Below are 57,268 nucleotides of genomic sequence, written 5' to 3'. Positions count from 1 at the left end.
CTCATGAAGTACGGCGACCTTTACATCCCTACGAATAGCAACAAGCGTCCACCAAAAGCTGACAAGACGAATCCTACCGCAACTGGCGTCGCAGCTCCAAAGAGCCTCTTGGCACTCATGGACGAGATAATGCCGTCGCCTGAAACCACAGCGCCGGCCTAATCTAAGTACACGGGCACGTCGCGGCAATTTTTGCTTGCTGACTCATCCAAAAAAACTCATTTATACACGAGGCCATTTATGGTGCCGTACTTCCCAAAAATATATGACGACGAACTTTTGGCCAGCGCCATTGCGCGCTATCACAGCCATACTATGGGTACTTCTTACTACCAAACGCATAGAGAACTTTATGGTAGAGCTCAGCAACGTACTTCGATAAATTTCCCTCGCAACCTGCGCAAATTGCACACAGCTATCGCCGAAAACATCGGCAAGTCACTCAACGAGCTAGTTTCCGATGCAACTTTGTATCCGTACTACTTTGCATTCCACACTGACTCAGTGCGAAAGCGGGTTTTCAACAGTATGTGTGAGCAATTCACTGGAGGAAGTATTTTTTTATTTGGCTACGCGCCGCTATCCAATTGCTTAAAGGCATGTCCCGATTGCATCAGGGACGAGATTAGGAACCTCGGAGAAGCGTACTGGCATCGAACACATCAAATTGATAGCGTCCATCTCTGCACTATCCACGGGAGAAGCCTGCTAAATGCGCAAACACGCTATTTCGACTCGAATGGCTGCGCTTTGGACCCCCTCACGCACCGAACTTTGCTAACCGAATACCTTCCAAAATTGACGGAGAGGTGCCGCCAGCGCCTAACTGAAATTTCAGCGCGCTCTCACGGCTATCTAAACGGACCAACCGGCGCAGATAGGACATATTCTCATATTGCGGAGGCGCGCGCCTTCCTTAAAAATCTTTATCCATTCCGTTCAGCAGGGCTAGATATTGCTCGGCTCGAGAAGGACATAATTGAACATTTCGGTGAGCAATGCTTGAACCTCTTAGGATTGACAATTCACCCGAGTCACAAAGGCTCTTGGATTAGTCGCATGTTCGGGACGCAAACTTCGCCGCAGCCAACGAAGCACATCGTTATAAAAATATTTGTCGATGATTTTGTTCGACATCGCATTTTTCAAATTCAGGATAAACAAGACATTTTGTCCAAACTGTCCCGACGTAGATGGCCGTGCTACAACCCAGCAGCTGACCATTTTGGGGAAAATATAGTAGAAGAAGTTTACAAGTCGAAAGGATATTATCAAAATGGTCTGCTCGGATTCAGCTGTGACTGTGGGTACGTCTACCTAGTAAAAGAGGATGAATGGGACCTGGAAAGTAAACCGGTAGCAAAAAAAGTGCTCGCGTTTGGACCCGTATTTCTTCAGAAAGTGAAGAGCCTCAGTGCGGCAGGGGTGAACTGCCACCAAATAGCACTACAGTTAGGTTGTGCCCATCGTACAGCAAAAAACATGCTTAACGAGGACCACCAGATGCGGACGCGGCGAACCCAGATAGAGGCGACTGAGGTGCGCAGGGCCCGAATAAATAGCCAACGGGCCGAAAATCCGAAAGTTCAGCGACGGGTGGACTATGTCGCAAGGGATATCGAATTCGCACGTCGAGTTTGCGCCGCAGCGGAAACACTTCAATCCGAAGTTCCACTGGTACGCGCTTCCCGCAATCGTATTGTCAAAACAGCTGGAATCAAACATACGCAGCTAGTCCGGAAGCACTTTTATCCTACGACCACTGCTGCCTTAGACAAACTTTCTGAGCAAGCTGAAGGCTTTAGGACACGTATCGCAACATGGCGAGCCAAGACTGGACAGGTGACTCCCAAACGTCAAAGAGCGAAAAAAAGCAACGGCCGGTAACCTTCTGACGCCTCACAAGGCAATCCACAACTGACCTAATACTCGAAGCGCCACCGAAACACTGTCTTGCACATCGTATCCAAACTGCTCCCTAAAGCCACTGACGGTTTAATTTTCCGGAAATTAGCAGACGATTTCCCGAAGGTTTCACATTGCAAAAAGCCACTGATGTTTTAATTATTTTTGATTGCAATAAGGCCTAAGCCAAATCAATGACTTAAGAGCGACTTCACTGACGTTTTAATTTTACCTTCACACGCGCTGCGGTCCCCGGCGCTTGATGAAGCCGATCTCGATGCCGCCGGCGGCCGGACGCACGGACAGGCGCAAGGGCGCGGGCGACGCATCCTGCGCGCCGTGCAAGGGGCGCAGCATGCAGAACAGGGTGTTGCCCGACTGCGCGGCCAGGTGCAGCCGGCGCAGGCTGTCCGCGCGCACGTGCGATTGCCAGAACAGCAGGGCGCCGCACGTGCCGCTGCGCAAGATGTTCTCGGCCGCCCACAAGGCATCCTTGCTGCCGGCGCTTTTGAGCCACAGCAATTGCGACGGCGCCAGTCCCTGCGCGGCCAGGGCCAGCGCCTGCGGCGGATGGGGCGGCTGCAGCAGCACGATGGGCAAGCCCGGCAGCTGCGCCAGCGCGGGCGCCAGCAGCCGCAATTCGCCGCTGCCCGGCTGCTGCACCAGCAGATCGATGAGGCTGCCGCTGGGCCAGCCGCCGCCGGGCAGCTGCGCCGACAGGGCGGCAAAGCCCGTATCCAGGCAGCGCGCGGCGCCCTGGCCCAGCTGCGACGCACGCCACAGGGACGGGTGCAAGGCTTCCGGCGACGCCATCAATTGGGAATGTTGCATAATTGAATATCAAGATGAATACTGTATGCATATACAGTACTATCCGGACCCGCTTTTGGCAAGGCTTATCTGCCAGAGAACGCGCCCGGGGCCGCTCCGCCATGTCCGAAAAACCCCGTTTCTGGCATCGATTGCTGTACCATAAGCACTCTCCTTACCGCTCGGCAATGCACCGGGCGGCTTCCTCCGTCCATAAGGAAACGCATTTGACCACCATCCAACTCATCAGCGCCATCGTCTTCGGCCTTGCGCTCATTCACACCTTCGCCGCCAAGTCGTTTGAAACATTATCGCGGCGCCACCCCCGCCATGCGGGCTTGCTGCATCTGCTGGGCGAAGTGGAAGTCGTGTTCGGCTTCTGGGCCTTCATCCTGATCATCATCATGGCCTTTGTCTCGGGCAGCGATGCGGCCATCGAGTACGCCGAGTCGCGCCATTACACGGAACCGCTGTTCGTCTTCGTCGTCATGGTCGTGGCCGCCTCGCGCCCCGTGCTCGACGCCGTGCAGCGCCTGTTGAAAGGCGTGGCGCGCGTGATGCCGCTGCGCACGGAACTGGCCCTCGTCTGGCTGGGCCTGGCGCTCGTGCCGCTGACGGGCTCCCTGATCACGGAACCGGCCGCCATGACCCTGGCCGCGCTGATGCTGGCGCCGCAAATCTTCCGCCCGGGCATCCCTGAATGGCTGAAATACGGCGCCTTGGGCGTGCTGTTCGTCAACGTTTCCATCGGCGGTACCCTGACCTCGTATGCGGCACCACCCGTGCTGATGGTGGCCACCACGTGGAACTGGGACAGCGCCTTCATGGCCACCCATTTCGGCTGGAAAGCCGCCATCGCCGTGCTGGTCAACGCCACGGGCGTGAGCATTTTGCTGCGCAAATATCTGCACAGCAATACCTCCGACATCAAGCCGAAAGCCGGTGAAGTCGAAGCGCCGAAAGTACCGCTGACCGTCAGCCTCGTGCACATGATCGTGCTGGCCGGCGTCGTGACCCTGGCGCATCATCCCGTGCTGTTCATCGGCCTGTTCCTGTTCTTCCTCGGCTTCGTGCAGGCGTATGAACGCTATCAAAGCCCGCTGATCCTGAAGGAAGGCTTATTGGTCGGCTTCTTCCTCGGCGGCCTGGTGGTACTGGGCGGCATGCAGCAATGGTGGCTGCAACCGATCGTCTCGAGTCTGAAGCCGCTGGCCCTGTTCTTCGGCGCCCTGGGCTTGACGGCAATTACCGACAATGCAGCCCTCACCTACCTCGGTTCGCTGATCGTCGGCATGACGGACGAAGCGAAATACATGCTGATGGCCGGCGCCGTGGCCGGCGGCGGCCTGACCGTCATCGCCAATGCGCCGAACCCGGCCGGCGTGGCCCTGCTGCGCCGCGGCTTCAAGGATGAATCGATCGGCGCCGTCGGCCTGCTGGCCGGCGCCCTGCTGCCGACGGCCGTGGCGGGCCTGGCCTTCCTGGCCTTGTAAGCACCCTCGCGGGGCGGCTGCCGGCCGCCCCTGCTCTCCCTCAGTTTCCCCTCAGTTTCCCTCATACACGAGGAAATGCAGCCGGTCATAGAACAGGCTGTAGGCATAGTCGAACGTGCCCACGCTGCGAAAACCCTTGTGCAGATACACTTGCAGCGCTTCGCTCTTTTCCCACACCGTCAGGGTGATGCGCGCGCAGCCCTTGCGGCTGGCCAGGTCGCGGATCTCATGGAACATCTGCCTGAATAAACCCTGGCCCCGGTATTTCTCGTCGATGGCCAGGCTGCTGACGAAACAGTCGTCGGCGCGCGCATGCGCCAGCACGAAGGCGTCATACGCATCGTCGAGCGCCTTCATGTCATCGCGGTAATATGACACGGCGCCGCAAGCCTGGAACTCGTCCATCGTCGCGGCCGTGAAAAAGCCGATGAAGCGCTCGTCCTCGTCATGCAGGCCGTGGATGTGCGCCAGATACGGATCGATGTTCTGCCGCCGCTGCAATTCGACGAACTGCAGATTGAGTTTATTGCCGAACGAGCAGTATTCCAGATAGCTGGTGGCAAACAGCAGTTTGGCCATGCGGTTCTTCGCCTCGTCGCCCAGCAGTTCACCTGCCACCAGCTTGAGCGGCGCATGCGACAGCAAGCCCGCCTGCGCCTCGTCACCTGGCGGGGCGGCATCGCTGACGGCCGGCATGCGGCTGCCGTGGCGGCCGACGGTGGGGCGCCAGAAATTGCCGGCGGCAATATGCTGAGAACGGTGGGCCAGCAGGTAGCGGCAAAAGACGTCATTTACGCGATCGAGCTGCGGATCGTCCGACAGCACCGAGTAATAGTGGAAGTGATCGATGTCCGCCCGCAGCTGGGCCGCATACGCCATGCGCGGCACTTCCTCGATGTCGAACACGTCGACGATGTCGGGCAGGCGCAAAGGATCATCGAGTTGCCAGTCGATCTCGTCGAGCCGCGCCACGCAGCGCGCATACGCGCGCCGCTCTTCGTCGCTCAAGGGGATGTGCATGCCGGTAATGATATCGTCCAGCAAGCGCATGCCGCGGATGCCGCCCGCCACCGCTTCGCGCACGCCGTCATACAGCACGCAATAGCGCTGGTAGAACTCGGCATGGCTGAGCAGGGTCACGCCCAGGTTTTTCTTCCATTCGGCATAGAACTGGCCGAACAGCTGCGCCTCGAATTGCGGACAGGAACGGGGAATCTGTGCAGCGATGCCCGCATAGGCGAGGTTCACATTACGCTGGATCACGCGCAACGCGGCGTCGTTTTTCTTGGCGATCAGCATGCCCGTTTCATCGAGAAACAGATTCATCCAGCTGACATGCCGGCGCTCTTCGCTGTCATCACTCTTGCGCTGGAAATAATCGGGCACTTCCGGCTTCATCAGGAAAATCGTCGCCGGATTATGCGGGATCGTATCGACGTCCATGTACATGCCGCCGTATTCGCACATGATGAGGATGCGGAAATAATCGGACAAGGTGGCGAAGTAGCGCTGCGTATGCAGGGTGTCGAGAATGTCGAAGCGGGCCGGCGCGAAATCGAGCGCCAGCGCGCGCAGCGAGTTGATGTGCAGGGTCGTGCCGCCGATGGCGTAGCGGCCTATCGTGTAACGCCCGGCGCCGCCCGTGGGGCTGAAGCGTTCGTCATTGCGCAGCTGCTGCGCATCCCACACCCACAGGATGGAGACATACGGCGCGCCGCCGTTGTGCCGTACTTCTTCCAGCGCCGCGCCCCACTGCCCGATCGCGTCAAATGCGATGGCCGGCAACGGCCCGCCCATCCAGATGCGATGCAGGTAGCGCTCGTCGTCACCGAGCGCGCGCGTGGGGATGCAGCTGAGCGAGGAACAGCTTGCCGCATTGAAATGGTTGAAGTTCAGGCCGACGAAGCTGCGCAGGGCGGCGATCCCCGCCTGGTGTTCCGCGGCCAGTTGTTCCAGATCAATGCCTGGGGGCCGCACATCGGCCAGGGTGATGTAATCGAGCTTCAGCCGGTTGATGCGGAACTCGTATTCCAAGTTGAAAATCTTTGCTTGATCGTGTTTTGAGGCCAGGTCATCTATTTTCATGGGCGCACCATTTTCCGCAGGAGAGTGTCAATAAACGTCGCAGGGGTAAAACAAGGTCGAGAACATGCGCTGCGCCATCAGTGCCGGGCCAGCCGCACCTCGCTTTCCCGGCGCTCCGCCATGCCCCGCGTAAACAACAGCAGGCAGGCGGCGATGACCACGATGACGGGAATATTCAGCAGCGCATACGTCTCGAGCGCATAGCCGAAGCGCTGGCACAGCACGTTGTACAGCTGCAGCCAGGCGGACAGATAAATGCAGTACAGCAAGCTCATGGCGGCCGTCGTCAATGTCATCGACTCCTTGCTGGCCGTGATCGCGCTGCGGAGCAAGGCGCCGTTGAACAGGCCGAAGCCGATGGAATAGACAAACATGCAGGCCGCAAACACATCGACGTGATGGCGGCCCGCGCCGGCGCCCAGCATGCCGGCGGCCGCGATCAGCCCGCCCATGCGCAGCAAGGTGACGAGCGGAAAATCCTGGCGCAGGCGCTGGATGGCGATGCTGCTGAGGACAAAGCCCGACAGAATCACGCATTGCAGCGCGATATAGGTGGCGTAGGACGCGCCCATTTCCTGCAGCACGAAGATGGGCGAAAAGCCGATCCAGGCCGTCAGAGGCACGGTGGCCAGGCCGGCCGTGAACATGCCGAACATGAAGCGCCCGTTGCTGAAAATGGCGGCATAACTGCGCATGATGGCGGCAAGGTCCAGGCGCGTGACCGTGGGCGCCGCGCGCGGCATGGTCTTGAACAGGCCCAGCAGAGACAGCAGCGCCAACAGGCCGGAGAGGAAAAACACATAGCGCCAGTCCAGCCGGCTGATGATGGCGCTGCCGAGGATGGGACCGGCCAGGGGCGCAAGGATGGTGGTGCTCGACAGAATACTGCTGAGCTTGACGGCGGCCATGTCGTCGAACAGTTCATGGATCATGGCATAGCCGACAAAGATGAAGCAGCAGCCCATGCCCTGGATGAAGCGCACGGCGAGAAATTGCTCGATCGAGGCGGTCAATGGCACGGCCAAGGTGGCCAGCAGGAACAAGGCATTGCCGGTCAACACCAGCTTGCGCTTGCCGATGCAGTCGGCCAATGGCCCCAGGAAAATCTGCAGGGAACTGCCGCCCAGCAGATACAGGCTCAGGGACAGGGGGACAAACTTTTTCTCCGCCTGGAACTCGTCGACGATGCCCAGCATCGCCGGCATGATCATGTCGTTCGACAGATAGATGTTCAGTTCAAAGACGAGAAAAAACGCAAAAAACCACAGCAACTGCTTGGACTTGATGGACATGGCGCGTTCCGTAACGTGGGTGGCTGCCGTCAGTGCATGCCAGCCGTCGGGGCATGGGACGGCGGACACATCTCACACTGAAAACGTGTACCAATTGTATACCAATTAGTATTTTTAACGCTGATTTTTGTGATTTTTAAATACCGCAGCAATACCACTTACGATAATTTCATGGCATTGCGGGAATGGCGCCTGCCCTGAAAAGGGCGCGCCAGCATGCCGGCGCGTTGGCGCGGGCATGCCGGGAAGGGAAAAACGATGCGTACCAGTCGGCGCGCGGCGCGGCCGCTTACCGGCGGCGGTGACTGGCGAAGAAATCGAGCAGCATCTTGCTGGCGTCGGGCTTGGCCTTGTCGTTGAACGGCAGGCTGGCGTCGCCGCCGCTCCACGCGTGCTCGAGGTGCTCGATCTGCGCCACGCGCAGCAGCACCTGCTTGCCCACCTGATAATCATGCAGCGCATAGGCATGGGCTGGATTGCGCCCGCCCGCCGCGCCGCCGGGCAGGCGCTGCGCCGTTACCAGCGTGTCGGCGGGCATGCGGTTCACACGCACGCTCTGGCGTACCAGCTGCGTCTGGTTAATGGGACGCACCACCTTGTCGGCCTGCCCTTGCAGCAGGATGGTGGGCAGGCGGGGGAACGCGGGCTGGCGCGCCAGCACTTCATCGATGGCCGCATCGGCGCGGGCACTGGCGCCATGCTGCATCACGCCCAGCGCGCCGATCAGGTTATGGCCGGCGCCAAACACAGGACCCGAATGCAGGCCCAGCGCGGCGAACAGATGCGGGTGATTCAGGGCCACGATATGCGCCATGCCGGCGCCGGCGGAAATGCCGCAGATATAGATGCACGCGCGGTCGATCGCATAGCGGGCCGCCACCTGCTCGATGGCGCCGACGATCAGGCGCACGTCGCCGCCGCCCTCCTGCGTCAGCTTGTCGTACCACTTCCAGCAGCGGCGCGCATGCGCGCGCAGCGATTGCTGCGGATACAGCACGGCATAGCCCTTGCGCTCGGCCAGGCGGTTCATGCGCGTGCCGTCAGCAAACTGCGTGGCGCTCTGCTCGCAGCCGTGCAGCATCACCAGCAGCGGCCGGCCACGGCTGCGCATGGCGGCGCTCGGCGCTTTTTCGGGCAGGTACAAAAAATAAGGCAGGCGCCGTCCGGGCAACTGCCCCAGTTCCGCCAACGGCGCGTAGTGGGCGGCCAGCCACTTGCCCGGCGGGGGCGCCGTTCGCTTGCGCACGCGCGGTGGCGACAGGGGCGTGGCAAACGGCGCCAGCGAGGGCACGGCGTCGCTGGCGGGCCTGGCGCGCGGCGTCGGCCTAGTCTTGGCCACAGGCTTGCTGCGGGGCTTGGCCCTGGGCTTGGCAGGCACGGGCCCGAACAGCACCTTGGCCAGCTTGGTTGCCGTGCGCTGCTGTGCCTTACCGGCGCGCAATAGCCCGCGCAGCCATTTGGTGGCGGGCTTTACCATGGCGCTCGGCGCGCGTGTCTTGGTGGAGCGTACCGCAAGTTCATCCCTCTGCATCGTTGCATCGTCAGCATGTGCGGCCTCCTCCGTAGAACGCATAGAGTACCGCAATTGGCCGACCACACCGTACGTTTGCACACGGATAAAAGTGCCGCTAAGTAATCCTCAGGAAATTATTGTGAATTTATGACGAACAGAACCGGATGCTATGCAAGGCGCCCACTGCGACGCAGTGCGAGCACTGCTAGCAGTGGGCAAGCCTCGCCGGCCACCTTGCAGAGCGCCGGTTATGGAAGTCAGAAATCATAATAATTTATTGGGGGTTACTTAACACCATTGAGGCAGATCAAACGCGAACAGGTGCGTAAGCTTAATCTGCATGTTCGATCAGCATTTCACCAGAGGAGAGAACACCATGAGCTATCTGGACCGCGACATCCTGGGCATGTACCGCAACCACGACGGCCCGGGGCCAGCCCTGATGGGGGCCGACACCCTGATCGGGGACGAAGTCTACAATCACAACGACGAGGAGCTGGGTGACATCAAGGAAATCATGCTCGACATGCGCACCGGCCAGATCGCCTATGCCGTGCTGTCGTTCGGCGGTATCCTGGGCATGGGCGACAAATTGTTTGCCGTGCCCTGGGAACGCCTGACCCTGGACACCGTCAACAAGCGCTTCCTGCTCAACGTGGACAAAGACCTGCTGAAAAACGCTCCCGGCTTCGACAAGAACAACTGGCCCGACATGGGCAGCGATGCCTGGAACCAGCAGATGGAAGCGTTCTATGGCAGCGGCACGCGCTACAGCAGCGGCGCCATGGCCGGCAGCCGCATGCCATCGGGCAGCGACCTGCGCAGCGGCGCCAGCCTGCAATCGGGCAGCGAAGGCAGCCTGTCCGGCAGCTCCATGAGCGGCAGCCGCGCCGGCACCAGCAGCCAGAGCAGCTCGCGCTCATCGCTCAGCGACGATGATCTCAATAAAGATAGAACGTAGATCGGACAGACCGGACAGGTCGCACTGGTCGGGTAGGTCGGGTAGGTCGGATTAGCGGCGCAGCCGCGTAATCCGACACCACCAGCGACACCGTTAACAGCGCACCATCCACCACCCCATCGCCCAAGCCAACGATGACGTCGGATTACGCGCGCCCTGCGGACGCGCTAATCCGACCTACCGCTGCATCGATTCCCACACCTTCTGCAAACGCTTGGCAGAAACGGACATCGGCGTGCGCAATTCCCGTGCGAACAGTCGGGTAGGTCAGGTAGGTCGGATTAGCGGCGCAGCCGCGTAATCCGACACCACCAGCGACACCGTTAACACCCATCGACACCCGTTGACACCATTGACACCATCAACACCCCCCATCGCCCAGGCCAACGATGACGTCGGATTACGCGCGCCCTGCGGACGCGCTAATCCGACCTACCGCTGCGCGGTGGCGCCAGCCTGCAATCGGGCAGCGAAGGCAGCCTGTCCGGCAGCTCCATGAGCGGCAGCCGCGCCGGCACCAGCAGCCAGAGCGGCTCGCGCTCATCGCTCAGCGACGATGATCTCAATAAAGATAGAACGTAGATCGGGCAGGTCGCACTGGTCGGGCAGGTCGGGTAGGTCGGATTAGCGGCGCAGCCGCGTAATCCGACACCACCAGCGACACCGTTAACAGCGCACCATCCAGCACCCCCATCGCCCGGGCCAACGATGTTGTCAGATTACGCGCGCCCTGCGGACGCGCTAATCCGACCTACCGCTGCATCGATTCCCACACCTTCTGCAAACGCTTGGCAGACACAGGCATCGGCGTGCGCAATTCCTGCGCAAACAGCGACACGCGCAGCTCTTCCAGCATCCAGCGGAACTCGACCAGTTTCGGATCCGTGTTCTTGCCGGCCTGGCGGTCCTTGGCCTGGCGCAAATACGGCGCGGCGGCCGATTGCCATTCGGCCATCAACTTGGTGTCGCGTGCGGGGTCGGCGCGCAGTTTTTCCAGGCGTACATTGATCGCTTTCAAATAGCGGGGGAAATGCGCGAGCTGCGTGTACTCGTTTTCCGTCAGGAAACGTTTATGCACGAGGCCCTGCAGCTGCGACTGGATATCGCTGGCCGCCGCTGCGGGAATATTTTGCAGCCGCTTGGGCAAGCCGTGAAATTCCGTCAGCACTTGCGACAGCAAACGGGCGATTTCATTGACCAGCAAGACCAGGCGCGACTTGCCTTCCGCCTGTCGCTTGGCAAACGAGGCGGCGTCCAGCGGCAGCGGATCTTGCAGGCAGGCGATGTCGAGCGCCTTGTTGATGATTTGCTCGCGCAACTCTTCCTGCGAACCCAGGGCCATGAATTGCATGCCCATCTGCTGCAAGCCGGGAATGCTTTTCTCGACGTACTTGATCTGCTCCTTCATTTGCAGCGCAAATAAACGGCGCAAACCGACCTTGTGCGTACGCGCCGCCACGGTCGGGTCGTCAAACACTTCCAGGTCGCAATGCGTGCCCTTGTCGACGAGGGCAGGGAAACCGATCAAGGTCAGCTTGCCCTGCACGATTTCCAGCAGCTCCGGCAATTCGCCGAAGGTCCAGGCCGTCAAACCCATGTGCTGCGAGACGGTGGCGTTCGGAGGCGCCGGCGCGGCGGCGGATGCGCCCTTGCCTGCTGCAACTGTAGCGCCCTGCGCCTGCAGCCGCGAAGCCACTTGCGCGCCGGCCACCTTGGCACCGGGCGTGCCCGTGCCGGAGACGCCCGACACTTCGGCCAGCTTCTGGAAACTCTGGCGCGCCTGGCCGCCGAATTCCGCCTGCAGGGTGGCCAGGTTGCGGCCCATGTCCAGCTGGCGGCCATGCTCGTCGATCACCTTGAAATTCATGAAGTGATGGGCAGGCAGGGTTTCCGGCTTGAAGTCCGTCGTCAGCACATTGATCGTGATCTGCGTGCGGATGTCGAGGATGATGGCGTCGATCAGGTCGCCCCGGCCGAACACGCCCGCTTCATGCACGCGCTCGCAGAATTTCGCCGCGTAATCGGGCAGCGGCACGCAGTGGCGGCGCAGCTTTTGCGGCAAGGATTTTAATAGCAGATGCACTTTTTCCCTCAGCATGCCCGGTACCAGCCATTCGCAGCGCTCGCGCGGCAGCTGGTTCAGCGCGTACAGCGGCACCGATAACGTCACGCCATCGCGCACGCTGCCCGGCTCGAAGTGGTACGTCAGGCCCATTTCCAGGCCCGTCACGGACATGGTTTTCGGGAACAGATCCGTCGTCACGCCGGCCGCCTCGTGGCGCATCAGCTCTTCGCGATTCAAATACAGCAGCTTCGGATTCTCGCGCGTGGCCTCTTTATGCCATTTCTCGAAGCCGGCGCCATTGCACACGTCCGCCGGCAGCAGCTTGTCGTAGAAAGCGGCGATCAGCTCATCGTCGACCAGCACGTCCAGCCGGCGCGACTTGTGCTCGAGGTTTTCGATATCCTTGATCAGCTTGTGGTTGTGCGCAAAGAATGGCGCGCGCGTGTCGAAGTCGCCCCCGACGAGCGCGTCGCGGATGAAGATTTCGCGTGCTTCCGGCAAGTTGAAATTGCCGTAATTGATGCGGCGCTGGCTGTACACCACCAGTCCATATAAAGTCGCGCGTTCGGACGCCGTCACCTGCGCCGAACGTTTTTCCCAGCGCGGCTCGCCCCACGATTTCTTCAGCAGGTGCTCGCCCACTTTTTCCAGCCACTCGGGCTGGATCTGCGCCACGCAGCGTGCGTACAGCCGCGTCGTGTCGACCAGTTCGGCCGCCATGATCCACTTGCCCGGCTTTTTCAGCAGCGAAGAACCGGGCCAGATGTGGAACTTGATGCCGCGCGCGCCCAGATACCCGGCGCCCGGCTCGTCCTCGCCCTTGAAACCGATATTGCCCAGCAAACCGGTCAGCAAGGCCATGTGCAGATTGTCGTAGGTGGCGGGCGCTTCGTTCAGGCGCCAGCCCTGTTCCTTGACGATGGTCAGCAGCTGCGAATGCACGTCGCGCCATTCGCGCAAGCGCATCTGCGACAGGAAATTCGTGCGGCAATTGTCCTGCAGCTGGCGGTTGGTTTTCTTGTGCTCGATGGCGGACTCGAACCAGCGCCAGATCTTCAGGTAGCTGAGGAACTCCGACTTTTCATCGGCAAACTTCTTGTGCGCCTCGTCGGCTGCCTGCTGGTGTTCCATCGGGCGGTCGCGCGGATCCTGCACCGACAACGCGGAGGCGACGATCAGCACTTCCGTCAGACACGCGTTATCGAGCGCGGCCAGGATCATGCGGCCCACGCGCGGGTCCAGCGGCAGCTTGGCCAGCTTGTTGCCCAGCGCCGTCAGTTTATTGACTTCATCGACGGCACCGAGTTCCTGCAGCAGCTGGTAGCCGTCGGCGATGGCGCGCGCCAGCGGCGGCTCGATGAAGGGGAAGGTTTCCACGTCCGTCAGGTGCAGCGACTTCATGCGCAGGATGACGGCGGCCAGCGAGGAGCGCAGGATTTCCGGCTCCGTGAATTTCGGGCGCAGCAGATAATCCTGCTCTTCGTACAGACGGATGCACACGCCATCGGCCACGCGGCCGCAACGGCCGGCGCGCTGGTTGGCGGCCGACTGGGCGATCGGTTCGACCTGCAGCTGTTCGACCTTGTTGCGGTAGCTGTAGCGTTTCACGCGCGCCAGGCCCGCGTCGACCACGTAGCGGATGCCGGGCACCGTCAGCGAGGTTTCCGCCACGTTGGTGGCCAGCACGATGCGGCGCGCATTGCTGGTCTTGAAGACGCGTTCCTGCTCCTCGGCCGACAGGCGGGCGAACAGGGGCAAAATCTCCACATGCGGCGGATGGTGCTTGCGCAGCGCTTCGGCGCAGTCGCGAATTTCGCGCTCGCCGGGCAGGAATACCAGCACGTCGCCCGAGCCGATGCGGCACAGCTCTTCCACGCCATCGACGACGGCATCCATCAAGTCGCGCTTTTCGCGCGCAGCGGCGGTGCGCTGGCCCGGCTTGTCGGCATTGCTGCCTGCGCCAGGCATGGCCACCTGCTCGCGTTCCACGGGACGGTAGCGCACTTCCACCTGGTACAGACGGCCCGACACTTCGATCACGGGTGCCGGTTTTTCCGGCGTGCCGAAATGGCGCGAGAAGCGTTCCGCATCGATGGTGGCCGAGGTGATGATGATCTTCAGGTCGGGCCGGCGCGGCAGCAACTGTTTCAAGTAACCCAACAGGAAGTCGATATTCAGGCTGCGTTCATGCGCTTCGTCGATGATGATGGTGTCGTAGTTTTTCAACAAGGGGTCGGTCTGCGTCTCGGCCAGCAGAATGCCGTCCGTCATCAGCTTGACGGACGCGCCACGGCTCAGGGTATCGTTAAAGCGCACCTTGAAACCCACGGTTTCGCCCAAGGGCGTGCCCAGTTCTTGCGCGATGCGCTTGGCCGTCGACGAGGCGGCAATCCGGCGCGGCTGCGTGTGACCGATCATGCCCTTCTGTCCGCGTCCCAGCTCCAGGCAAATCTTCGGCAACTGCGTCGTCTTGCCGGACCCCGTCTCGCCCGAGACGATGATGACCTGGTTTTCCGTCAAGGCCTTGGCGATTTCTTCGCGCCGGCCCGAAACGGGCAAGTCTTCCGGATACGTAATCGGTGGCAGCGGGTTGCGGAAGGCCTTTTCCGCCTCGCGCGCGGCGCGGGCCGCGTCGCGGCTCTCGCGGCTTTCGCGGCTGGCCTGGTCATTGCGCGGCGCCTGCCCCTCGCGCGGCGGACGCGGCGCGCGCTGCTGCTGTTGCTGTCGCTGTTGCTCTTTCTGCTGTTCCGCGCGTGGCGGCTGCTGCCTTTGCTGGCTCACGGGCGGGCGTGATCGGCCTTGCGCAGGCGTGGCGGCAGGCGTGGCAACACCCCCGCTGGCGGGCACATTTGCAACGGTGGAAGGAGGGGAAGACTTATTGCTGGCTGAAGACATTGTTTTTTACAGGTATTTTAAGCGCGCACATCGCGCAGCGAATTATAATGCGCTTAATGGAAAACCCTACCCAATTCGTCCAATGGCTGCGCTCCGTCGCGCCCTACATCCACGCCTTTCGCGGCAAGACCTTCGTGGTCGCCTTCCCCGGTGAACTCGTCAGCGCCGGGGCGCTGCAGGTGCTGGCCCATGATTTGTCCCTGCTGCATGCGCTGGACATCAATGTCACCGTCGTCTACGGCTCGCGGCCGCAGGTGGCGGAACAACTGGCCTTGCGTAACGTCGAAGGCCGCTTCCACAACGGCGTGCGCATCACGGACATCGCCGCGCTGGAATGCGCCAAGGAAGCGGCCGGCGAGCTGCGCCTCGATATCGAGGCCGCGTTCAGCCAGGGCTTGCCGAACACGCCCATGTCGCATGCGGCCATCCGTATCATTTCCGGCAACTTCATCACGGCGCGCCCGCTGGGCGTGATCGATGGCGTGGACCTGGAACTGACGGGCATCACACGCAAGGTCGATGCAGAAACCATCCATTCCATCCTTGGTTCGGACGGCCTGGTGCTGCTCTCGCCGCTGGGCTTCTCGCCCACGGGCGAAGCGTTTAATCTCACCATGGAAGACGTGGCGTGCAGCGCCGCCATCGCCCTGCACGCGGACAAGCTGATCTTTATTACCGAAACGCCGATGATGGAAGACGCCACGGGCGTGGAAATCCGCGAACTGTCGTCGCACCAGGCCGAAGCCGTGCTGATGGCCGGCTTCCTGCCCGACGCCACGGCGTTCTACCTGAAGCATTGCGTCAAGGCTTGCCACAACGGCGTCGAGCGCTCGCACATCGTGCCATTCTCGATGGACGGTTCCGCCCTGCTGGAATTGTTTACCCATGATGGCGTGGGCACGATGATCAGCCATGAAAACCTGGAAAGCCTGCGCCAGGCCACCATCGAAGACGTGGGCGGCATCATCAAACTGATCGAGCCGCTGGAAGCGGACGGCACTTTGGTGAAGCGGGGCCGCGAGCTGATCGAGCGCGAAATCGATTATTTCTCCGTCATCGAGCATGACGGCGTGATCTTCGGCTGCGCCGCCCTGTACCCGTTCCCCGCGCAAAAGATGGCGGAAATGGCATGTTTGACGGTCAACCCGGAAGTGCAAGCCCAGGGCGACGGCGAGCGCATCCTGAAACACATGGAAAACCGCGCGCGCGCCGCCGGCCTGAACAAACTGTTCGTGCTGACCACGCGCACCTCGCACTGGTTCAAGAAACGGGGCTTCGTGCCGGCCACCGTCGACGATTTGCCGAAGGACCGCCAGCACATGTATAACTGGCAGCGCAAGTCGCAGGTGTTGATCAAGACACTGTAAAACTGAAAAAGCCCGGCATGCCGGGCTTTTTCACATTGGGATCGTTATTTGATATTCAGCGGCGCAAACGACTTGACCAGATCGTCGAGCGCCTTCAACTGCGCCAGGAACGGCTCCAGCTGGTCCAGCGGCAAGGCGCTGGGGCCGTCGCAGCGGGCATTGTCCGGGTCCGGATGGGCTTCCAGGAACAGGCCGGCGATGCCGACGGCCAGGCCGGCGCGGGCCAGGTCGGCCACCTGCTGGCGGCGGCCGCCCGAAGCGGCGCCGCCGGGATCGCGCTGCTGCAGGGCGTGCGTGACGTCGAAGATGATGGGCAGGTCGTCGCAGGTCTTTTTCATGACGCCAAAGCCCAGCATGTCGACCACCAGATTGTCGTAGCCGAGGCAAGTGCCGCGGTCGCACAGGATCAACTGATTGTTGCCCGCTTCCTTGAATTTCTCGACGATATTGGCCATCTGGCCTGGGCTGAGGAATTGCGGCTTCTTGATGTTGATCACTTTACCCGTTTTCGCCAGCGCCACGACGAGGTCCGTCTGGCGCGCCAGGAAGGCGGGCAATTGCAGCACGTCGACCACTTCGGCCACCTGCTGCGCCTGCCATGGCTCATGCACGTCGGTAATCACGGGCACGCCGAACGCCGCCTTGACGTCCTGGAAGATGCGCATGCCTTCTTCCAGGCCCGGTCCCCGGTAGGAATGGATCGAGGAACGGTTGGCCTTGTCGAAGCTGGCCTTGAACACATAGGGAATGCCCAGTTTTTGCGTGACGCGCACATATTCTTCGCAGGCGCGCATGGCAAGATCACGCGATTCGAGCACGTTGATGCCGCCAAACAGCGCGAAGCTGCCGGTATTGCTGACATCGATGCCATGGACTTTCACTGAGGTCATAGGGATTCCATATTGGTTAATTGTTACTACTTGCTTGGAAGAGGCGCAGCCAGCGGCTGGCGCGATAAGGCATCTTACTAGCTAGGGCGGCGCAGATCAAATTTGATCCAGCGCAAGGGCGCGGCAAACGGCGTGTCGCCAGGCCGCGACGGCCCCGCGAGGGCAGGCGCAAAGTGCCTTATAATCACGCTTTATCTCTACACTGATTCAGGAGCACAGATGGCCCGCACGATCCACTGCATCAAACTCAACAAGGAAGCCGAAGGACTGGATTTCCCGCCGTACCCGGGCGAACTGGGCAAGAAGATTTACGAATCCGTGTCGAAGGAAGCATGGGCCGCCTGGCTCAAGCACCAGACTATGCTGGTCAATGAAAACCGTTTGAACCTGGCCGACGCGCGCGCCCGCAAATACCTGGCCACGCAGATGGAAAAGCATTTCTTCGGCGATGGCGCCGATGCCGCCATGGGCTACGTGCCGCCAACGGAATAAGTTTTATCGCTTGCCCGTGGCCGCCGCGTCACGGGCAGTTTCACCTGCGTTTCACGCCCTCCTCCGCCGTTTCACGGCACCGCCTCCCCGTTTCGTCGCACACCGCTCGCCGCCCATGCCGCCCGCTGGCACAGTACATCCATCGACAACCTCACTCCAAAGGCGGACACCATGTTGCAGCACATCTTCAGCCACACTCCCCTCTACGTCTGGGCCATCCTGGGCTTCCTCGTCTACCGGGGCGTGCTGGCCAGCCGCGCACGCGAAGTGACCTTGCGCAAGCTGTGCATCATTCCCCTGGTCATGCTGGCCCTGTCGCTGAGCGGCGTGCAGGGCAGTTTCGGCCTGGCCGGCGTGGCGCCGTTCGCCTGGGCCGCCGGCGCCCTGGCCGGCGCGGCGCTGGCATGGACGCTGAGCGATGCGCGCAAGATCGTCGCCATACCCGAGCGGGCCAGCGTGCAGCGTCCCGGCAGCTGGGTGCCGTTGATGCTGATGATGAGTATCTTTTGCATGAAGTATGCGGTGGCCGTGACCCTGGCCATCGCGCCGGCCTACGCCCATGCGACCGGCTTCATCGTGCCCGTCTGCCTCGCCTATGGCTGCTTCAGCGGCATCTTCCTCGGCGGCTTGCTGCGCACCGTGGCCGTGTACCGCCAGGCACACATGACAAGCGGCCCGCAAGGGGCCGCCGTGTAAGACAAGTGCAAATGCCGGCAGACGCCGGCTATCACCTTAGTACGCCAAGGTACGCACGCCTTCCGGCATGCCCAGCAGGCAGACATTCGCGCCGCGCACAGCGAACAGGCCGACGGCGATGACGCCGACGATCTGGTTGATCTGCTGCTCCAGCGCCACCGGGTCGGCGATCTGCAAGCCCAGCACGTCGATGATCTCGCCGCCATTGTCGGTGATGAAGGCTTCCGTGCTGCCAGGCTTCAGGCGCAAGCGGGGCGTGCCGCCCAGCGCGGCCAGCTGGCGCGAGACGGCGGCGCGCGCCATCGGCACCACTTCCACCGGCAGCGGGAAGGCACCGAGGGTCTCGACGAGCTTGGAGCCGTCGGCGATGCAGACGAACTGTTTCGCGACGGACGCGACAATCTTTTCGCGCGTCAATGCCGCGCCGCCGCCCTTGATCATGGCGCCGCTGGCCGTGATTTCATCGGCGCCATCGATGTAGACGGCGATCGACTCGACGTCGTTCAGGTCGAAGACGGGAATGCCATGACCGGCCAGGCGCGCGGCCGTCGCTTCGGACGACGCGACCGTCCCCTTGATGCGGTCCTTGATCTTGGCCAGTTCATCGATGAAAAAGTTGGCGGTGGAACCGGTGCCGACACCGATGATTTCACCGTCCACCACAAAGTTAATGGCGGCGCGGGCTACGGCTTGCTTCAATTCGTCTTGGGTCATGGCAAAAAAAGGCTAAAGTGAGGAATGCCGCTATTTTAACGGATTGCCGGCCCGGCCAGCCGGCCATGATGACGGACCTGGCGACGGGATACAACAGGCAAGTGGAAAAGACTTTCCCCAAGGCAATTGCCCAGCCAATTACTCTCTATGCCCTCTAAAATATGCGAAAATGGAACGATTGACCGATATGACGTTTCAGGAATAGCACATGAATCACAGTAAGCAGGTACTTGTTGTCGATGACAGCCGGGTTTCACGTCTGATGTCGCATCAGTTCATCCTCAGCAAACATGCCGACTGGCAAGTGATTGAGGCGGCGACGGGTGAGGAAGCCCTGGAAAAAGTCAAGACTGTCAGCCCTGTTCTGATATTACTGGATGTCAACATGCCCGGCATGGGCGGTGTGGCGGCGGCGGAACAATTGCGCGCGCTGTGCCCCCAAACGCACATCGTTCTCGTCACGGCGAACGTGCAAAACGCCATCCGCAACCGCGCCATCGAACTTCGTGTCGGCTTCATGGAAAAACCGATCACGGAAACCCGCATCCACCAGCTGATCGAGTCACTGGGACTGTGAGCATGGTCAATCTCTCCGAACTGGAAAACGATGCCCTCGTGGAGATATTCAACATCGGGGTGGGCCATGCGGCCGCCGCGATGAGCGAGATCGTCAATGAAGAAGTCACCATGTCGGTGCCGTCGATCACTTTTCTGAACCGGGCCGATGCGGCTGCATTGCTGGGCAGCAAGAAGGATGGCGAACGCATCTGCGGCGTCAGCCAGCATTACGATGGCGCCTTCGCCACCGAAGCCATCCTGATGTTTCCCGAAGATAAAAGCCTGGAAATCGTGCGCCTGATGGTGGGCGACGCCATGCCGCTGCAGGAACTGACGGAGATGGAACAGGAAGCGATGAGCGAAATCGGCAACATCATCCTCAATTCCTGCGTAGGGACTTTGGCCAACCTGTTCGACAGCGAACTGCATGGCTCGCTGCCCCTGTACCACGTGGGTACCAGCGCGGAAATCCTGTCTTCGTTCGGCGGCCACGATGACGAGGCCGTCGTACTGATGCTGCATATCGACTTCGTGCTGTCCAAGCACCAGATCCACGGTTATGTGGCATTCGTGCTCGACCTGTCCGCCCTGCACGACCTGAAGCAGCAGGTCAGCCACTATCTGGCCAAGGTCTTGGGACAGGCGTGACGATCATGCCGGATGCCTTACACCGACTCGCCCTGCTCGAGAGCATACTCGGCGCCGTCAACCTGGGCGCCATCGTGCTCGACGAGCAGCACCGCATCGTGCTGTGGAACCACTGGATGGCGCGCCACTCGGCATGCCAGGCCGACGCCGTGCTGGGCCAGGATTTCTTCACCGTCTATCCGGAACTGCGCAACAAGCGCATCGATTCGGCCATCACCCAGGCCCTGCGCGACAATTTCCAGTCGCTGCTGTCGCAAACCCTGCACAAGGCGCCGTTTCCCCTGTACACGCATGGCGCGGCCGAAGGCCGGGAGCGCATGCAGCAGGCGATCGCCGTCACGCCGATCAATTTGCCCGATTCGCCGCGCCACTGCCTGATCCAGATCAATGATGTCACCATCGCCGTGGGCCGCGAAAAGCTGCTGCGCGAACAGACCATGGTCTTGCGTTCGCAAACCTTTGCCGACGGCTTGACGGGCATCGCCAACCGCCGCCACTTCGACGTGGCGATCGAGAAGGAAATGCGGCGCGCCATGCGCACGGGCAGCCCCCTGTCGCTGCTGATGATCGATATCGATCACTTCAAGGATTACAACGACCATTACGGCCACCAGCAAGGTGATGATTGCCTGATCCGCGTCGCGGCCGAACTGGCCGCCATGCTGCAGCGCCCCACAGACTTGCTGGCGCGCTATGGCGGCGAGGAATTTGCCGCCATCCTGCCCGACACGGACGCGGCGCAGGCGCTGCGCATGGCCGAGGTAATCCGCCAGCACGCGGCCGGACTGCGCATTCCGCATGCCAAGACGGGTAATGAGGTCAAGCACATCACGGTCAGCATCGGCATCGCCACCCAGCACCCGCAGCAGCAACCGACCATCTCCGCCCTGATCGGCGCCGCCGACCGCGCCCTGTACCTGGCCAAGGGCGCCGGGCGCAACCGCGTGATGGTGCAGCCGCTGTAAAAAAAGCAACGCAGGGCAAAGGATTCCAGTAGACATCTTTATGGCGTGTGCGTAGACTCGTCATTGATTGCAGCAACAATAACAAGAATTTATCTGTGGTATCTATCCCTGCGCATGGTTCACCATGCGGGACACGGCCAGGAGCGCTTGTGAATCTCGATCCTCCCCTCAGATCCGGCTTGCCGGGTGCCGGCATGGATACGACCATGGTCAACGGCATGCGCCTGCTGCTGTCGAGCGCCACCTTGCTGACCCTGTTCATCGACCCCGAAAGCGCCGGCAAGCTGAGCAAGATTACCTGGCTGATCTTTTCCGCCTACACCATGCACAGCCTGCTGCTCTACGTGCTGGCCGTGCTGGGCTTCAGCCTGCCCCAGGACATCTTGCTGTACTGGCTCGACGTGGCCTGGTATGCGCTGATCGTGTTTTCCACCAGCAGCCACAACAATTTATTCTTCCTGTTTTTTTTCTTTGCCATCCTGACCTCGTCGTTCCAGCGGGGCTTCGAGGAAGGCGCGCGCGTGACCCTGGCCTCGGCCGGCCTGTTCGCCGCCACGGCCCTGTTCGGCGAATCGGATGCGGAGCTGTCGCGCCTGCTGCTGCGTACCACCTTCCTGCTGGCGCTCGGCTACATGATCGCCTATTGGGGCGGTTCGGCCATCACGCAGCGCAGCCACCTGGCGTTGCTGCGCGATGTCAGCCAGCTGTCCAATCCGCGCTTCGGCGTCGACCAGACCATTACCTCCGTACTGGAAAAAACCCGCAGTTATTTCAACGGCCGCAGCTGCCTGCTGATCATGCAGGACAAGGGCACGCGGGTCTGGTCGCTGCGCAGCGTGCTGCAAACGGCAACGGGCGTCGTGCACACCAGCTCGCTCCTCAGCGATGACGCGGCCAGTCCCCTGCTCGCTTTCCCGCACGATAAAATCGCCTTGTACAACCAGCCCGCCGGCCGCTGGCTGCCGTGGACAGGCGGCGCGCGCATGCTCGATCCCGACAGCGGACGCTGGCTGCGGCACGACGACGCGGCAGGCGACCGCCTGGCCGAGCTGCTCGAAGCGCACGCCTTCATCAGCGCACCGCTGCCCCTGCGCAATGGCAAGGGCCGCATCTTCATCGTCTCCGCCACCAGCATGAGCAAGACGGATGCCCTGTTTCTCAGTCATATCGGCGCGCAGGCGTTTCCCGTCATTGAAAACATCGACCTGCTCGACCGCCTGGCGTCGCAGGCGGCCTCGCGCGAGCGCGAAAAGATCGCCCGCGACCTGCATGACACGGCCGTGCAGCCGTACATCGGCCTGCGCCACGGCCTGGCGGCCCTGCGCAACGAAGCCACGCCGGGCAACCCGCTGCTGCCCGAACTGGAAAAACTGATCATCATGTCGGGCCAGGTGATCGCCGACCTGCGCAGCTACGCGCGCACGTTCAAGAACGGCCAGGTGCAAAGCGAGCCGGAACTGCTGGTCGCACTGCGCCGCCAAGCCACGCAGATCCGCGAATTCTATGGCATCGACATTGCCCTGCAAATCGAAGGCGACCTGCACATCAACGACCGCCTGGCGGCCGAGGTGTTCCAGATCGTCAACGAAGGCATGAGCAATATCCGCAAGCATACGTCGGCGCGCCACGGCGCCGTCAAGCTGACCTGCGTGCAGGGCGCGCTGCACATCAGCATCGACAACGAATGCGCGGCCGCGCACGTCCCCGATTTTCTGCCCGACTCGCTGGCCGAACGCGCAGCCGCCCTGGGTGGCACGGCCCGCGTCACGCATGGCATGCTGGGCAACACCTCCGTGCAGATCGAGATCCCCATATGAACGACTTACGCTACACGCCCCCGGCCAGCCATGTCATCAGCGTCATGCTGGTGGACGATCACAAGACCATGCTGTGGGGCCTGGAGCGGCTGATCGGCGGCGAGCACTCGGGCATGCGCGTGGTCGCCACGGCGTCCGACAGCGCCGAGGCGCTGGAGCAGGCGAAGGCGCTGCAACCGGATGTGATCGTGCTGGACCTGGACCTGGGCGGCATCAGCTCGCTGGCCATCCTGCCCGCACTGGCGCAGTGCGGCAGCACGCGCGTGCTGGTGCTGACGGCCAGCCACGACCAGGCCGTCCTGGACCAGACGGTGCTGAAAGGCGCGCGCGGCATCGTCAGCAAGGATGCGCCGGCGGAGATGGTGCTGAAGGCCATCGAAAAGGTATACCAGGGCGAGCTGTGGCTGGAACACGCGATGCTGGGACGCATGCTGACGCAGCTGACCCAGCCCGGCGGCGGCTCGGCGCAAGCCATCGCCATCGCCAGCCTGACCCTCAAGGAAAGAAAGATCATCGCCGCGCTGGTGCACGGCAGCGGCACGCCGGCCAAGCTGCTGGCGGACCAGCTGTTCATCTCCGAACACACCCTGCGCAACCACCTGACGTCGATCTACCGCAAGCTGGGCGTATACAACCGCCTGGAACTGTACGCCTACGCCACCAAGCACCAGCTGGGCCAATTGCCGCCCGGCGCCTGACGCCGCTGTCCCCCGGCACGGCCACGGCCCGGCCGCGCACTCCCTCCGCTGCCCCCTTCGCCAGCCACCGGCGCGGCCTGCGCCCGCGCGCTCGCACGCCAGACTCGACCATGACAATTGTCACGAAAAAAACAAGCAATTCCTCCTTGCAATAAAAGGATGTTCTTCTGATGTAGATCAAGGTGCCAACTTCTATAGTGGTTTTACCGGAGTGCAAATCACCGCGCGGCCCACCACGACACGGAGCACAGCATGCGCCCTGACAAGTTTCTTCCGACAGCCCTGATCACCTATTTGCAGGGCAAGGAAAAGGCTGCGTTCTACCGCTATGCCCTGGTGGCGGCCCTCATGGCGGTGGTGTGCATCATCGGACTGCTCGCACTGGGCGAAAGCCCATGAGAGCGTAGCAACAGGAAGCAACACCGCCATGCCGTTTTACCCACCGCCGTAGCTTAACCACCACCAGGAGTTGTCATGAACCTCATCAAAAACTTTATCCGCGAAGAAGATGGCGTCACCGCAATCGAATATGGCCTGATCGCCGCCCTGATTGCCGTGGTGATCATCGCCGCCATCACCATCGTCGGCACACAGCTGAAAAAAACCTTCAGCACCATCGGCACCAAGCTGACCACCGCCAATGCCTGACGCGGTGCCGTCCGGGCCGGCCCAGCGCCAGCCCGGACTACGCTTCCCCATATTTCCGGCACGCCCACCTTGATACCGCCTAGCGAGGCCCATCGTGAAATCTCTCTTCAGCCGTTTATCCGACGAGTCCGCCGTTACAGCGATCGAATACGCGTTGCTGGCGGGCCTGATCGCGGCAGTGCTGGTGCTCACGATCACCGTGCTGGGCGACCAGGTCAAGCTGCTGTTTGTCTACGTCAAGGACCAAGTGGTCCTGGCCCTGTCATGAACACCCTGCGCGCCTCGCTGCGCACCCACCGCGCCCTGCTGCTGATCGTGCTGCTGTACGCCGCCGCCGCGACCTTGCTGGCCGGCGGCCTGCCCAGCGCATCGGAGATCCTCAACGTGCTGGCCGGCTTCTTCGTGGCCATCCTCACGGGTCCCGTCTTCATCCTGTGCGGCTACACCATCCACGTCATGGTGATGAAACGCCCGCACCGCCTGTGCCACTATCTGTACCACGATCTGCGCCGCTACCTGAGCAACGAGCGCCTGCTGCACGCGCTGCCGGCCATGCTGCTGATTCCCGTCTTCGCCTCCAGCTTCACCGTCTTCAAGGGCGCCATTCCGCGCCTGCATCCCTACACCTGGGATGCCACCCTGTCCGCCTGGGACATGGCGCTGCATGGCGGCATGGCCCCATGGGAAAGGCTGCAGCCGCTGCTGGGCCACCCGCTCGTCACGGGCTTGCTCAACTTCAGCTACCACTTCTGGTTCTTCCTGTTCTACGCTATCCTGTACTGGCTGATCCTCGACACGCGCCGCCCGCTGCTGCGCATGCAGTTCCTGCTCAGCTTTGCGCTGACCTGGATCGCCCTGGGCAGCATCCTGGCCGTGCTGTTTGCCTCGGTCGGTCCCTGCTACTACGGCCACCTGCACGCCAGCGATCCGTATGCGCCGCTGATGGCCTACCTGCATGACGCCAACCAGCACGTTCCCGTCTGGGCCCTGCAGGTGCAGGACATGCTGTGGCAAGGCTATCAAAGCAAGGGCGCAAACGGTGAACTGGGCATCTCCGCCATGCCCAGCATGCATGTGGCCACCGCCGTGCTGATGGCCATCATGGGCTGGAAGGTCAGCCGCGCCGCAGGGATCGCCCTGTCCGCCTTCGCCATGCTGATCCTGCTCGGCTCCATCCACCTGGGCTGGCACTATGCGCTTGACGGCTATGTGGGTGCGGCCGGCGCGGCGCTGGTGTGGCGCCTGGTGGGACGGCTGCTGGGCAACCAGGCCGCGGCACCGGCCATGCACATGGCCACGGCGCCCTGCATGAGCAAGGAAGGACTGACGTCATGAACGCCCACCTGCCCATGCTGCTGTGCCTGGCCGTGCTGGCCACCCTGCTCGCCAGCGCCCTGTGGCACGACCTGCGCACGCGCCGCATCCCGAACCGGCTGGTGTTGTGGGGCACGCTGGCGGGCTTGATCCTCAACGGCTTCGTGCCATCGGGCGCCGGCCTGTTCGACGCCTCCTTCGGCGGCCTGGGACTGCTGCAGGCGCTGGCCGGCGCCGCCGCCGGACTGGCCCTGCTGCTGCCCATGTACCTGCTGCGCGCCCTGGGCGCCGGCGACGTCAAGCTGATGGCCATGTGCGGCGCCTTCCTCGGTCCCGACGCCGTGCTCGAAGCGGCCCTGCTGACCTTCCTGTGCGGCGGCGTGCTGGCCCTGGCCGCCGCGCTGGCCGGCCAGCGCCTGCGCCAGGTGCTGAAAAATACCTATCACATGATGCTGGGCGCGCTGCTGCACAGCCTGGCCGGCGGCGCCGCCACGATCGCCGAACCGCCGCCGGCCACCGGCAAGCTGGCCTACGCCTTCGCCATCGCCAGCGGCACCGGCTTGCAGGTCTTCCTGCAATACACCCACCTGTGGAGCCTGCGCTGAAACGCGCCGCTCCGACGACCAGCCACCCTAGGACTCGACCATGGACACCCTCGCCACCCTCTGCCACTCGCGCCACGCCAGCCTGTTCACCAGCATCGCCATGGCTTGCCTGTGGACGTTCTTTGCCAGCGCCCACGTGGTGGGATTCCTGCACAGCGGCGACTGGAGCTATCTGCTGTTCTGCGCCGCCGAAACCCTGGCCGCCCTGTTCTTCATCGTGCGTTCGGCCCCCGTCAGCGTCTCCACCGATGCGGGCGACTGGCTGCTGGCCATCGGCGCCACCTTCGCGCCCTTCCTTCTGTCCCCCGCCGACATGGCCATCTGGCCCGGCGCGCGCTATCTGCTGGCCGTCGGCAGCCTGCTGCAAATCGCCGGCCTGCTGTCGCTGAACCGCAGCTTCGGCCTGGTGGCGGCGCAGCGCGAGATCAAGACGGGCGGCGTCTACCGCGTGATACGCCATCCGCTATATGCCAGCTACCTGATTTCCCTGAGCGGCTACCTGCTGGCCAACACTTCGCCCGCCAACACCGTCATCTATGTCGCGACGATGGGCATGATGGTGATGCGCCTGCTGCGCGAAGAGCGTTTCCTGTCCGCCGACGTGCGCTACCGCGTCTACATGCGCCAGGTGAAGTACCGCCTGCTGCCCTTCATCTTCTGATATCCGGCCATCCGAGCGAGGAGTATCCATCATGCCTGACACCTATCCAGAACGCAGCGACGGCGGCGGCGCCGAACCGGCGGCCAAGCGCGCGCCACGCACGGTCGAGGAAACGGGATTGCCCTTCCTGTTCCTGGTCGAACTGCTGGTCAAGATACTCTTCCTGCGCGGCCAGATCGGCCTGCCCGCCCTGTCGACGCACGTGAAACTGGGCGCCGGCGTGCTCGAACCGCTGCTCACCTTCATGCGCGCCGAAAAGCTGTGCGAAGCGCGCCGCAACGGCGGCAGCGGCACCGACGCCGACCTGTATTACCTGCTGGGCGACCAGGGCCGCCTGCGCGCCGCCGAATACATGCGCCGCAACGCCTACAGCGGTCCCGCCCCCGTCACCCTGGCCGATTACAGCAACCAGGTGCTGGCGCAAAGCGTGGCCGACATGCATGTCACGCGCGACGACGTGCAGCGCGAATTTCGCGACGTGGTGGCCAGTTCGGCCGTGCTCGACCAGCTGGGCGCAGCCATGAATTCCGGACGCGCCCTGTTCTTTCACGGCCCCGCCGGCAGCGGCAAGAGCTACCTGGCCGAGCGCCTGAACGGCTTGCTCAGCGGCGCCATCGCCCTGCCCCATGCCGTGATGGTCGACGGCGAAGTGCTGCCCTTCCTCGATCCCATGCTGCACACCCTGTCAAACAAAGGCCGCGTGCCATCCGACCCGCGCTGGGTGCGCGCCGAACGCCCCGCCGTGCTGACGGGCGGCGAGCTGACGCTCGACATGCTGGACCTGCAATTCGACCAGGGCACCCGCCTGTACCAGGCGCCGCCGCACCTGAAGGCCAACAACGGCATCTTCATCATCGACGACCTGGGCCGCCAGCGCTGCTCGCCCGTGGAACTGATGAACCGCTGGATCGTGCCGATGGCGCGCCACATCGATTACCTGTCGCTGCACACGGGCTACAAATTCCCCGTGCCCTTCGACGTCATCGTCGTGTTCTCGTCGAACCTGGCGCCGCAGCAGCTGGCCGACGATTCCTTTCTGCGCCGCATCGGCTACAAGATCCATGTGGGTCCCCTGAGCGCCTACCACTACCTGGCCGTGTTCCGCAGCACCTGCGCCCAGCTGGGCATCAATTTCGACGAAGCTTCCTACACCTACCTGCTGCACCTGCATAGCCTCTACAAGCGGCCCTTGCTCGCCTGCTATCCGCGCGACATCCTCGCGCAGGTCTGCGACCAGGCGCGTTATGAAGACCACCCGGCGCAACTGTCTCCGGAAGTCCTGTTCTGGGCATGGCAAAACTATTTCGGCAGCGATAACGACCTCGCAAGCACACACACCGGACCGGCAGCGGTCCAGCACAAAGGGGAAGCAAAATGAGAAACGCACGCGCTCTGACGATGATGGCCATTGCGGTCATCCTGGCGTTCGCCGCGGTCATCGTGGCCGCGCGCTGGATCAATGCCCAAGCCTCGGGCAACATCAACAAGGTGGCCGTGGCCCAGGTCGACATCAGCCTGGGGGCGCGTCTCACGCCCGACATGGTGCGCATGGTCGACTGGCCATCGAACGCGCTGCCGCCCGGTGCCATCAACGATCCGAAACTGCTGGAAACGCGCGTCACGCGCACCAGCATCCAGCACGGCGAACCGATCATGGAAGGCAAGCTGGCGCCTCCCGGCACGCAAGGCGGCCTGTCGGCCGTCGTCGCCGAAGGCAAGCGCGCCATGACCGTGCGCGTCAACGACGTGGTGGGCGTGGCCGGCTTCGCCCTGCCCGGCAACTTCGTCGACATCCTCGTCAACACCCAGGGCGAAGGGGCCCGCAAGACGCCAGACCGCGATCCGAACATTTCCAAGATCGTGCTCGAACGCATCCTCGTGCTGGCCATCGCCCAGGAATCGAGCCGCGACGACACCAAGCCCAAGGTGGTCAACGCCGTGACCCTGGAGCTGACGCCGGACCAGGCTGAAAAACTCGACCTGGCGCGCAGCGTGGGCACCCTGTCGCTGGTGCTGCGCAATCAGGTCGAGGACAAGCCCGTCAACACGGAAGGCGCCACCAAGTCCAGCTTGCTCGATGAAAAGGTCGCCATGGCCGCCCCCTCCGCCATGGTGCAAGCCAAGCCGCTGCCACGCCGCCGTCCCGCCGCCGCACCCGCGCCTCAAGCCGGTCCACGCGTCGATGTCATCAAGGGGCTGGAACGCAGCTCCCAACAATTCTAACCTGCACCAGAGGAGTCACGCCATGAGCACATATTGCACAGCAAGCGGAAGCCGGGTACTGAGCCTGGCGCTTGCCCTCGCCATGATCGGCGCCCTGGCGCCCCAGGCACGCGGCGAACCCGTCGCCGCTGCCGCCACCGCCGCCGGCACCGACACGGGCGCCGCCAGGAGCAGCCGGGCCGCCGCCCGGCCCAGGGCCACGCCGCCGCAAAGCGAATCGCGCGCCGGCCGCACCGAGATGGCGCCGCAAATGAGCCTGGCCGAAGGCAAGTCGACCCTGATGCGCCTGCCGTTCGCCGCCAGCCGCATGTCCGTCGGCGACCCGCGCATCGCCGACGTCATCCTGCTCAATCCCAACGAGGTGTACCTGCTGGGGCGTTCCGTCGGCACCACCAACCTGATCCTGTGGAACAAGAGCAATGACGCCACCATCATCGACCTGGCCGTCGGCATCGACAGCAGCAGCCTGCAGGCACGCATGGCAGAACTGCTGCCGAACGAAAAAATCCACGTCACGGTGGCGGGCGACACCCTGATCCTGTCGGGCATGGTCAGCGACGTCGTCAAGGCCGACCAGGCCCTGTCGCTGGCCAACGCCTATGTGCAGCGCAGCGCCCGCAGCGGCGCGGCCAGCTCCGGCGCCGCGCCAGCCGCAGGCGCGGGCGCCGCCGCTGCCGCTCCCGCCGCCACGCCCGATGCGGCCGCACCGCGCGTGATCAACCTGCTGTCGATCGCCGCGCCGCAGCAGGTGATGCTGGAAGTGAAGGTGGCCGAAGTGTCAAAGGTGCTGGTCGACCAGCTGGGCGCCAGCCTGGGCATCAACAAGACCATCGGCAGCTGGTCGTATTCGCTGCTGTCCAGCCTGCTCAGCAACAATCCCAGCGGCTTGAGCGGCGCCAGCAAGAACAACTTCTTCAACCTCGACGCGCAAAAACGCGATGGCCTGATCAAGGTGCTGGCCGAACCGAACATCATGGCCATCAGCGGCCAGGAGGCCAGCTTCCTGGCCGGCGGCAAAATCTTCATCCCCGTCAGCCAGAGCAACAATAACGGCGTGCCCACCATCACCCTGGAAGAGAAGGAGTTCGGCGTGGCCGTGAAATTCACGCCCACCGTGCTCGAAGGGGGACGCATCAACCTGAAGGTGGCGCCGGAAGTGTCGGACCTGAACAAGGACGGCATCGGCATCACCGCCACAGGCATCTCGGCCACGGCCATCCTGCCCTCGTTTACGACGCGGCGCGCCACCACCACGGTGCAGCTGTTCGACGGCCAGAGCTTCGCCATCGGCGGCCTGATCAAGAACAACGTGACCAGCAATATCAAGGCCCTGCCAGGCCTGGGCGAAGTGCCCGTGCTGGGCGCCCTGTTCCGCAGCACGGACTTCCAGACGGACCGTTCGGAACTGGTCTTCATCATCACGCCGCACCTGGTCAAGCCGCTGCCGGCCGACTACAAGCTGCCCACCGACGGCTACATCCAGCCGACGCGCGGCGACATGTTCATGCAGGGAAAAATGGAAGGCAGCGCGCCCACTCCTGCTGCCGCCCCCGCAGCGCCGGCAGCGCCCATGCAGCCGCAAGCGGCCGCGCCCCAGTCCGCCGCCGGCTTCGACCTCAAATAGGAGAACACCATGAAAACCGCACATTGCCTGCCTTGCGCCACCCTGCTGTCGCTATTGCTGTTAGCCGGTTGCGCCGCCACCACCACGCCCGTGCTCGATTCCCACTTCGGCGAATCGGTGGCCCTGCTCAAGGCACAGCAGATCATGTATCCGGACGCCTACCGCAACATGGACCCCGTCAGCGGCATCGACGGCAAGGCCGGCGCCAGCGCCTATCAGCGCTACCAGAAATCGTTCGCCGCGCCGGAACCGCAACCGAATGTCTTCACCATCGGCGTGGGCGGACGCCAGTAGGCGCCAGTTTCGCGACGCACTCCCCCCAGGCCACCAGGAGACAGCCATGAAGACCGCATTTCGCAGGCACGACAAGCAGCACGGCGCGATCGCCATCGTGCTGGGGCTGACCCTGGTGGTGCTGTTTGCCATGGGCGGCCTGGTGCTGGACCTGGGCCACCTGTACATCGCCAAGACGGAGCTGCAGAACGGCGCCGACAGCGCCGCCCTGGCCGGCGCCGTGGAACTCAATCAAAGCGCGGACGGCATCGACAACGCGCAGACGAAGGCCATCGCCATCGCGCAAAAGAACCGCTACGATTTTTCCACCGCGCTGACCATCACGGCCGCCAACATCAGCTTCGGCCCCAGCCCGGACGGTCCCTGGTCGTCCGGCGCCAGCGCCCGCACCAGCCCGCAGGGAATGACCTTCATCCAGGTCGACACGGGCAGCAAGACCTTCGCCACCTACCTGATGGGCATCGCCGGCATCGCCAGCACCAGCACCTCGGGCGTGGCCGTGGCGGGACGCTTCGTCAACGACGTCACGCCGATCGGCGTGTGCGCCGTCGATCCGGCCAACAAGACGGCGCAATACACGTATCCGGCCGCGCCGGCCGGCACGGGCCTGACGGAACTGGTGGAATTCGGCTTTCGCCGCGGCGTCACCTACAACCTGTTCGGCCTCAATCCGCTGGGCGGCCCGTCCGATCCCTACCTGATCAACCCCGTCGACGCGCCGCCCGGCACCTGCAGCGCCTCGCACGCGAGCGCCGCCTCCACCGCGCCATTCATGTGCACGGGCAGCAGCGCCGTCATCACCAGCGGCACGGGCCAGGTCTACACGAACACGGGGCTGACGGCGTCGCTGGCCGCCTCGCTCAATTCGCGCTTCGACGATTACGGCGGCCCCTCCGTGTGCGACCCTGCGACGGCGCCGCCCGACACCAACATCAAGGAATATCCATGCGTGGGCGCCGCCTCGCCCTGCGCAGCCACCGCCGCCAGCTCGCCGCCCGCCAACTGGATGGAAGCGGGCGCCAGCACCTTGCCCAGCCAGCAGCCCGTCAGCCTGGCCGGCAACAAACCGAATTACCAGCTGCCGTCAGCCGGTCCCGTCCCGGCACCGTCGGCCACGTTCGCGCAGTTCGCCGGCTACGGCGTGCTGTGGTCCTACGGCCCCGCCTACCAAAGCAATGGCGCCACCCCGGCCAAGGCCGGCACGGCCTACAGCGTCGCGGACGGCAACGCCAACCCCATGTACAGCACGGCCAAGGCGAATTACTTCGACACGGCCAGCTACCCCGTCAGCGCCGGCGCAGGCTTTCCTGCCAGTACGCCGCCTGCGCCATACAACCAGACCAGCGGCCCCACGTTCCAGGCGCCATCGGTGGCCCATCCGGGCCAGCGCAACCGCCGCATCCTCAACGTGGTGCTGGTCGACTGCCGCACGGCGCCCGTGGGGCCGGCTTCGTGCGGCACCATGAACGCGGTGGGCATCGGCAAATTCTTCATGACGATGAAAGCCGATTTCAGCGGCGGCACCAAGCGCCTCGATGTCGAATTCGCGGGCCTGATCGAGCCCGTGCCGAATTCCGAAATCAAACTCTACAAGTGAGGCGGCCATGCGCATCCACCTTTCCCCTCTCAGCCAGCGCGGCGGCGCCGCCGTCGAATTCGGCATCGTGCTGGCCCTGCTGGTCACCCTGCTGGCCGGCATCTTCGGCTTCGGCCGCGCTTTTTGGTACTACGACGCGCTGAACAAGGCCACGCGCGACGCGGCGCGCAACATGTCCGTCAAGGCCAAGGCCGGCATCGCCTCGCAGGGCGTGCCGGCGGCCAAACAGACGGTGGCCGATGCGGCCGTCAGCGCCGGCATCAGCGACTTCACCACGGCCAACGTGACGGTCACCTGCCTGGACGCGGCATTCAACGACAGCAGCTGTACCGACGGCACGGCGCCGGGCGGCATCCGCGTCGAAGTCGTCAACTACACGCTGTCGGTGGGCCAGTACCTGCCCTTCGTGATCGGCGCAGCCAGCACCTATGCCACGCCGCTCGCACCGCGCACCACCATGCGCTACATGCTGTAAGGAGAACGCCATGCGCCACCGCCTTTCATCGTCTCCTCCAGCCGGGCGCCAGCGCGGCGCCGCCGCCGTCGAATTCGCCCTGGTGTCGCTGCTGTTTTTCACCCTGCTGTTCGGCATCCTGGAATTCGGCCGCATGCTGTACCTGTACAACACGGTGCAGGAAGTGAGCCGCCGCGCCGCGCGCGAAGCGGTGGTGCGCTGGATCGACCAGACCGACGCCGTCAAGACCCTGGCCCTGTTCGGCGGCACGGCCCTGCCGGCCGCGCCCGAACTGACGGCTGCCAACATCACCATCCGCTACCTGAACAAGAGCGGCGCCGAAGTGACCTTGCCGCCGACTGACCCGGGCGACAACCTGTCGGCCTGCGGCGACATCACGCGCACGGCCAGCTGCATCGACAGCGTGCGCGTATCGATCGACAACGTCAGCTACACGCCGATGGTCAGCCTGTTCGGTTTTCTGAATATCGCCGTGCCAGCCTCGGTGGTGGTCATGCACGCCGAAAGCCTGGGCTTCCAGATCAACTGAACGCCTTTACCGAATGCCTTTACCGGGGAGTACCAAGTGAATATCGTCATCGTCTCGAAGAATGAAGCCCAGCTCAAACGGCTGACCCGTTTGCTGCGCGAACGCAGCGCGGCCGACCGCGTCTCGCTGCTGGCGAGCATACCCGATGTGTTCGACAACGGCGTCACGCCGGACTTGCTGCTGCTGGAGCAGGAGCAGACGGGCGAGGCGGAACTGGAGCGGCTCGAACTGCTGGGCGGGCGCCATCCGAACCTGGCCATCATCGTGCAATGTCCGCAGCAAAGTCCGCAATTCCTGCTGCGCTCGATGCGCGCCGGCGTGCGCGAAGTGCTGCAGCCCGACGACGACGCGGCCCTGTGCGCCGCCTTGCGCCGCATCGAGGACAAGCTGCAGAAACAGGTCACGCGCAAGGGCCAGGTGCTGGCCTTCGTCTCGTGCAAGGGCGGCAGCGGCGCCACCTTCATCGCCGCCAACCTCGGCTACGCGCTGGCCGCCGGCGAACAGCGCAAGGTGGCGCTGTTCGACCTGAATCTGCAGTTCGGCGACGCCGCCCTGTTCGTCTCGGACCACAAGCCGGCCACCACCCTGTCGCAGCTGTCGCAGCAGATCGTGCGCCTCGACGCCTCGCTGCTCAGCGCCAGCATGATCCAGATCACGCCCGCCTACAGCGTGCTGGCCGCCGCCGACGACCCGGCCCATGCGGCCGACGTCGAGGCCGACCATATCGACCGGCTGCTGACCCTGGCGCGCAGCCAGTACGACTACATCCTGCTCGACGTGGGACGGGGACTCGACCCCGTCAGCGTGCGCGCGCTGGACCGGGCCGACCTGATCTTCCCCGTGCTGCAGGCAACCTTGCCGTATGTGCGCGACGGCAAGCGCCTGCTCGACGTGTTCCGCGGCCTCGGCTACCGCGAAGACAAGGTCCGCCTGATCCTGAACCGCTATGCCAGCAGCGACAGCATCCGCGTGGCCGACCTGGAAGCGGCGTATGGCAAGCACGTCTACAAATCCATCCCCAACCACTATGAAGCGGTGGCGGCCTCCGTCAGCCAGGGCGTGCCCATCCTCAAGCTGACGCCGCACAACGCCGTCTCGCGCGCCCTGCAGGAACTGGCCGCCAGCCTGGCAGGCGAAACCCCGCCCGCCGCGCAAAGCTGGGTTTCGCGGCTGCTCGCGCGCGCCTGAGGCTCCAGCCTGATCCTCGAGCCTGATACCGCCCCACTCACCGGAGACCGACCATGACTGCCGAAAAACTCACCCTGCGGGACCGCCTGGGCTATGCCCAGGATGACGCCAGCCTGAATGACGATGCCGCGCACCAGGGCGCAGCGAGCCACAGCTACCAGCAGCTCAAGCACCGCACCCACCAGGCGCTGCTCGACCGCGTCGACCTGGAGGGCATGCAGCGCCTGTCGCGCGAGCAGATCCGCGAAGAGCTGAAAATCCTCGTCAGCGACGTGCTCACGGAAGACAATGTGGTGATCAACGAGCTGGAACGGCGCTCGCTGATCCGCGACATCCAGGACGAGGTGCTCGGCTTCGGCCCGCTCGAACCGCTGCTGGCCGATCCCGGCGTGTCCGATATCCTCGTCAACACCTACCGCCAGGTGTATGTCGAGCGCCATGGCCGCCTGGAGCTGAGCGACGTCTGCTTCACCGACGACGCCCACCTGATGAAGATCATCGACAAGATCGTCTCGCGCGTGGGCCGGCGCATCGATGAATCGAGCCCCATGGTCGATGCGCGCCTGCCCGACGGTTCGCGCGTGAACGCCATCATCCCGCCGCTGGCCATCGACGGCCCCGTGATGTCGATCCGGCGCTTCTCGGCCCAGCCCCTGCGCCTGGCCGACCTGCTGCTCAAGCACAGCCTGACGGAGGAAATGAGCACCACCCTGCAGGCGCTGGGCAAGGCCAAGGTCAACATCCTGATCTCGGGCGGCACGGGCAGCGGAAAGACCACCATGCTCAATGCGATTTCCGGTTTCATCAGCACGGCCGAACGCATCGTCACCATCGAGGACGCGGCCGAACTGCAGATGCAGCAGCCGCACGTGGTACGCCTGGAAACGCGGCCCGCGAACATCGAGGGCAAGGGCGAGGTAACGCAAAGGGCGCTGGTGCGCAACGCGCTGCGCATGCGCCCCGACCGCATCATCCTGGGCGAGGTGCGCGGCGCCGAGGCGCTCGACATGCTGGGCGCCATGAACACGGGCCATGAAGGCTCGATGGCCACCATCCACGCGAACACCCCGCGCGACGCGCTGACGCGGCTGGAAAACATGATCAGCATGGCTTCCGCTGCCCTGCCCGTGAAAGCCATGCGCCAGCAGATCAGTTCAGCCATCAGCGTGGTGGTGCAGGTATCGCGCCTGACGGACGGCAAGCGCAAGGTCACGTCGATCCAGGAAATCACGGGCATGGAGGGCGAGATGATCACCATGCAGGAAATCTTCACCTTCCGCCAGACAGGCATCGGCGAGGACGGCACGGTGCAGGGGCATTTCCATGCCAGCGGCGTGCGGCCGCGTTTCCTGGAACGCCTGCGCGCCTTCGGCATCAGCCTGCCGGAAACCCTGTTCGATCCCGCCCGCCAGTACCATTAAGGGGAGCATCATGGACTATCTCTATTACGTATTCGCCATCCTCACCTTCATCGCCGTGGTGCTGCTGATCGAGGGCGTGTACCTGGCATGGAACACCTCGCGCGGCCCGGAAGCGGAAAGGGTCGCGCGCCGCCTGCGCATCATGTCGGCCGGCGCGCATGGCGACACGGGCAGTTCGATGATCAAGAAGCGCCTGCTGAGCGACACCCCGGCCCTGCAGCGCGTGCTGCTCAGCGTGCCCCGCGTGCATGCGCTCGACCGCCTGCTGGAGCAGTCGGGCCTGAGCTGGAGCGTGGCCAGCTTCGCCGGCGTGATGCTGGCCACGGCCGGCGCCGCATTTTTGCTGCTCAGCTACCTCAGTGTGCCGTGGCTGCTGCTCCTGCCGCTGGTGGCCGGCGCGGCCTTGCTGCCGCTGCTGGTGGTCTTGCGCGCCAAGGCCAAGCGCCTGCAGCGCATCGAGCAGCAATTGCCCGACGCGCTGGATCTGATGGCGCGCGCGCTGCGCGCCGGCCATGCCTTCCCCACCGCCCTGAAAATGGTCGGCGATGAAATGAACGCGCCGCTGGCCGTGGAATTTCGCGCCACCTTCGACGAAGTCAATTTCGGCATCGCCATGCAGGACGCCCTGATGAACCTGGCCACGCGCGTGCCCAGCACGGACTTGCGCTACTTCGTCATCGCCGTGCTGATCCAGCGCGAAACGGGCGGCAACCTGGCCGAACTGCTCGATAGCATCAGCCGCATCATCCGCGAGCGCATCAAGCTGCTGGGGCAGGTACGCGTGCTGTCGGCCGAAGGCAAGCTGTCGGCCTGGATCCTGTCGCTGCTGCCCTTCGGCGCGGCGGCCATGATCCACCTGACCAATCCGCAGTTCCTGGAAATGCTGTTCGTCGACCCGGGCGGACGCAAGATGCTCGCCGGCGCCCTGGTGATGATGGCGTGCGGCATCCTGGTCATGCGCAATATCATCCGCATCCGCGTCTGAGCCCGCAAGGAGAACCCTCATGAATCCCGTGCATATCGCCTTTCTCGCCCTGCTCTTCATTGCCGTCTTCGGCACCGTGCTGGTGGCCATGCGCAGCTTTGCGCCCGATCCCTTGCGCCAGCGCATGGACAACGCCACCGGCAAGAGCGCGGCGGCGCCCGGCGCATCGGCGCCCAGCCCCTGGCTGGCGCGCATGGTGCGCCTGAGCGGCCCCCTGGCCAGACTGTCGCTGCCCGAGCAGGGCTGGGAAGGCTCGGTGATGCGCCGGCGCTTCATGAATGCCGGCCTGCGCCAGGCATCGGCGCCCATCCTGTTCTTTTCCGCCAAGACCATGCTGGCCATCGGCCTGCCCCTGCTGCTGTTCCTGGGACTGAGCGCCTCGGGCAGCCAGATGGCGGGCAAGGCGCTGCTGTTCTGGCTGCTGATCGTGGCCGCCATCGGCTACTACCTGCCCAATATCGTGCTGGCACAAATGATCAAGCGGCGCCAGCGCGATATCTTCGAAAGCTTTCCCGATGCGCTGGACCTGATGACGGTGTGCGTGGAAGCGGGCCTGGCCATGGATGCGGCGCTGGCCCGGGTGGCGGCCGAGATCGCCCTGAAAAGCGCCGTGCTGGCCGAGGAATTGCATCTGGTGATGCTGGAACTGCGCGCCGGTAACACCAAGGAGCGGGCGCTGCGCAACCTGGCCCTGCGCACGGGCGTCGAGGATGTCGACGCGCTGGTGGCCATGCTGATCCAGGCCGAGCGCTTCGGCACCAGCATCGCCGCCTCGCTGCGCGTGCAGTCGGACCAGCTGCGCACCAAGCGCCGCCAGATGGCCGAGGAAGAAGCGGCGAAGATCGCCCTCAAGCTGCTGTTCCCGCTGATCTTTTTCATCTTCCCTTCGCTGCTGGTCGTCCTGATGGGGCCAGCCTTCCTGCAAATTTACCGCGTGCTCCTGCCCAGCATGGGCAGCGGCAGCTGACCGGAGAACCGCCATGTCACAGCACACCACCCTGATGCTCATGCTCGCCTGCGCCGGCCTGCTGCCCGCCTGCGGCCACCTCCCCGGTCCCGCCAGCCAGCACAGCCAGGCCAATCACGCCGCCCCGCCCCAGGCGCGCAGCATTGACAGCCCCGCCGCCCGCAGCGCCGCGTTCTGCAAGCTGGGCAAGCGCATGCAGGAACTGGGCGATCCGCGCGCGGCGATGGCCGCCTACCGCGAAGCGATGCTGCTTGAGCCCGACTCGGCCGACGCGCGCAATGGCGCCGCCGTGCTGCACGCGCAGCTGGGCCAGCTGGAAACGGCGCGCGCCATGCTGCAGGCGCTGGCGCAAGAGGCGCCGACGGCCCGGACCTACAACAACCTCGGCTACGTGCTGTACCTGCAGGGCGACTACGCCCAGGGGGCCAGCGTGCTGCGCCAGTCGCTGCAGCTCGACAATGGCCAGCAGCCGGCGCGCGCCAACCTGGACCTGGCTATCGCGGCGCTGGCGCGCAGCGTCAGCACAGTCGATGCCATCGATGCCACCGCGGACGCCATCGCGCCCGACCTGGCGCCTGCGCCCATGCCGGCGGCGCCCGCCAGCCGCCTGCAGCTGACGCAATTGCAGCCGAATATCTTTGCGCTGAGCTGGCGCGACGCTCCCGTGGCGGCGCGCACCACCGTGCCAGTCCCGGCAAAACCGGTGGCGCCGGCGGCGCCGCTGCCACGGCTGGAAGTCATCAACGGCAATGGAGAAACCGGGATGGCGGCGCGCATGCGCGGCATGCTGGGCAGCATGGGCATCAGCGTGCTGCGGCTGGGCAACCAGCGGCCGTACGGCATCCAGGCCAGCAGCATCGTCTACCGTCCCGGGCACGCCGAGGCAGCGGCCGCCCTGGCGCTGGCCTTGGGCGGCATGCGGCAGCTGCAAGCGGCCGACGACAGCGGCATCGGCGCGGGCGCCGACCTGCGTTTATTGCTGGGCAAGGATGCGGCGGCCAGCCTGCGCGCACCGGACGTGCGCCTGGCTTCGAACGCGCAGTAACGGCGGCATCAGCGCGGCAGCAGGCGGCGGTCGGCGGGGTTGATCAGGAAGCCCTGCAGGATATCCTGCAGCTGCGGCAGCTTCGCCACGTAGGCGGGAATGCCCAGCTGGCGCGCGCCGAAGTAGTGGGCGATGATGTCGCCCTGCTGCTCCATGTTGAAGTCGGACAGGACGCCGCCGGCCTGCGCATCGTAGCGGTAGGCCCGTTGCCCGATGTAGCCGCCGCGCAGCGCCAGCAGCACGCCATGCAGCAGCACGCCGTAGCCGAGCTGGTACTGCCACACGTGCACCATTTCGTGGATGAAAAACAGCTTGCCGCTGTTGCCTTCGCGGGAAAAATCGTCGCGGTACTGGGCCGGCATGAAATGCAGGCTGCCGCGCGGCGTCATGGCCGTGTTCTGGTCCTGCAGGCCGAACGGTAAAAAGGAGCCGCGCACGACGCGCACGCGCGCGTAGTCGATGGCGCCCTGGAAGACGCTGCGGGCCATGGCGGTTTCGCCGATGGTGAGGGGGCGGCGCAAGACTCGCATAAGAAGAAGAGAAGAAAGCGCGGCAAGCGTAAAGCCTGCCGCGCCAGTACTGCTTAAGCCAATCGAAGACCGCTGGCCGCCTTGGCGATTTCCGTGATGCGGTCCCAGTTGCCGGCCGCGATCGCGTCTTTCGGCGTCAGCCACGAGCCGCCCACGCAGGCGACGTTCTTGCACGCCAGGAACTGCGACGCCGTCTCTTGCGAGATGCCGCCCGTCGGGCAGAAGGTGATGTCCGGCAGCGGGCCGTAGATCGCGTTGAGCATGCCGATGCCGCCCGCCGGTACGGCCGGGAACAGTTTCAGCTGCTGGAAGCCGTTTTCACGCGCCGCCATCACTTCGCCTGGCGTCATCACGCCTGGCAGCAAGGGCAGGCCGCTGCTTTTCGCCGCCGCCACCAGGGCCGACGTCAGGCCCGGCGAAACGCCGAAGACGGCGCCCGCATCACGTGCCTGCACGAATTCCTCGGGACGGGTCAAGGTACCCACGCCGACGATGGCGCCCGGCACGGCCGACATGGCGCGGATCGCTTCGAGGCCGTGCTTGGTGCGCAGGGTCACTTCCAGCACGCGGATGCCGCCCGCCACCAGCGCGCGCGCCAGCGGTACGGCGTGTTCAGGATCGTCGATCGCAATCACGGGGATCACGCTCGAGGTGCGCATAATTTCCAGTAGTGTCATGGTCATCTCTTATTTCCTAGCCAAAAAGTCTTCATCGGAACCCGGTACGGTATCGCCGACATTGTCGGCGTCGTGCAAGGCGACGGTGGTGGGAATCGGCGACGGCAGGCCGAAGGTGGTGGCACCTTCTTCCGCCGCGCTGACGGTGGAACGGAACATGGAAAACAGCTCGCGGCCCATGCCGACGTGGTTCGGCGACAGGTCGGCCGTGACCAGCGAACGGGCGTGCCAGACGTCGGCCGGCACCAGCGCCTCCAGTACGCCCGTAAAGGCGTCGAGGCGGATGATGTCGCCGTCGCGCACGAGGCCCAGGGGGCCGCCGGCGAGGATTTCAGGCGAGACGTGGATAGCGGCCGGCACCTTGCCCGACGCGCCCGACATGCGGCCATCGGTGACCAGCGCCACGTGGCGGCCCGCATCCTGCAGGTTGGCCAGCGCCGGGGTCAGCGCATGCAGTTCCGGCATGCCGTTGGCACGCGGACCCTGGAAGCGGAGCACGGCGACGAAATCGCGGTCCAGCGTGCCGGCCTTGTAGGCGGCCATGAAGTCTTCCTGCGAATTGAATACCAGGGCAGGCGCTTCGACCGTGCGGTGCTGCGGCTTGACGGCCGACACCTTCATCACGGCGCGGCCCAGGTTGCCCGCCACCAGGACCATGCCGCCGTCCGGCGCGAAAGGATTGCTGGCCGGGCGCAGCACGTTTTCGTCGGCGCTGGCGGCCGGTGCATCTTTCCAGAAGACCTTGCCGTCTTCGCCGAGGAACGGCTCCATGCAGTGCGCGCGCAAGCCGTGGCCCAGGATGGTGTTGACGTCGTCGTGCAGCAGCCCCGCGTCCAGCAGTTCGCGGATCAGATAACCGGTGCCGCCGGCCGCGTGGAAATGGTTCACGTCGGCGTCACCGTTCGGGTAGATGCGCGTAAGCATCGGCACGATGGCCGACAGTTCATTGAAATCGTTCCAGTCGATGACGATGCCGGCCGCCTTGGCGATCGCCACCAGGTGCAGGGTGTGATTGGTCGAGCCGCCCGTGGCCAGCAAGCCCACGACGGCGTTGACGATACATTTCTCGTCGACGATATGGCCAACTGGCAAGTAGCTGGCGCTTTGCGCCGTGATGACGGCCGCGCGCTGGGCGGCGGCCCTGGTCAGCGCATCGCGCAGCGGCGTGTTCGGCGTGATGAAGGCGGCGCCCGGCAAATGCAGGCCCATCACTTCCATCAGCATCTGGTTGCTGTTCGCCGTGCCGTAGAAGGTACAGGTGCCGGCGCCGTGGTAGGCTTTCGACTCGCCTTCGAGCAAGTCTTCGCGCGTGGCCTTGCCTTGCGCATACAGCTGGCGCACCTTGGCTTTTTCCTTGTTCGACAGGCCCGACGTCATCGGACCGGCCGGCACGAAAACGGCCGGCAAGTGGCCGAAGTGCAGCGCGCCGATCAACAGGCCCGGCACGATCTTGTCGCATACACCCAGGTACAGGGCGGCGTCGAACATATTGTGCGACAGCGCCACGGCCGTCGACATGGCGATGGTGTCGCGCGAAAACAGCGACAATTCCATGCCCGGCTGGCCTTGCGTCACGCCATCGCACATGGCGGGCACGCCGCCGGCGAACTGGGCGACGGCGCCCACTTCGCGCACGGCTTGCTTGATGATCTGCGGGAAGCCTTCGAACGGCTGGTGCGCCGACAGCATGTCGTTGTACGAGGAAACGATGGCCACGGACGGCTTCTTGTATTCCTTCAGCGACAGCTTGTCGTTGGCGGGAAAGGCGGCAAAGCCGTGCGCCAGGTTGGTGCACGACAGGGCGCCGCGCTGCACGCCCTGGATGCGGGCCGCATCCAGATGCGCCAGATAGGCGCCGCGCGATGGCCGGCTGCGCGCGATGATGCGCGCTGTTACGGATTCGACTACTGGATGCAGCGCCATATGGATTTCCTTAAAAATGAGTATTTCGTGAAATTTTACTACAAAACGGTGAAGAAGAAGCACTCTTGCATGGGCCGACCACACAAATAAGCCACGGATTGCGGCGTATCAAGGCAAGCCCGGCAAATATCGCGTATCGGCAGCTGTCAACATAGCGCTTATATGGCACGGGCGCAATCGCTAAAAAAAGCACAACAAAATCCGCTTCACGTCACAAACTGTAGTGAAATTACGTTTTTCTGATGTATTATTCTCATACCAATGCCGGACCCGCTGTTCGCCACCACGAACGCGCCGCGCTCCTTTCAACCGAGACAAGCACCCAAGCCGACCGCCATGCGCCAGCCAGCACCTACTCCTGCCATCACCGCCACCGCCAGTTTCCAGTCCCTGCAAGCGCATAGCGCCAGCCTGCGCGAAGTGCATCTGCGCCAGCTGTTCGCCGCCGACCCCGCACGTTTCTCGACGATGACGGTCGATGCGGCCGGCCTGCTGCTCGATTACTCGAAGAACCGGGTCGACGCCACCGCCATGGCGCTGCTGATGGACCTGGCCCGCGAGCGCGGCGTGGAAGCGCAGCGCGAAGCCATGTTCACTGGCGAGAAAATCAATCTTACCGAACATCGGGCCGTTCTGCATACCGCCTTGCGCGCGCCGCGCGGCACCAGGCTGATGGTCGATGGCCAGGATATCGATGCTGACGTGCAAGATGTACTGCAGCGCGTCAAGGCATTTACGGACAAGGTCCGCAATGGCAGCTGGCTCGGCTACACGGGCAAGCCCATCTGCGACATCGTCAACATCGGCATCGGCGGCTCGGACCTGGGCCCGAAGATGGCCTGCCTGGCGCTGCGCTCGTATGCCAACCCGGGCCTGGAAATGCACTTCGTTTCCAACGTCGACGGTCACGACATGGAAGCGACCCTGTCGAAAGTCGATCCGGAAACCACCCTGTTCATTGTTGCCTCGAAAACCTTTGTTACCGCTGAAACCATGCTCAACGCCAATACGGCGCGTGCCTGGTTCCTGCTCGAAGGCGAAGAAAAGGATCTGGCGCAACACTTTGTGGCCGTCTCGACCAACACGCAAGCCATCGTCGACTTCGGCATTTCGCCGGACAATATGTTCCCGTTCTGGGACTGGGTCGGCGGCCGCTATTCCGTCTGGTCCTCGATCGGCCTGGCCGTGGCCCTGTCCGTCGGTTTTGAATATTTCAGCGATTTCCTCGCCGGCGCGCATGCGATGGATCAGCATTTCCGCCAGGCGCCCCTCGAAGACAACATGCCCGTCGTGCTGGCCATGGTCGGCTTCTGGAACCGTCAGTTCCTCGATTGCGGCTCCGTTTCCATCGCACCGTATCACCAGGACCTGAGCCGCTTCGCCGCCTACCTGCAACAGCTGGACATGGAAAGCAACGGCAAGCGCGTCACCAAGGATGGCGTGCCCGTCGACGTGCCGACCGGCCCCGCCATCTGGGGCGATTGCGGCACGAATGCCCAGCACGCGTATTTCCAGCTGCTGCACCAGGGCACGGACATCACCCCCATCGACTTCATCGCCGCCCTGCGCGCCACGCACGATTTGCCGGGCCACCACGATGCCCTGCTGGCGAACTGCTTCGCCCAGTCGGAAGCCTTCATGACAGGCAAGACGGCCGAGGAAGTGCGCCTTGACCTGCAGGCGCAGGGCTTGCCGGAAAGCGAAATCGAAGCGCTGGTGCCGCACAAGACTTTCCCCGGCAACCGCCCCAGCAACACCATTTTGATGGACCAGCTGACCCCGACCACCCTGGGCGCCCTGATCGCGCTTTACGAACACAAGACCTTCGTGCAGGGCGTCTTGTGGAACGTCAACAGTTTCGACCAGTGGGGCGTGGAACTGGGCAAGGTGCTGGCGAAGAAAATCCAGGCCGAACTGACGGGCGAAGCCCGTCCCGACCACCACGACAGCTCGACCAATGGCTTGATTGCCCTGGCGAAAGCCGCCAAGGCGGCGTATTAACTTAATTGAGGTTTATGAATATTTACGAAATCAAAGTAGTCAGCGACAAGGCCATGCAAGTGGGCGAATGCCCGCTCTGGCATGGCAAGGAAGCGGCCCTGTACTGGGTCGACATCGATGGCCGCGCCGTGCATCGGCTGCACCCGGCCAGCGGCAAACATGCGCAGTGGACCATGCCGACAGAACCGTCGGCGCTGGCCATCAACGCCGGCGGCGGCCTGATCGTCGCCCTGCGCAGCGGCTTTGCCCACCTCGACACGAAGACGGGCAGCCTGGCGCACATCGCGCCGGCGCCGTTCGACATGACCACCACGCGCTTCAACGACGGCAAGGTTGACCCGGCCGGCCGTTTCTGGGTCGGCACGATTTTCGAGCCGCGCAACACTGACGCAGCGGAAATGTTCGTGCTGGAAAAGGGACAAGTACGCAAGGTCTGGTCGGGCGGCATGACCGTGTCGAACGGCCTGGGCTTCAGTCCCGACGGGCGCACCATGTATCACTCGGATACCACCACGCACCGCATCGACCGTTTCGACTTCGATGCGGCCACGGGAGCCATTTCCGCGCCACAACCGTTCCAGCGCTTTTCCATGGACAAGAAGGCGTTTGATTACGGCGGGCGCCCCGATGGCGCGGCCGTCGACAGCGACGGCAATTACTGGTCGGCCATGTTTGAAGGCGGCAAGATCTTGCGCTTCGCCCCCGATGGCCATTTGCTGGGCGAAATTACCGTGCCCGTGCGCTGCCCCACCATGGTGACGTTCGGCGGCCCCGACCTGCGCACCCTGTACATCACCAGCGCCAGCCACAACCGCTCGGCAGCAGAAATCGCCGACTATCCGTTGACGGGTCACGTGCTGTCCGTGCGCGTGGACGTGGCAGGCCAGCCGGAAACGCCTTACCAGGCGTAACACGGTCAGGTATGAAAAAGCGCCGGCACCCGCGAGGGTCCGGCGCTTTTTTAACGCTCACGTAGGTCGGATTAGCGGGGCAAGGCCCCGCGTAATCCGACAACAGTGTTGGCCATGGTGCCGTCGGATTACCGCGACAGCACCTTGCGGATCGTTTCCGCCAATTCAGCCGCCACGAACTTGGCCACATAACCGTCGGCGCCCACGCCCTTGACGTGGTCTTCGTTGGTCGAGCCCGTCAGCGACGAGTGGATCACCACGGGGATGTTGGAGAAGCGGCCATCGTTCTTGATGTTGCGCGTCAGGGTAAAACCGTCCATTTCCGGCATTTCCAGATCGGTCAGCACCAGCGCGACCTTGTCTTTCGCCGTCTTGCCTTCGGTGGCCGCCTGGGCCGAGATCGCTTGCAGGCGCTCCCACGCTTCCTTGCCCGTCTTGGTCATGATGAAAGGCACGCCCATCGCTTCGAGGCCCTTTTCGATCAACGAGCGGGCCAGCGAGGAATCGTCCGCCGCGAGAATCACGGCGCCGGCCGGCAAGCGCACTTGCGGGCCGATGCTGTTTTCGTCCACGTCCGGGTCGCCCGACGGCAGCACGTTGCGCAGGATTTGCTCCACGTCCAGCACTTGCGCCAGGCGGGTCTTGTCCGTGTCGCCATCGAGGCGGGCGATGCTGGTGACGAGGCCGCCGCCGACGCTCGATTCGGCCGACAAGACCTGATTCCATTCGAGGCGCACGATTTCATCGACCTCTTCCACGGCAAACGCCTGTGTCGAACGGGCAAATTCCGTCACCATCAGGATCTTCAAGCCGCTGCTCTTGCAACCGACCGCCATCGGCAAGTCGATCACGGGAACGATCTGACCACGGATATTGACCACGCCCAGCATGTGCGGGTGCGAACCAGCCACCGCCGTGATGGCCGGCATTTCCATGATTTCACGGACTTTGAACACATTGATGCCGAACAGTTCGCGGCTGGCCGAGTGATCACTGGTCCCCAGCTTGAACAGGAACAGTTCGAATTTGTTATTGCCTGTCAGGCTGGTGCGTTCATCGACATCTTGCTGCATTGAATTCATTGTGTCCCCTTGAGCCGTCTTGTAAAGTTAAGTCGCCCGCCCCTGATGCTGCGGACAGTGCGGACTGCACGTCGCATGGACGCCGGACGGCGGGTTTGGGGCATGGCCGGCGCTAACGGTGCAGTGTATATCGTACAACTTCATACAACCAATAGTTGCTATCGATTCGAGCTTGAATTATACGTTTTTTTACTTTCTTCAAAGCTACTTTACGCTGCCAACGGCGATCCTGACAGCATTTCTTGATTTCCTTGTTGCTACAGCGCAAATGATGACGGAGAGAATCGAAAATTTCCCTGGCAACCATGGTTGCTTTGCAAAGCCGATAACCAGCATGACGCTGCGCCGGCGCCGGCGAACGGCATATAATGGCCATGCCGGCATCGCAGGCAGGCATACCGGGAAAAATGGCGACGGCAGCGGATGGAATGTAGTAAAATTTCTTGCAATTGCCTGTTCTACGTAGTAAATTTACACCATCGATTATAGTAGCGACAGACTGGCACTTCCGGTCGGCTTTCTCCCCGCTCCGGCCCTTTTACTTTTGCGACGACACTCACTTATGGCACTTACCGATTTTGACCTGGTCCTGTTTGGCGGCAGCGGCGATTTAGCAATGCGCAAGTTGTTGCCTGCAATGTATGCGCGCGACGTCGCGAACGATTTGCCGCCGACGGCGCGCATCATCTGTGTGGGCCGCCAGGACAGCGGCCAGGATGCCTTCCTGAAAATGGTGGAGACCAATTCGCGTCCCCACATCAAGGCCAGCACCCTGAACGCCGCCACCTGGAGCAAATTCTGCGCGCGCATCGTGTATGTGTCGCTCAACGCCAGCGATGCGGCCACGTACGCGCCGCTGGTCGAAGCGCTGCGCGGCGATGCCGACCTGACGCGCGTGTACTACCTGGCCACGCCGCCGCACCTGTTCGCCCTCATCTGCGACAACCTCGAAGACAACGGCCTGGTCACGCCGAATTCGCGCGTGGTGCTGGAAAAGCCGCTGGGCCGCGACCTGGCCAGCGCCAAGCAGATCAATGCCGAAGTGGGCAAGGTCTTCCAGGAATCGCAGATCTACCGTATCGACCATTACCTGGGCAAGGAAACCGTGCAGAACTTGCTGGCCCTGCGCTTCGGCAACATCCTGTTCGAACCGCTGTGGCGCCGCGAATGGATTTCCGACGTGCAGATCACCATCGCCGAAAAGCTGGGCGTGGGCAACCGCATGGGTTACTACGACACCTCGGGCGCGCTGCGCGACATGCTGCAAAACCACTTGCTGCAACTGCTGTGCATCGTCGCCATGGAGCCGCCGACCTCGATCGCGCCGGACGCCGTGCGCGATGAAAAGCTGCAAGTGCTGCGCTCGCTGAAAAAATTCACACCGACCACCCTGGCGCAAAACATCGTGCGCGGCCAGTACCGCGCCGGCCACGTCGATGGCGCCACAGTGCCGAGCTACCGCGACGAGCCCGATGCGCCGGAACATTCGCGCACCGAAACCTTCGTTGCGCTGAAGGCGGAAATCGACACCTGGCGCTGGGCCGGCGTGCCGTTCTACCTGCGCACGGGCAAACGCATGGCCGACAGCCTGGCCGAGATCGTCGTGCGCTTCAAGCAGATTCCGCATTCGATCTTCAACCAGCCGACGTCCAGCTTCCAGCCGAACTGCCTGGTGATCCGTTTGCAGCCGGACGAAGGCTTGCGCATGAATTTGATGGCGAAAACCCCGGGTGACGGCATGCGCTTGAAACCGGCGGAGCTGGAACTCGATTTCCGCGAATCGTTCAAGACCCCGCGCATGGACGCCTACGAGCGTTTGCTGCTCGACGTCCTGCGCGGCCAGCTGACCTTGTTCATGCGCGGCGACGAGCTGGAAGCGGCCTGGGAATGGGTCGAGCCGATTCTCGACAACTGGGAACAGAACGACAGCGCGCCGATTCCGTACACGGCCGGCACCTGGGGCCCGGCGGCCGCCAGCGCCCTGATCGGCCGCGATGGCTTGCAGTGGCGTGAAGAGGCCTTGCCAGAGGACTGAAGCCGTTAAGATTTGGCTTAACCCTGAACGGCGAAATACTGGGGTCGGACCCTGAGGGTCCGCCCCCGGAACTTTGCTTTTGGGGTGAAAAGGACGCAAACTTACGGCATTACTGCCAGAAGATCAATCAATGCTACTCGATTCCATCCGCACCCAGCTCGATTCGCTCTCCAAGTCGGAGAAAAAGGTCGCGCTGGCCGTGCTTGACCAGCCCAACCAGACGGTCAGCCAGAACATCACGGCGCTGGCGAAAAGCGCGCAGGTGTCGGAACCGACCGTGGTGCGCTTTTGCCGCACGCTGGGTTACGACGGCTGGCATGAATTCAAGCTGAAACTGGCGCAGGGCCTGGCGCTGGCCATGCCGGGCGCGAACGAGCAGCCGGCGCAGGACGACCTGGCGGCCGACCTGGTGAATAAAATCTGCAGCCGCTCGATCAATACCCTGCTCGACCTGCGCAACAACCTGAATCCGGAAGCGATCCAGCGCGCGCTCGACATCCTGTCGCGCGCCAGCAAGATCGAATTCTATGGCCAGGGCACGTCGGGCATCGTGGCGGCCGACGCGCAGCACAAGTTCTTCCGCTCGGGCGTGCCGACGGTCGCCTACAGCGACCCGAACATCCACAGCATCGCGGCGGCCCTGCTGCGCGGCGGCGACTGCCTGGTGGCCATCTCGCAGCGCGGCAACAGCCCCGCCCTGGTGCGCTCCGTGAAACTGGCGCGCCGCGGCGGCGCCGACGTTGTCGTGCTGGCCCCATCGGGCACGCCGCTGGCCGACCTGGCCACCGTGCTGATCCCGATCGACCTGGTCTTCAACACCGACCCCTACACGCCCATTTCGGCGCGCCTGGCCTACCTGGTCGTGATCGACGTGCTGGCCGTGGGCCTGGCCCTGCAACGGGGACCGGAATTCCGCAAGAAGATGCAGAATGCGCAAAAGGCGCTGCAGGAATTCGACATGCAATTCGATTCCTTCATCGGCTGATCCTCCATCGGCGCCAGCCACGCTGGAGCCGCTCCTTATCCGAACATCTCCATTGGACCAGGATGTCTCTTCCTTGATCTCACATGGGGAACCGGTACACACGGCAGCCTTTGCATCGCAAGACCGTCCCATCATCCGTGTCTCTAAGAATTGGGATCCTTTGGTTTCCCATGGTGACGTATCGGATGAGTTTTGCTACCTCCTCCTGCATTGGACACAACCACTCTCACCTCGTCGTTGGGGAAAAAGTGCATATAGATATCTCCCGGCTCATCGTATTTTTCCACTTCCACCATTTTTTCTTTGATAACATCGGTATGCCCTTCAGGCATATTCCACCGCACCAGCACCATCATGCCCGGATACCATACTCGCGGAATGGATGTGCAGCAAATATTGGCAAGCCCCGCACCCCATCTGGCCATATTCCCCCCTCCCGCCCCATCCACCGATGCGGAATAAATATAGTTTCCCGTATGATTCACGATACCTACCTGCGCCGTCGCGGTAGTCCTTGGGCCGGCTTCCTCAACCTGCCTGGCCTTGAGGGCGCAGCCGCTCAGCAGCAAGGCCGCGCCAAGATACATAATCCATTTCATAATTTCCCTTTTATAAATTAATAGCCAATTTAATTGATCAAGCGTCGACGGCTGAAGAAAAAATCAACAGGCAAAGGCGCGAAAAGGGATTTTTCCCGATGATCATATCAAGGGATATTGGCAGGTTTTCCGGAATGAAGAATAGGATGAATTTTGCTAGGCCCTCCAGCATTTGACACAACTACTCTCACCTCGTCATTTTCAAAAAAATGCATATAAATATCTCCCGGCTCATCGTATTTTTCCACTTCCACCATTTTTTCTTTGACAATATGCGTATGTTCTTCCGGCATATCCCATCGCACCCGGACCATCATTTCCGGATACCACACACGAGGAATGGATGTGCAGCAAATATTGGCAAGCCCCGCACCCCATCTGGCCATATTCCCCCCTCCCGCCCCATCCACCGATGCGGAATAAATATACTTCCCCGTATGATTGACAATACCCACCTGCGCCGTCGCGGTAGTCCTTGGACCGGCTTCATTAACCTGCCTGGCCTTGAGGGCGCAGCTGCTCAGCAGCAAGGCCGTGCCAAGATACATAATCCATTTCATGATTTTCCTTTTATCAAAGTAAGCAGTTGAATGAACAAGGCTAGCCAGCCGAACGCGCCTGCCAGAAATCGTCGGGCAGCGTGTCGCGCTCGGACTGGCAATTCGCTCCCTGGCGCATGCGCCGCAACAGGCTGGCCATCGCAGGATGCAAGGTAAAATCATCGGCAAGCATCAAGGCCAGGGCGCTGAAATGCTGACGCTGGCCCGCCGCCTCGATATCGCTGGCGTTTAATAGACCCACTTTTACAGCTATGCTGCATGGGGTATCTGATGCCGCGCAGCATGCAACTTGAGTAGTTTTTGACTATTCACGCGCACCTGGCTTTAAGAAGACGTCGACAGCAACCGGAGCCTTGGAAGATGAAGCATTAATCATGACGGTTCATTTTTTAGGCGATGGCTTACCCGTGTGTTGAATCGGATGATCTTTTCCATATCCTGCATCATTCGACACAACAACTCTCACCTCATCATTCTCAAAAAAATGCATATAAATATCTCCTGGCCTATCATATTTTTCAATTTCGACAATTTTTTCCTTAATGACATCAGTGTGCCCTTCAGGCATATTCCACCGCACCAAGACATTCATTCCTGGATGCCATACGCGGGGAATCGATGTACAGCAAATATTTGCCCCGCCCGCCCCCCATCTGGCCATATTCCCCCCTCCGGCACCATCCACCGATGCGGAATAAATATACTTCCCCGTATGGTTGACAATACCCACCTGCGCCGTCGCGGTAGTCCTTGGACCGGCTTCCTCAACCTGCCTGACCTTGAGGGCACAGCCACTCAATAGCAAGGCAGTGCCAAGATACATAATCCATTTCATCATTTTCACCTTATAGAAAATGCTACGTCATTTCTCACTTTACCGCCACATAGGGCAATAGAACACACAGAACTCCCACGCGTCGTAGATGGTTTAAGAAAAACCAGGAAAAGGTGCAAGAGGGGATTTTCATTGATCGAAATAAACCTCTAAGGGTTGATATTTCCCGGTTTTCCATAGTGACGTATCGGATGAGCAGTGCTATATCCGGGATAAATTGAAACCACAACCCTAACTTCGTCGTTTGGAAAAAAATGGATATAAATACTTCCTGTTTCATCGTACTTTTCCACTTCCACCATTTTTTCTTTGACAACATCGGTATGCCCTTCAGGCATATTCCACCGCACCAAGACCATCATGCCCGGATACCATACCCGCGGGATGGATGCGCAGCAAACTTCGGCTCCCCCCGCTCCCCACCTGGCCATATTGGCCCCTCCCGCCCCATCCACCGATGCGGAATAAATATACTTCCCCGTATGATTGACAATACCCACCTGCGCCGTCGCGGTAGTCCTTGGACCGGCCTCATCAACCTGCCTGGCCTTGAGGGCGCAGCCGCTCAGCAGCAAGGCCGTGCCAAGATACATAATCCATTTCATAATTTTATTTTCTATAAAAGCAAGCAGTTGAAGGTGCAAGCGCATGCAGCCGATCACGCAATCTTTAGCGTCCGGAAATGCACGATCCAAACGCGCCACATTGCTGTGCGAGTGAAACGGCACATCCCGCTTCATATTATTGTTGGTGCCGTCGAAGAAGAAACCGAAAAACAGATTCGCATCGCATGAGGGGGAAAGCCTGGGTCAGGGCATTCACGAGCTTTGGCAGATTTAACAATTTCTTTCATCTCACCAATTCCGTCAAAAAAACGGTCATGATCAGACGGGTCAATTTTTTCAATGGAATAAATTTTTGACAAGAAGGCAGTCATGGATTTCCTTCCAGACTTTGGATGAGCTTTCTTTGGAATTCAATTATTTCTTGAGTCTCCTTTATGTCATCAACTGACATAACATTGACGTCACGCAACAATGTCCTTTCCAGCGTAAGTAATGTCGCTTTTTCCCTCTTCAATTTCTGCCTACGGCGCTCGTCCCGATACTCCTTCGTCGGCACCGGATACCCCTTGATTTTCCCAGGCCACTCCGGTCGGCTCGGTCCGTAATGTGACACCACGACCCCCACGCTGCCATCTTCATAGACGATCAGCCAGATATCGCCCGCCTTCCCATCCGGATACGGGGGAACACTGACCGTCTCGCGATGAAAGGTCGGGTCCGGGGACAGCTGATAGACCACCACCACCTTCAAATCCGCATGCCACTTTTCCGGCACGCTGAAGCAGCATATCGTGCCGCCTTGGCCATAAGGATCGATCGCATCGCCACCGCCGCCGCTGTTGGTATTTCCCGGATTTTCAACCGCGATGTAATTGACTTCGCGCGAAGAATAATTCAGCGCCTGAATGCTCGCGGCCATGGCGACACCGGGTAAACATGCGGCCAGCAAGAGGCATCGCCATAATTGTTGCTTGAGTAACATCATCATGATTTCATCGCTATCCATAAAACCGGCGGATCAGTCCACCCTGCTTCAACCGCGATGAAGTCACGCCCTATGCGAGCGCATTGATCCGCTCTGCAGAGCGCTGCTGCGCCAGGTAAATCTCTTCATCGAGTCTGGCTTGCGCAATATCCTGTGTTAAGTTTTCGCTCCACACCAATTCTTCGGGTGCATCTTTCGCCTGGATGCCGGCCGTCGGCATACGCTGCAGCTCGTTTTCGTGCACGCTTTTCCGGAAGAAGCCGCTTTGCGGGTAATAGCCTCGGCGCAAGATATAGCCGCCCCCCTCGCGCCGTGTATAGGTTTGCGTGGTGATCAGCCTGCTACGCATGTCGGCGCTGTCGGCATCCGTACGGATAGGATATGGAGTGCCATACTGCGCTTCCTTGACCAGCGCTTCCTCTTCCGGCGTCAATGCTTCGCCATTCTTCTGTTTCAGTTGCGCGGCTTCGGTCTTTCGGCTGAGCTCATATACGCGTTTATAAAAGCCGTCTTTAGGCGGTTTATTGGCGAACGAGGTGATCCTGGCCCGCTTGTCGTATTCCGTCACTTCGCCAGCCATATAAAAGCCGGCCAGGGAATCATGCACATAGTCGTCAAAAAAACGCATCACTTCGGGCGGCAGCGGTTTGGGGTGATCGAATATGTCGAGCGCAAATTCTTCCCATTTGTCCAAGGGCGTGTGATTTTGGGCCCGATAATATTGCCAGTGGTTGATGCGCGCAATATCCCGGGCGCTGAACGGCTGACCCTCATCGCCGTGGCGGAAGGCTTTGCGCGCGCGCAGCGCTTCCAGATCGCCTGCCAGCAAACGGTTGTAGGAACCCAGATCCTCCCGCTCCTGCGCGCTGGCCGCCTTGAAGCTGGCCGTGGCTTCCAGGGTCTTGACGCGCACGGCGCGCCAGCGGTAATACAGCTCCATGTGCTTGCTCAGCAAGCCGCCTTGCTTGTTAAGCTCGGCGGTATATGCTTCCCATGCCTTGGCAAGCTCTTGACTGACCAGGAAATCCTCCTGATCGCGAAGTTCCAGTTCGCTGAACGGTATCAAGGGCACGCCCTTGAGGCGCGCTTCCTTGAACATATGCGCCAGCGGGATTTGCGACAGCAAGGCCGCTTGTCCGCCACGTCCCTTTCCCTGCTCGCCCGGACCATAGCCGCCTCCGACGTCGGAGTGCACGCCAGGAAAATATACTTCCTCGATTTTCCCTGTCAGGCGCGTGACGGGAAAATTCATGCGCTGCTCATGCGTGGCAATACAATGCAAACCTGCCATGACGCAGGACGGCAACGGCTTGAGCAATTCATTGGCCCAGGCCCAATGGCCATCGAACATCGCGCCAGGCGCGATCGTGGTTTTCGCTACAGACGCCGAGCTGCCCACGGTTGCCACCGTGTCAAAGACGCCAAGAAAATCGATGCTGGCGAGAATGCCGGCAAACTCCTGCCCCTCACCTTTGCCCGGCGTGAGCAAATCGGCAAACAGCTGGCAGAATGCCACCGCCTCGGCGGCGCCCCGCGAAAAACCGAATACGGACAGGGTCAGCGATGGAATATGCGGTTTCGGTTGTGCCGCCATCGCCGCTTTGAGTTTTTCAATATGCTCAGCGAACCAGTCCGAGTGGCTCATGAAGCGCTCTCTGCCAGTTGAGGGATGCGCTACCTTTCTGTGGCCTACGTCATTATCATAAGTACGGGCAAGTTCGCCAGCCTTATCTGATTTATATAATGGAGTTTCATCTCCATAAACCGTTCGATGAATTGCATTTAAAACCTGCAACAAGCCCCAGATAATACGCGGCTGCCCTCCTTTGGCAAAAGCCTTTCCCTCGTCCGATTCAGTCAATTCACCAATTTCCTTAAATGGCGTTCCGACGCCAGGAATATAATTTCGAAAATATCCCGCACCCCGTTTATTCGAGGGAAAACTCGAAAATAGCCGCGCCACATTGCTATGACTGGCGCTATTGGCGTCGACTACAGCATTACTTATAGGAATAGGCTTCTTTGTTTTCGGGTCGAGCACGCCTGTCCTAACCCCATTTCTATCGCGCTCCAGATTATTATTGGTTCCATCAAAGAAAAGTCCAACCCTCACTGGAATACTGCACGGCGCGCTATCTTTCTTATCACATGCCTCCTTGGCAATTTCGGATTGCTCTTTCGTCAACGGCTTTAAAAAAAAATCGACGGGAAACGGCGCGGAATTGGGAGTTTCACTGATCATAATATCAAGGAATATTGGCAGGTTTTCCGGAGTGAAGAATAGGATGAGTTTTTGCACCCCCTCCAGCATTTGATACGACAACTCTCACCTCATCATTGGGGAAGAAATGCATATAGATATCCCCAGGCTCATCGTATTTTTCCACTTCCACCATTTTTTCTTTGATAACGTCGGTACGCCCTTCAGGCATATTCCAACGCACCAAGACTTTCATTCCCGGATACCATACCCGAGGAATAGAAGCACAACAAACATCAGCCCCGCCCGCCCCCCATCTGGCCATATTTCCCCCTCCCGCCCCATCCACCGATGCGGAATAAATATACTTCCCCGTATGGTTGACAATACCCACCTGCGCCGTCGCGGTAGTCCTTGGACCGGCCTCATCAACCTGCCTGGCCTTGAGGGCGCAGCCGCTCAGCAGCAAGGCCGTGCCAAGATACATAATCCATTTCATCATTTTTCCTTTTATAAAAGTAAGCAGTCGAAGAAACAAGGCTAGGCAGCCGAACGCGCCTGCCAGAAATCGTCGGGCAGCGTGTCGAGCTCGGACAGGTAATTCGCTCCCTGGCGCGTGCGCAGCAACAGGCTGGCCATCGCCGGATGCGAGGTAAAGTCATCGGCCAGCATCAAGGCCAGGGCGCTGAAATGCTGACGCTGGCCCGCCGCCTCGATGCCGCTGGCGTTTGCCACAAGCAAATGACGCGCCACGCGCGCGTGACACTCGGCCGGGGTGCCGGAATGAAACAGGTCCGGCTGCACATCATGCAGATTGGCCAGGATGGCGTCGGCTTCGGCGATATCCACCAGGGCGGCAAAGGCGGTGTCGCCGAGGGGGAATTTATCAAATTCCGCAGGGGCGGGCTTGGCCTCTGCCGTGCCCTGCCAACTGACCAACGAACCATCGCGCCGCAGCGACCACCAGCGGTAGATGGGGCTCAGCAAATGCGCAGACTGCGTTTCAGTCAAGGCTGCCAGCAGGGCCGGCAATATGCGCGTATCGGCCCAGCGCACGGGCCATTCGACGGTGTCTGGCGTGATGGCAATCAAATAGGGGCGCAAATGCTGCTCCAGCTGGCCGATATCGAGCGTGCTGGCGATGATGCTGAGCATGGGCATGCCTGCGCACAGCGAAAACAGGCGCTGCAGCCACGCAGCCTGCTCGCTGCTTGCCGATGGCGACGCCAGCAGATGCGGCGCGGCGACCTTGAAATTTTGCAGCGAGGTGTGCGCATACAGCGACTGGCGCCGCAGCCGGCTAGGGTAGCGCTTGGTGAAAAACTCCTCGTCGCAGGCGCCGTCGAGCAGCGCCAGCAGATACAGGGGCTGGCTGCCGTTCGCCACCGCCGCCTCCGAGCGCAAGGCCTGCAGTTGCTGCGCGATCAGCGCTGGAACTTCCGGGTCGTGAACATCGATGGCAAAGTACATCAGGATTCCTTTTCTAGGCCGCCGTGGGCGCGATAAACGGACTACCGCTACGCAACGCCGCCAGCAGACAAGCCTTGCACACGCTGGCAGGCAGCGCGGGCAATGGATAAGCGAGCCGTGTCGGACCGATAAAACTCTTCCTGCCCGCATATACCGTGATCTTGCCCGGGCACTGGATCGTGATGTTGCCGCCCTCGATGGTGATGTTGGCGCCGCCCGCCGTCGACAGGCGGATGCTTTTCGCCGCCGCCCAGTCCACATGCGCGTTGGCGCTGATGACGTTGACCTCTTCGCGCGCCTGCACGTTGAGCACGTCGGCCTGCGCCTGCACGTCGATAGATTGACTGGCTGCAATCATCTGCAGGCCGATATCGTTCTCGCCCGCCTTGACCACGCCGCCCAGCACGCCGATGGCCTGGCCGGCGTGCAGGCGCAGCTTGCCGCCGCTGGCAAATTGCGTATCCTGCCC

At 62.2% G+C, this 57,268-nt stretch carries 56 protein-coding genes and 1 pseudogene (1 of these 57 cut by a window edge); 35 read left to right on the top strand and 22 right to left on the bottom strand.

The annotated features are described in order from the left end of the window. On the top strand, positions 1-162 hold the 3' end of the coding sequence (locus IGS60_RS17445) for an ATP-binding protein (RefSeq protein ID WP_230505657.1). The gene continues 1,161 nt to the left of window position 1, outside the view; 162 of the gene's 1,323 nt are visible here — the last part of the coding sequence; its start codon lies beyond the left edge, outside the window; its stop codon occupies positions 160-162. A 78-nt stretch (positions 163-240) separates the two neighbouring features. Beyond that, positions 241-1,887: a TnsD family Tn7-like transposition protein gene (locus IGS60_RS17440; protein ID WP_230505656.1), complete on the top strand. Its 1,647-nt coding sequence runs from the start codon at positions 241-243 to the stop codon at positions 1,885-1,887. Between the two features lie 258 nt (positions 1,888-2,145). Here the strand turns inward: IGS60_RS17440 and imuA are convergent. Then, positions 2,146-2,736: pseudogene (gene imuA, locus IGS60_RS17435) on the bottom strand (translesion DNA synthesis-associated protein ImuA); the annotation flags it as partial. Between the two features lie 206 nt (positions 2,737-2,942). Here imuA and IGS60_RS17430 point away from each other — a divergent pair. Beyond that, positions 2,943-4,208: a putative Na+/H+ antiporter gene (locus IGS60_RS17430; protein WP_230505655.1), complete on the top strand. Its 1,266-nt coding sequence runs from the start codon at positions 2,943-2,945 to the stop codon at positions 4,206-4,208. A gap of 51 nt (positions 4,209-4,259) precedes the next feature. Here the strand turns inward: IGS60_RS17430 and IGS60_RS17425 are convergent, their stop codons facing one another. From IGS60_RS17425 to IGS60_RS17415, 3 genes are all read right to left on the bottom strand, one after another. Beyond that, the gene (locus tag IGS60_RS17425; protein WP_230505654.1) at positions 4,260-6,293 is read right to left on the bottom strand and encodes a GNAT family N-acetyltransferase; all 2,034 of its coding nucleotides are present in this window, start codon (positions 6,291-6,293) and stop codon (positions 4,260-4,262) included. Positions 6,294-6,370: 77 nt separating this feature from the next. Next, entirely contained in the window at positions 6,371-7,585 is a 1,215-nt protein-coding gene (locus IGS60_RS17420) for an MFS transporter (RefSeq protein WP_230505653.1), read from the bottom strand. Positions 7,586-7,874: 289 nt separating this feature from the next. Beyond that, positions 7,875-9,062 (bottom strand): PHB depolymerase family esterase, encoded by a 1,188-nt coding sequence (locus IGS60_RS17415; RefSeq protein WP_230505652.1) that lies wholly within the window; start codon positions 9,060-9,062, stop codon positions 7,875-7,877. A gap of 412 nt (positions 9,063-9,474) precedes the next feature. On the opposite strand from IGS60_RS17415, the gene IGS60_RS17410 reads away from it, so the two are divergent. Further along, positions 9,475-10,059 (top strand): PRC-barrel domain-containing protein, encoded by a 585-nt coding sequence (locus tag IGS60_RS17410; protein ID WP_230505651.1) that lies wholly within the window; start codon positions 9,475-9,477, stop codon positions 10,057-10,059. A 751-nt stretch (positions 10,060-10,810) separates the two neighbouring features. Here the strand turns inward: IGS60_RS17410 and hrpA are convergent. Next, positions 10,811-15,019, bottom strand: a complete 4,209-nt coding sequence (gene hrpA / locus IGS60_RS17405) for an ATP-dependent RNA helicase HrpA (RefSeq protein WP_230505650.1) — start codon at positions 15,017-15,019, stop codon at positions 10,811-10,813. A gap of 56 nt (positions 15,020-15,075) precedes the next feature. On the opposite strand from hrpA, the gene argA reads away from it, so the two are divergent. Continuing rightward, positions 15,076-16,386, top strand: a complete 1,311-nt coding sequence (gene argA / locus IGS60_RS17400; RefSeq protein ID WP_046685875.1) for an amino-acid N-acetyltransferase — start codon at positions 15,076-15,078, stop codon at positions 16,384-16,386. Positions 16,387-16,430: 44 nt separating this feature from the next. On the opposite strand, the gene kdsA is transcribed toward argA, so the two are convergent. Continuing rightward, a complete protein-coding gene (gene kdsA / locus IGS60_RS17395; protein ID WP_230505649.1) occupies positions 16,431-17,276 on the bottom strand; it encodes a 3-deoxy-8-phosphooctulonate synthase in 846 nt (281 codons plus the stop codon). A gap of 219 nt (positions 17,277-17,495) precedes the next feature. Between kdsA and IGS60_RS17390 the strand changes: the two genes are divergently transcribed. Beyond that, entirely contained in the window at positions 17,496-17,768 is a 273-nt protein-coding gene (locus IGS60_RS17390) for an oxidative damage protection protein (protein WP_034750797.1), read from the top strand. Positions 17,769-17,939: 171 nt separating this feature from the next. Then, entirely contained in the window at positions 17,940-18,464 is a 525-nt protein-coding gene (locus IGS60_RS17385) for a DUF6622 family protein (RefSeq protein WP_230505648.1), read from the top strand. Between the two features lie 36 nt (positions 18,465-18,500). Here the strand turns inward: IGS60_RS17385 and rpiA are convergent, their stop codons facing one another. Next, on the bottom strand, positions 18,501-19,178 hold the full coding sequence (gene rpiA / locus IGS60_RS17380; protein WP_230505647.1) for a ribose-5-phosphate isomerase RpiA: 678 nt from the start codon (positions 19,176-19,178) through the stop codon (positions 18,501-18,503). 208 nt (positions 19,179-19,386) lie between these two features. Between rpiA and IGS60_RS17375 the strand changes: the two genes are divergently transcribed. From IGS60_RS17375 to IGS60_RS17265, 23 genes are all read left to right on the top strand, one after another. Continuing rightward, on the top strand, positions 19,387-19,755 hold the full coding sequence (locus IGS60_RS17375) for a response regulator (RefSeq protein WP_070222443.1): 369 nt from the start codon (positions 19,387-19,389) through the stop codon (positions 19,753-19,755). Between the two features lie 2 nt (positions 19,756-19,757). Further along, positions 19,758-20,384 carry a chemotaxis protein CheC gene (locus IGS60_RS17370; RefSeq protein WP_070222465.1) on the top strand — a complete coding sequence of 209 codons (627 nt, stop codon included), beginning with the start codon at positions 19,758-19,760 and terminating at the stop codon, positions 20,382-20,384. Positions 20,385-20,389: 5 nt separating this feature from the next. After that, positions 20,390-21,349: a GGDEF domain-containing protein gene (locus tag IGS60_RS17365; protein WP_230505646.1), complete on the top strand. Its 960-nt coding sequence runs from the start codon at positions 20,390-20,392 to the stop codon at positions 21,347-21,349. Positions 21,350-21,498: 149 nt separating this feature from the next. After that, the gene (locus tag IGS60_RS28480; protein ID WP_139142972.1) at positions 21,499-23,166 is read left to right on the top strand and encodes a sensor histidine kinase; all 1,668 of its coding nucleotides are present in this window, start codon (positions 21,499-21,501) and stop codon (positions 23,164-23,166) included. Next, entirely contained in the window at positions 23,163-23,864 is a 702-nt protein-coding gene (locus tag IGS60_RS17355; protein WP_070222441.1) for a response regulator transcription factor, read from the top strand. Before IGS60_RS28480 ends, IGS60_RS17355 begins: the two co-directional genes overlap by 4 nt. Positions 23,865-24,116: 252 nt before the next feature. Then, complete coding sequence (locus IGS60_RS17350; protein WP_230505645.1) at positions 24,117-24,263, top strand: hypothetical protein; 147 nt, start codon at positions 24,117-24,119, stop codon at positions 24,261-24,263. Between the two features lie 75 nt (positions 24,264-24,338). Beyond that, complete coding sequence (locus IGS60_RS17345) at positions 24,339-24,512, top strand: Flp family type IVb pilin (RefSeq protein WP_070222439.1); 174 nt, start codon at positions 24,339-24,341, stop codon at positions 24,510-24,512. 94 nt (positions 24,513-24,606) lie between these two features. Next, on the top strand, positions 24,607-24,780 hold the full coding sequence (locus IGS60_RS17340) for a Flp family type IVb pilin (protein ID WP_071650227.1): 174 nt from the start codon (positions 24,607-24,609) through the stop codon (positions 24,778-24,780). Next, positions 24,777-25,847 (top strand): phosphatase PAP2 family protein, encoded by a 1,071-nt coding sequence (locus IGS60_RS17335; protein WP_230505644.1) that lies wholly within the window; start codon positions 24,777-24,779, stop codon positions 25,845-25,847. Before IGS60_RS17340 ends, IGS60_RS17335 begins: the two co-directional genes overlap by 4 nt. Next, complete coding sequence (locus tag IGS60_RS17330) at positions 25,844-26,431, top strand: prepilin peptidase (protein WP_218069339.1); 588 nt, start codon at positions 25,844-25,846, stop codon at positions 26,429-26,431. The genes IGS60_RS17335 and IGS60_RS17330 overlap by 4 nt, the downstream gene beginning before the upstream one ends. A gap of 40 nt (positions 26,432-26,471) precedes the next feature. Next, positions 26,472-27,092 (top strand): isoprenylcysteine carboxylmethyltransferase family protein, encoded by a 621-nt coding sequence (locus IGS60_RS17325; protein ID WP_070222435.1) that lies wholly within the window; start codon positions 26,472-26,474, stop codon positions 27,090-27,092. Positions 27,093-27,123: 31 nt separating this feature from the next. Then, the gene (locus IGS60_RS17320; protein WP_230505643.1) at positions 27,124-28,470 is read left to right on the top strand and encodes an ATP-binding protein; all 1,347 of its coding nucleotides are present in this window, start codon (positions 27,124-27,126) and stop codon (positions 28,468-28,470) included. Further along, positions 28,467-29,315 (top strand): Flp pilus assembly protein CpaB, encoded by an 849-nt coding sequence (cpaB, locus tag IGS60_RS17315; RefSeq protein WP_230505642.1) that lies wholly within the window; start codon positions 28,467-28,469, stop codon positions 29,313-29,315. Before IGS60_RS17320 ends, cpaB begins: the two co-directional genes overlap by 4 nt. A gap of 22 nt (positions 29,316-29,337) precedes the next feature. Then, entirely contained in the window at positions 29,338-30,939 is a 1,602-nt protein-coding gene (locus IGS60_RS17310) for a type II and III secretion system protein family protein (RefSeq protein WP_230505641.1), read from the top strand. 9 nt (positions 30,940-30,948) lie between these two features. Beyond that, the gene (locus tag IGS60_RS17305) at positions 30,949-31,233 is read left to right on the top strand and encodes a hypothetical protein (protein ID WP_070222427.1); all 285 of its coding nucleotides are present in this window, start codon (positions 30,949-30,951) and stop codon (positions 31,231-31,233) included. Between the two features lie 46 nt (positions 31,234-31,279). Beyond that, the gene (locus IGS60_RS17300; RefSeq protein WP_230505640.1) at positions 31,280-32,830 is read left to right on the top strand and encodes a TadE/TadG family type IV pilus assembly protein; all 1,551 of its coding nucleotides are present in this window, start codon (positions 31,280-31,282) and stop codon (positions 32,828-32,830) included. A 7-nt stretch (positions 32,831-32,837) separates the two neighbouring features. Then, entirely contained in the window at positions 32,838-33,305 is a 468-nt protein-coding gene (locus IGS60_RS17295) for a TadE/TadG family type IV pilus assembly protein (protein ID WP_230505639.1), read from the top strand. A gap of 10 nt (positions 33,306-33,315) precedes the next feature. Then, positions 33,316-33,834 carry a TadE/TadG family type IV pilus assembly protein gene (locus IGS60_RS17290; RefSeq protein ID WP_070222421.1) on the top strand — a complete coding sequence of 173 codons (519 nt, stop codon included), beginning with the start codon at positions 33,316-33,318 and terminating at the stop codon, positions 33,832-33,834. A gap of 36 nt (positions 33,835-33,870) precedes the next feature. Next, positions 33,871-35,022, top strand: coding sequence for an AAA family ATPase (locus IGS60_RS17285; RefSeq protein ID WP_070222419.1), 1,152 nt, complete (start codon positions 33,871-33,873; stop codon positions 35,020-35,022). A 53-nt stretch (positions 35,023-35,075) separates the two neighbouring features. Further along, on the top strand, positions 35,076-36,443 hold the full coding sequence (locus IGS60_RS17280) for a CpaF family protein (protein WP_070222417.1): 1,368 nt from the start codon (positions 35,076-35,078) through the stop codon (positions 36,441-36,443). A gap of 10 nt (positions 36,444-36,453) precedes the next feature. Further along, the gene (locus IGS60_RS17275; protein ID WP_230505638.1) at positions 36,454-37,428 is read left to right on the top strand and encodes a type II secretion system F family protein; all 975 of its coding nucleotides are present in this window, start codon (positions 36,454-36,456) and stop codon (positions 37,426-37,428) included. A 19-nt stretch (positions 37,429-37,447) separates the two neighbouring features. Continuing rightward, positions 37,448-38,395: a type II secretion system F family protein gene (locus IGS60_RS17270; RefSeq protein ID WP_070222413.1), complete on the top strand. Its 948-nt coding sequence runs from the start codon at positions 37,448-37,450 to the stop codon at positions 38,393-38,395. Between the two features lie 13 nt (positions 38,396-38,408). Beyond that, the gene (locus IGS60_RS17265) at positions 38,409-39,440 is read left to right on the top strand and encodes a LytR C-terminal domain-containing protein (RefSeq protein ID WP_230505637.1); all 1,032 of its coding nucleotides are present in this window, start codon (positions 38,409-38,411) and stop codon (positions 39,438-39,440) included. Positions 39,441-39,448: 8 nt separating this feature from the next. Here IGS60_RS17265 and IGS60_RS17260 read toward each other — a convergent pair whose 3' ends face one another. From IGS60_RS17260 to edd, 3 genes are all read right to left on the bottom strand, one after another. After that, entirely contained in the window at positions 39,449-39,961 is a 513-nt protein-coding gene (locus tag IGS60_RS17260) for a hypothetical protein (RefSeq protein ID WP_081345913.1), read from the bottom strand. Between the two features lie 62 nt (positions 39,962-40,023). Next, positions 40,024-40,653, bottom strand: a complete 630-nt coding sequence (gene eda, locus IGS60_RS17255) for a bifunctional 4-hydroxy-2-oxoglutarate aldolase/2-dehydro-3-deoxy-phosphogluconate aldolase (protein WP_070222407.1) — start codon at positions 40,651-40,653, stop codon at positions 40,024-40,026. A 3-nt stretch (positions 40,654-40,656) separates the two neighbouring features. After that, positions 40,657-42,570 carry a phosphogluconate dehydratase gene (gene edd / locus IGS60_RS17250; protein ID WP_230505636.1) on the bottom strand — a complete coding sequence of 638 codons (1,914 nt, stop codon included), beginning with the start codon at positions 42,568-42,570 and terminating at the stop codon, positions 40,657-40,659. A 336-nt stretch (positions 42,571-42,906) separates the two neighbouring features. On the opposite strand from edd, the gene pgi reads away from it, so the two are divergent. Together pgi and IGS60_RS17240 are read left to right on the top strand one after the other, a co-directional pair. After that, a complete protein-coding gene (gene pgi / locus IGS60_RS17245; protein WP_230505635.1) occupies positions 42,907-44,571 on the top strand; it encodes a glucose-6-phosphate isomerase in 1,665 nt (554 codons plus the stop codon). A 14-nt stretch (positions 44,572-44,585) separates the two neighbouring features. Then, complete coding sequence (locus IGS60_RS17240) at positions 44,586-45,482, top strand: SMP-30/gluconolactonase/LRE family protein (protein WP_230505634.1); 897 nt, start codon at positions 44,586-44,588, stop codon at positions 45,480-45,482. A 128-nt stretch (positions 45,483-45,610) separates the two neighbouring features. Here the strand turns inward: IGS60_RS17240 and IGS60_RS17235 are convergent, their stop codons facing one another. Beyond that, positions 45,611-46,564, bottom strand: a complete 954-nt coding sequence (locus IGS60_RS17235; RefSeq protein WP_070222400.1) for a chemotaxis protein — start codon at positions 46,562-46,564, stop codon at positions 45,611-45,613. 172 nt (positions 46,565-46,736) lie between these two features. Between IGS60_RS17235 and IGS60_RS17230 the strand changes: the two genes are divergently transcribed. The 3 genes from IGS60_RS17230 (at position 46,737) to IGS60_RS17220 (ending at position 49,584) form a co-directional block, all read left to right on the top strand. After that, positions 46,737-47,030 (top strand): hypothetical protein, encoded by a 294-nt coding sequence (locus IGS60_RS17230; protein ID WP_139143602.1) that lies wholly within the window; start codon positions 46,737-46,739, stop codon positions 47,028-47,030. 96 nt (positions 47,031-47,126) lie between these two features. After that, positions 47,127-48,599, top strand: coding sequence for a glucose-6-phosphate dehydrogenase (gene zwf, locus IGS60_RS17225; RefSeq protein WP_034750861.1), 1,473 nt, complete (start codon positions 47,127-47,129; stop codon positions 48,597-48,599). 130 nt (positions 48,600-48,729) lie between these two features. Further along, on the top strand, positions 48,730-49,584 hold the full coding sequence (locus tag IGS60_RS17220; RefSeq protein ID WP_034750862.1) for an SIS domain-containing protein: 855 nt from the start codon (positions 48,730-48,732) through the stop codon (positions 49,582-49,584). A gap of 143 nt (positions 49,585-49,727) precedes the next feature. On the opposite strand, the gene IGS60_RS17215 is transcribed toward IGS60_RS17220, so the two are convergent. The 11 genes from IGS60_RS17215 to IGS60_RS17165 form a co-directional block, all read right to left on the bottom strand. Continuing rightward, on the bottom strand, positions 49,728-50,183 hold the full coding sequence (locus IGS60_RS17215) for a DUF3304 domain-containing protein (RefSeq protein ID WP_230505633.1): 456 nt from the start codon (positions 50,181-50,183) through the stop codon (positions 49,728-49,730). A 107-nt stretch (positions 50,184-50,290) separates the two neighbouring features. Further along, positions 50,291-50,743 carry a DUF3304 domain-containing protein gene (locus IGS60_RS17210; RefSeq protein WP_230505632.1) on the bottom strand — a complete coding sequence of 151 codons (453 nt, stop codon included), beginning with the start codon at positions 50,741-50,743 and terminating at the stop codon, positions 50,291-50,293. A gap of 40 nt (positions 50,744-50,783) precedes the next feature. Next, positions 50,784-50,984, bottom strand: a complete 201-nt coding sequence (locus tag IGS60_RS17205) for a hypothetical protein (RefSeq protein ID WP_230505631.1) — start codon at positions 50,982-50,984, stop codon at positions 50,784-50,786. Between the two features lie 141 nt (positions 50,985-51,125). Further along, complete coding sequence (locus IGS60_RS17200; RefSeq protein WP_230505630.1) at positions 51,126-51,581, bottom strand: DUF3304 domain-containing protein; 456 nt, start codon at positions 51,579-51,581, stop codon at positions 51,126-51,128. 146 nt (positions 51,582-51,727) lie between these two features. Next, the gene (locus IGS60_RS17195) at positions 51,728-52,318 is read right to left on the bottom strand and encodes a DUF3304 domain-containing protein (RefSeq protein ID WP_230505629.1); all 591 of its coding nucleotides are present in this window, start codon (positions 52,316-52,318) and stop codon (positions 51,728-51,730) included. Continuing rightward, on the bottom strand, positions 52,315-52,515 hold the full coding sequence (locus IGS60_RS17190) for a hypothetical protein (protein ID WP_230505628.1): 201 nt from the start codon (positions 52,513-52,515) through the stop codon (positions 52,315-52,317). The genes IGS60_RS17195 and IGS60_RS17190 overlap by 4 nt, the downstream gene beginning before the upstream one ends. After that, complete coding sequence (locus tag IGS60_RS17185) at positions 52,512-53,150, bottom strand: DUF3304 domain-containing protein (protein ID WP_230505627.1); 639 nt, start codon at positions 53,148-53,150, stop codon at positions 52,512-52,514. Before IGS60_RS17185 ends, IGS60_RS17190 begins: the two co-directional genes overlap by 4 nt. A gap of 49 nt (positions 53,151-53,199) precedes the next feature. Beyond that, positions 53,200-55,428 carry a DUF2235 domain-containing protein gene (locus IGS60_RS17180; RefSeq protein WP_230505626.1) on the bottom strand — a complete coding sequence of 743 codons (2,229 nt, stop codon included), beginning with the start codon at positions 55,426-55,428 and terminating at the stop codon, positions 53,200-53,202. Beyond that, positions 55,376-55,831, bottom strand: coding sequence for a DUF3304 domain-containing protein (locus tag IGS60_RS17175; protein ID WP_230505625.1), 456 nt, complete (start codon positions 55,829-55,831; stop codon positions 55,376-55,378). Before IGS60_RS17175 ends, IGS60_RS17180 begins: the two co-directional genes overlap by 53 nt. Positions 55,832-55,869: 38 nt before the next feature. After that, on the bottom strand, positions 55,870-56,799 hold the full coding sequence (locus IGS60_RS17170; protein ID WP_230505624.1) for a DUF4123 domain-containing protein: 930 nt from the start codon (positions 56,797-56,799) through the stop codon (positions 55,870-55,872). 13 nt (positions 56,800-56,812) lie between these two features. Further along, positions 56,813-57,268: DUF2345 domain-containing protein (locus tag IGS60_RS17165; protein ID WP_230505623.1), on the bottom strand; the 456-nt coding region annotated here is incomplete at its 5' end.

The organism is Janthinobacterium sp. FW305-128 (assembly GCF_020858135.1).
In the GTDB taxonomy this organism is placed as follows: domain Bacteria; phylum Pseudomonadota; class Gammaproteobacteria; order Burkholderiales; family Burkholderiaceae_D; genus Janthinobacterium.
The sequence above is the reverse complement of the archived record's forward strand: the minus strand, read 5'-3'. Positions and strand labels throughout refer to the sequence as shown.

Excerpts from the sequence above, each read along its gene's own strand:
- IGS60_RS17440 (WP_230505656.1), top strand. The coding sequence starts at position 241 with ATGGTGCCGTACTTCCCAAAAATATATGACGACGAACTTTTGGCCAGC.
- IGS60_RS17425 (WP_230505654.1), bottom strand. The coding sequence starts at position 6,293 with ATGAAAATAGATGACCTGGCCTCAAAACACGATCAAGCAAAGATTTTC.
- IGS60_RS17420 (WP_230505653.1), bottom strand. The coding sequence starts at position 7,585 with ATGTCCATCAAGTCCAAGCAGTTGCTGTGGTTTTTTGCGTTTTTTCTC.
- IGS60_RS17415 (WP_230505652.1), bottom strand. The coding sequence starts at position 9,062 with ATGGTAAAGCCCGCCACCAAATGGCTGCGCGGGCTATTGCGCGCCGGT.
- IGS60_RS17410 (WP_230505651.1), top strand. The coding sequence starts at position 9,475 with ATGAGCTATCTGGACCGCGACATCCTGGGCATGTACCGCAACCACGAC.
- hrpA (WP_230505650.1), bottom strand. The coding sequence starts at position 15,019 with ATGTCTTCAGCCAGCAATAAGTCTTCCCCTCCTTCCACCGTTGCAAAT.
- argA (WP_046685875.1), top strand. The coding sequence starts at position 15,076 with ATGGAAAACCCTACCCAATTCGTCCAATGGCTGCGCTCCGTCGCGCCC.
- kdsA (WP_230505649.1), bottom strand. The coding sequence starts at position 17,276 with ATGACCTCAGTGAAAGTCCATGGCATCGATGTCAGCAATACCGGCAGC.
- IGS60_RS17390 (WP_034750797.1), top strand. The coding sequence starts at position 17,496 with ATGGCCCGCACGATCCACTGCATCAAACTCAACAAGGAAGCCGAAGGA.
- IGS60_RS17385 (WP_230505648.1), top strand. The coding sequence starts at position 17,940 with ATGTTGCAGCACATCTTCAGCCACACTCCCCTCTACGTCTGGGCCATC.
- rpiA (WP_230505647.1), bottom strand. The coding sequence starts at position 19,178 with ATGACCCAAGACGAATTGAAGCAAGCCGTAGCCCGCGCCGCCATTAAC.
- IGS60_RS17375 (WP_070222443.1), top strand. The coding sequence starts at position 19,387 with ATGAATCACAGTAAGCAGGTACTTGTTGTCGATGACAGCCGGGTTTCA.
- IGS60_RS17370 (WP_070222465.1), top strand. The coding sequence starts at position 19,758 with ATGGTCAATCTCTCCGAACTGGAAAACGATGCCCTCGTGGAGATATTC.
- IGS60_RS17365 (WP_230505646.1), top strand. The coding sequence starts at position 20,390 with ATGCCGGATGCCTTACACCGACTCGCCCTGCTCGAGAGCATACTCGGC.
- IGS60_RS17355 (WP_070222441.1), top strand. The coding sequence starts at position 23,163 with ATGAACGACTTACGCTACACGCCCCCGGCCAGCCATGTCATCAGCGTC.
- IGS60_RS17350 (WP_230505645.1), top strand. The coding sequence starts at position 24,117 with ATGCGCCCTGACAAGTTTCTTCCGACAGCCCTGATCACCTATTTGCAG.
- IGS60_RS17345 (WP_070222439.1), top strand. The coding sequence starts at position 24,339 with ATGAACCTCATCAAAAACTTTATCCGCGAAGAAGATGGCGTCACCGCA.
- IGS60_RS17335 (WP_230505644.1), top strand. The coding sequence starts at position 24,777 with ATGAACACCCTGCGCGCCTCGCTGCGCACCCACCGCGCCCTGCTGCTG.
- IGS60_RS17330 (WP_218069339.1), top strand. The coding sequence starts at position 25,844 with ATGAACGCCCACCTGCCCATGCTGCTGTGCCTGGCCGTGCTGGCCACC.
- IGS60_RS17325 (WP_070222435.1), top strand. The coding sequence starts at position 26,472 with ATGGACACCCTCGCCACCCTCTGCCACTCGCGCCACGCCAGCCTGTTC.
- IGS60_RS17320 (WP_230505643.1), top strand. The coding sequence starts at position 27,124 with ATGCCTGACACCTATCCAGAACGCAGCGACGGCGGCGGCGCCGAACCG.
- cpaB (WP_230505642.1), top strand. The coding sequence starts at position 28,467 with ATGAGAAACGCACGCGCTCTGACGATGATGGCCATTGCGGTCATCCTG.
- IGS60_RS17310 (WP_230505641.1), top strand. The coding sequence starts at position 29,338 with ATGAGCACATATTGCACAGCAAGCGGAAGCCGGGTACTGAGCCTGGCG.
- IGS60_RS17305 (WP_070222427.1), top strand. The coding sequence starts at position 30,949 with ATGAAAACCGCACATTGCCTGCCTTGCGCCACCCTGCTGTCGCTATTG.
- IGS60_RS17300 (WP_230505640.1), top strand. The coding sequence starts at position 31,280 with ATGAAGACCGCATTTCGCAGGCACGACAAGCAGCACGGCGCGATCGCC.
- IGS60_RS17295 (WP_230505639.1), top strand. The coding sequence starts at position 32,838 with ATGCGCATCCACCTTTCCCCTCTCAGCCAGCGCGGCGGCGCCGCCGTC.
- IGS60_RS17290 (WP_070222421.1), top strand. The coding sequence starts at position 33,316 with ATGCGCCACCGCCTTTCATCGTCTCCTCCAGCCGGGCGCCAGCGCGGC.
- IGS60_RS17280 (WP_070222417.1), top strand. The coding sequence starts at position 35,076 with ATGACTGCCGAAAAACTCACCCTGCGGGACCGCCTGGGCTATGCCCAG.
- IGS60_RS17275 (WP_230505638.1), top strand. The coding sequence starts at position 36,454 with ATGGACTATCTCTATTACGTATTCGCCATCCTCACCTTCATCGCCGTG.
- IGS60_RS17270 (WP_070222413.1), top strand. The coding sequence starts at position 37,448 with ATGAATCCCGTGCATATCGCCTTTCTCGCCCTGCTCTTCATTGCCGTC.
- IGS60_RS17265 (WP_230505637.1), top strand. The coding sequence starts at position 38,409 with ATGTCACAGCACACCACCCTGATGCTCATGCTCGCCTGCGCCGGCCTG.
- eda (WP_070222407.1), bottom strand. The coding sequence starts at position 40,653 with ATGACCATGACACTACTGGAAATTATGCGCACCTCGAGCGTGATCCCC.
- edd (WP_230505636.1), bottom strand. The coding sequence starts at position 42,570 with ATGGCGCTGCATCCAGTAGTCGAATCCGTAACAGCGCGCATCATCGCG.
- pgi (WP_230505635.1), top strand. The coding sequence starts at position 42,907 with ATGCGCCAGCCAGCACCTACTCCTGCCATCACCGCCACCGCCAGTTTC.
- IGS60_RS17240 (WP_230505634.1), top strand. The coding sequence starts at position 44,586 with ATGAATATTTACGAAATCAAAGTAGTCAGCGACAAGGCCATGCAAGTG.
- IGS60_RS17235 (WP_070222400.1), bottom strand. The coding sequence starts at position 46,564 with ATGAATTCAATGCAGCAAGATGTCGATGAACGCACCAGCCTGACAGGC.
- zwf (WP_034750861.1), top strand. The coding sequence starts at position 47,127 with ATGGCACTTACCGATTTTGACCTGGTCCTGTTTGGCGGCAGCGGCGAT.
- IGS60_RS17220 (WP_034750862.1), top strand. The coding sequence starts at position 48,730 with ATGCTACTCGATTCCATCCGCACCCAGCTCGATTCGCTCTCCAAGTCG.
- IGS60_RS17215 (WP_230505633.1), bottom strand. The coding sequence starts at position 50,183 with ATGAAATGGATTATGTATCTTGGCGCGGCCTTGCTGCTGAGCGGCTGC.
- IGS60_RS17210 (WP_230505632.1), bottom strand. The coding sequence starts at position 50,743 with ATGAAATGGATTATGTATCTTGGCACGGCCTTGCTGCTGAGCAGCTGC.
- IGS60_RS17200 (WP_230505630.1), bottom strand. The coding sequence starts at position 51,581 with ATGATGAAATGGATTATGTATCTTGGCACTGCCTTGCTATTGAGTGGC.
- IGS60_RS17195 (WP_230505629.1), bottom strand. The coding sequence starts at position 52,318 with ATGAAGCGGGATGTGCCGTTTCACTCGCACAGCAATGTGGCGCGTTTG.
- IGS60_RS17190 (WP_230505628.1), bottom strand. The coding sequence starts at position 52,515 with ATGACTGCCTTCTTGTCAAAAATTTATTCCATTGAAAAAATTGACCCG.
- IGS60_RS17185 (WP_230505627.1), bottom strand. The coding sequence starts at position 53,150 with ATGGATAGCGATGAAATCATGATGATGTTACTCAAGCAACAATTATGG.
- IGS60_RS17175 (WP_230505625.1), bottom strand. The coding sequence starts at position 55,831 with ATGATGAAATGGATTATGTATCTTGGCACGGCCTTGCTGCTGAGCGGC.
- IGS60_RS17170 (WP_230505624.1), bottom strand. The coding sequence starts at position 56,799 with ATGTACTTTGCCATCGATGTTCACGACCCGGAAGTTCCAGCGCTGATC.